This window comes from Nibribacter ruber (assembly GCF_009913235.1).
Classification (GTDB): domain Bacteria; phylum Bacteroidota; class Bacteroidia; order Cytophagales; family Hymenobacteraceae; genus Nibribacter; species Nibribacter ruber.
Window position 1 is genome coordinate 2,355,001 of the sequence record NZ_CP047897.1, and the last position, 57,671, is coordinate 2,412,671.

A 57,671-nucleotide genomic window follows, 5' to 3' on the forward strand; every position below is an offset into this window, starting at 1 on the left:
AGATTTTTTTCCTCTCTTTTTCTCCGCCCTTTCGGTTGAGAACCCCTCGCTGGAAGGGAGTGCAAAGATAGGGAAAGCTGCCTGCTTTCCAAGCGGCCCGTGCGAAGAATACGGCGAAAAGCCGCCCCTTCCCGTCTAAGGACCTGGCACGCAGGCGGATTCCTTTCCGGGAACTCTAAACCTGAGCTCTTTCCTTTGGCTTCTTATATATTGGAACCGTTGAGCAAGGCTCGCCATACATGATACTACTTGCCACAGGCAGCAGCTTCTGCATGATTTCTACATAGGCATAGGTTGGCACTGGTATCTGGCCGCAGCCTTTAATCACCAGTTTAGCTTCTTTGTATTGCTCTATATCTATAGAGGCAATAGCATCCTGAAGCAAAGCCTGCTCTAATGCGTCTAAATCTCCGAAGACAAATCTGTTCACAAAGGGCTGAAGTTTACTTGCCAGCAGCATATAGGCCCAAGTGGGCACAATGGCATCTGTAGAACAAATGATGGCTACATTCTTTCCGGCGTACTGAGACCAGTCATGCTCCTTCACAAAAGCCCTGAAATCCTTTTCGCGCAGCATTAAGCCATGGAACAGGTTTTCCTTGATATCATATACTACTCTTTCCCCTGGATGTAAAAGCTCTTCCAGATTGATCGTAATCAACCCGCTGTTAGCTACTCTGTTTACAAACTCTTCCATGTTCTTATTTTCCTGATGGCTTTGTAATGTATACTTCCTTTAAATAGAAGGGCTCATAATAGGCCACATCTTCAAACTGCTGGGCTTGCCATTTATCAAAGGCGAGTTTGCCTATGGCTTGCGCTGAAGGTTTAACACTTTCCAGGAAGAATGCGTTCTCATGCGGCGCCAACAATTCCTTGGCCTTTGAAGCCCCGCTCCCTAAAAAGATAACAGCCTGCTTGTCTAAATACTGTTGCAAACTGGTAGATTCTATAATAAGAGGCTTCACTGGCAAAACAACTTCCAATTCATGCGTAACTATGCAGGTATAGACTTCAGATCTACGGGCATCTACCATGGGGCAGTATAGATACTTTCCGTTATTCGGTGTGTTTTCTATTACCTGCTGCGCCATAGCCATAAGAGTGTCTACCGCTATCAATGGAATGTCAAGAGAATAGCAAAGGCCTTTCGCGGTTCCAGATCCAATGCGCAGCCCGGTATAGGAGCCCGGTCCGCCAGAAACAGCCACCGCACTTAGCTCTTTTAAAGACACCCCTGCATACTCCAGCACTTGGTTGACCATGATTGTGATGTGAGAGGAGTGAGATTTCTCCAATCTAAGTTCTGCATAGGTTAACAGCTGCTGGTCCTGGTGGAGTGCCACTGAGCAGACAATTGAGGAAGTTTCCAGGGAAAGGAGATAGGCCATTCTTTAGTATAAGCAGTGCGTCACTTTAATAGTGCAAAGCTACAGGTTTTGAAACTAAGAAGGGCGATGCATGCATCGCCCTTCTTAGTTTCCTTTGGTACACTATATATAATAGAGTGTTGTTTACTTTTTAGCCGAAGCCATTAGCAGGCTTTGGTACTTGGTGGTATTGTTTAAAATATCCAGCGCCGCCAGAATATCCTGATCGTCGTCAAAGGTAGATTCCACTAAGCCTTTCTGCAGATAATACCTGGACACTATCTCCTGCTCCAGCATCTCCATGATCTCCGGCTTAAACCGATTCAGGTCATTGCTCTTGTTGGTGGCCACTTTCTTTCTTATCTGTTCAATGTCTGTGCGCACCTCTTCATAATGCTTGTCTTCCTTAGACTTCTTAATCATATTGTCTAAGGCTTTCTCCACGTCTGTAGAATAAGAAATGTCCTTGCCACTTAAATAAGAAACAAACTTCTGGTACTCGGCGTCAGAGAGTCTAAAGTCCTTGGCTGCCGCAATGGTGGGGTTGGCCGCTCTAAACCTGGACGCGTAATCAAACAGGTAGTTTTTGGTAATGAGCACCCGTATAATGTCTGGCAGCGGTCTGTCCTTTACTTCAATGTCTGGGCTAATGCCCCCGCCATCATACACCACCCTTCCGTTGGCAGTTTTAAACGCCACGCGCAATGAGTCTGGCACCTTGTTCAGAGAACCGTCACTGTTGCGGTGTGCATAATCAATGGCCTGAATGCAGCGTCCGCTAGGAATGTAGTATTTGGCCGTGGTTACTTTTAATTGTGAGTTATAAGACAAAGGACGAGTCATCTGGACCAGGCCTTTGCCGTAGGTACGCTCCCCTACCAGCACGGCACGGTCATAGTCCTGCAAAGCACCGGCCACAATCTCTGCCGCCGAGGCACTGTTTGAACTGGCCAGCACTACCAAGGGCATCTGCACATCTAAAGGCTCATCCAAGGCCTTGTACATTTTATTATACTCCGTCACCTTGCCTTTGGTACTTACAATGTCCTTGCCGCGGGGTAAGAAAAGGTTGGAGATGTTCACCGCCTCATTCAGTAAACCACCCGGATTGTCTCGCAAATCCAAGATGATCTTCTTGGCGCCTTGCTCCTTGAGTTTGGTAACCGCCCGGCGCACTTCAAGCCCGGCGTCTACGGTAAAGCCAGAAAGTTGCAGATACCCTACCTCTGGGTTCACCATGCCATAATATGGCACATTGCTGATTTGAATGTTGGCACGGGTCACGTCTACCAGCATGGGCTTGTCCTGCCCAAAACGCTTGATTTCCAATTTCACCAAGGTACCAGCCTGACCTTTGAGCAGCTTGCTTACCTCACTGTCATTCTTCTTGGCCAGGTCAACCCCGTCAATTTTTAAAATCTCATCGCCAATGATCAGACCAGCTTTCTGGGCCGGGGAGCCCTCATGCGGAAGCGAGATGATGGTACGGCCGTCCCGTTTGCCCACCAAGGCACCAATGCCGCCATACTGACCGGTAGTCATGGTCCTGAAATCTTCTATATCATCTTCGGGAATGTAGTTGGTATAGGGGTCTAAGGATTTGAGCATGGCATCAATGCCGGTTCTCACCAGTTTGGTGGGAGCCACGTCATCTACATAATACGTGTTCACCTCTTTGAAGAGCGTCACGAAGATGTCCAGGTTCTTAGCTATGTCAAAATACCGCTCAGAGGTATCTGAGTTGGTAAAAGAGAAAAGGCCCCATGCCGCACCGGCCACCAGAAGGCCCGCGAAAGATTTCTTCAGCATACTACACAATTGGAATAGGGAAAAATGAGAAGCTATTCTAAAATCAAACGCTCCAGCCCTGAATTTAGTTTTTTACTGATAGTATTGAAAGAAGATTTTTCCTTACCGGTATATAGAAAGGCAATAAGCAGCGTGGTATCTGGGGAAAGGGATGCCGCGAGGGCGTGTTTTTGGAGACGATAGGCTTCTCGAATCTGGCGCTTGAGCCGGTTGCGGTCTACCGCTTTCTTGAAATGGCGCTTGGACACAGAGACCAAAACCTGTACCGGCGCGCCCGGGCTAGGCTGCGGCAAACGGAGCACCACAAACCGGATGGGATATGAATTGAAAGAAGAACCTTCACGGAAAAGCTGGTCAATCAGCTTTTTGCTCCGTAAACGTTCTTCTCTCTGAAATCTATAAGAAATCGGTTGCTCTTCTGCAGAATGTTCAGTGAAGGTACCCATTCGCAAGGTGCCTTGCAGCGAGCTACTCAGAAAAATTAGGCTTTGTGTCTTCTTTCGTCAGAAACGGTCAGTTTGTGACGGCCTTTAGCTCTTCTGCTAGCTAATACTCTTCTACCATTGGCAGTTTCCATTCTTGAGCGGAAACCATGCTTATTTCTTCTTTTGCGTTGCGAAGGTTGGAATGTTCTTTTCATCTTACACTAAACATTATATTAAGGGTTGCAAAATTAGGAAATCAATTCTGATAAATCAACCCTGTTTCCATATTTTAATTTGATTATTTGCACGTTACCTGTCTCGGCTAAAAGCTGCACTCTATATCAGGCTGTTCCTCAAAGCGTTTTTAGGCTATTTTCTGGAAAACAGACCAAAAACGCCACCATCTCTGCAAAGTAACAGGACTCACCTGGCAATACCAACTTTGTTTTTAGCTTAACTCCCAGAAAACTGCCCAAAAACGGTGTCTCTGGCTCAATGCCCGAAAGCAAAAGCTTAAAATTGAACGCAGATGGGAGATGTGCCTTAATAGTCTGGAGACCTCTGCCAGGGGCTACCTGGTCCAGAAAACAACTATGAAAAACGCCAGCACGGTTAACACAAAGCCCACCATTAACACATTGTAGCTCAGCCGAAGGTAATGGTACTTGCGCGCCACCGCCAATCCCAGCCCGTGCAGATCCCGCATGAGGGCGTGCCGCGAGCGGACTCCATTCTCTAGCAATTTGTCCATAGCCAGCTCATACTCCTGGATGGACATCTTGTGGAAGTTCTCAAAATGCAGCAGGTTTACTTCTTTGCTAGCCACCTCGTCCAGGGTGTAGTAGCCTCTGGTATGCTCTGGGCGGGTAGAGATGATAGCCAGCACCATGGTAAAGGTACAGGTCACAATCAAGATGAGGGCGGGAATCAGGTAACTGGTGATGTCTTCAAACTTGCGCAGGAAGACCGTGAACATGACAGAGATGGCCAGCGTGCAGATACCAATCAAGATGTTGGCCCGGCGGTCTCCAATGGCAATATACGAGACGTGGTTTCTGGCGGCGGTCCGGTACATGTTGGTAAGGCCGCTGGTGCGCTCCTTGGCCATGAGCGCCTCGCGCTTCTCTTGCTGCTTTTTCTGTTCCTTCAGCTCCTTCTCTTTTTCTTTGGCCAGCTTTTTCAGCCGCTTGCGCGAAACATCCTGCTCTTCTGCTGCTCCCATACCCACTGCTGCACATCAGGCAAGCCTGGCTTGGCCCCCTGTTCCTATCATATTAACGACGCTGGAACCTCTAAGTTTAGCCAGGCAAACCAGCCTCCCCCTCTTGCACGAGGCTCAAAAGTTGGCAGAGCGCCCAAATTCTTGCAACTTCAAGCTACCATTGCCTTTCTGGCGACACCTACGTTTACTTTGTTATGCTACAGTACCACATATCCACACAGAACCCGCTTTCTTCTTACCTGCAGGTGACCACCTACATCACTGACCTTACCCAGGAAACCACCTATCTACAGCTGCCCGCCTGGCGGCCGGGCCGCTACGAGCTTCAGAACTTTGCGCAGAAACTGCAGGCCCTGGAGGTTTTGGATGAAAAAGGGCAGGCGATGCCGTTTAAAAAAGTAAGCAAGGACCGCTGGCAGGTAGAAACCAAGGGAGGCAGCACCCTGCAGGTGAAGTATAATTTCTACGCCCGCCAGATGGACGCCGGCGGCTCTTGGGTAGAGGAGCAGATGCTGTATGTGAACCCCGTCAACTGCCTGCTCACCGCCCAGGGCCAGGAGCACCTCCCCTGTTCCTTGGTCCTGGATGTACCCGCACACTGGCAGATTGCCTGCGGCTTGCCAATCTCAGAACCCCAAACCTTGCAGGCCCGCGACTTTGACCATCTGGTAGACTCACCGTTTATTGCCAGCCCACACCTGCAGCGCCAGACGTATCAAGAGCAGGGCATTCCGTTCCACGTCTGGTTCTATGGAGACTGCCAACCCGACTGGGAGCAGATACTACCGCAGTTCCAGGCGTTCACAAAGGAGCAGTTGGCGCTGTTTGAGACCTTCCCCGTGCCGGATTACCATTTCATCAACATCATTCTGCCGTACCAGCACTACCATGGCGTAGAGCACTTGAACTCCACAGTCATTACGCTAGGCCCTTCTGAAGCCTTAATGAGCCCTGCCCTCTACAAAGAACTCTTGGGAGTGAGCTGCCATGAACTCTTCCACACGTGGAACATCAAGCAGATCCGGCCCAAAGAAATGCTGCCCTATGATTTCACCAAGGAGAATTACTTTAGAACCGGCTACGTAGCCGAAGGCGTCACCACCTATTACGGTGATTATCTACTGGCCAGAAGCGGCGTCTTTGCCGCAGACCAGTATTTTGAGGAGCTGAACACCGTCATAAAGCGCCACACCTTAGACCAAGGCGAAAAGAACCTGTCCGTGGCAGATTCTTCTTTTGACACCTGGCTGGACGGCTACAAACCAGGTGCCCCAGACCGGAAGGTGAGCATTTACCACAAAGGCTGTATTTCGGCACTGGTCTTGGACATAGAAATCAGGAAAGCGACCAATAACGCCCAGTCCTTAGACGATGTCATGCGCCGAATGTGGCAGGACTTTGGGCAGACCGGCATTGGCTACACCGAAGAAGATTATCAGAAGTTGGCTGAGCAAGTGGCCGGCGCCTCTCTACAAACCTACTTCCAGGAAATGGTGTTTGGAACCGTGCCTTTTGAGAAATGGCTGGCGCCGTTGCTGGCATACGTGGGCTGCCAATTGCAGGTCCTGCCCTCGCTCCTGGCACATGAAAGCCGATTTGGGTTTAGAATTGTTCCGGGTAGTCAAGGCGTGGTGAGCTACGTGGCCCCGTCTTCGCCGGCCGCGGGTGTATTGTCTGTAGAAGATGAGCTCATTGCCCTGAACGGTAGAAAATTAGAGAACCAGAACCTGCAGTCATTGCTAACCCTCCAGGACAAGACCGCAGAGTTCACGCTGTTTCGGCAGAGAAGATTGATGACTGTGACTCTACAGCCAGACGGCCGGGTGTATCTTCCGCAGTACAAAGTCACCAAAGATCCGGCCGCTACGCCAGAGCAAAAAGAAAACTTTACCGCCTGGCTCAGGCAAGAGTTTTAAATATATCTCTGAGCCGGTTAGCCTCATTTCTCCGTTTTTGGGCTATTTTCCAAGAAATAGCCCAAAAACGGAGACAATACTTCCTTCAATTCCAAGCAAGCCATGCGCCTTCTCTCCTTCCTTGTTTTTCTTACCATCACATTTTCTGGTTGCACTTTGAGTAAACCCCAACCAACCATGAGTTCCCTGAAAGATCGTATCTCAGCAGAGTTAAGCCAACAGAAAGGCACCTTTGCCGTGGCGTTCAAAGATGTGCAGACTGGTGAAGAAGTGCTGTTGCAGGAACACGAGAATTTTCATGCGGCCAGTACCATGAAAACGCCCGTGCTGGTGGAGGCTTACAAGCAGATAGAGGCCGGAAAGTTTACCATTGACTCTCCTATTGAGGTAAAGAACAACTTTAAAAGCATAGCAGACAGCAGTACGTTCAGCATTACGCCCACAGACGACGGCGACACAGAACTGTACCAGCATTTGGGCAAAACACTCCCCATGTCAGACTTGCTGTACCGCATGATAATCAAAAGCAGCAATCTGGCCACCAACATTATCATAGAACTGGTGGGCGCAGAGAACGTGACGGCCACCATGCGGAACCTGGGCGCCCAGGAAATACAGGTGCGCAGAGGCGTGGAGGACGGCAAAGCCTACGCGCTGGGCCTCAACAATACCACTACGGCTTATGACCTTATGTTATTGTACACTCATCTGGTCCAAGGAAAGGCCGTGAGTCCGGCGGCCTCCCAGGCCATGATCAAGATTTTACTGGACCAGCAATACAAAGACATCATTCCGGCCAAGCTGCCCAAAGACGTACAAGTGGCTCACAAAACCGGCTGGATCACCGGGGTGCGCCATGATTCTGGGATTGTATTTCTGCCCGATGGTCGCAAATATGTACTGGTGCTGCTGTCCAAGCAACTGGAAGACGAGCCCGCCGCCATCTCTGCCATGGCCCAGGTCTCTTTGCTCGTTTACCAACACATGCTGGCCAACCACTAATCTAAGTAATAGTCCAAAAGCAAAAAGGCCACCCATCTGGGTGGCCTTTTATATATAATGCAAACCGAAGGCTTATTTGCCTCTGTCTTGCTGGTTGTCGCTTGGGTTGCTTCTTGGGCGGTTCCCATTGTTGCCGTAGCCGGCCGGAATATCCTCACGACTTGGGTTGCCCCCTTTGGCCAGGTTTCGGTTAGGGTTCTGCACCTTGGTGTCATCTTCCTGCAAACCTTTGTCTACCGGATCATTCTGCGTTTTGCCGGTGGGATCAAACTTTTTGCTGTCATGCTGGTTCGTTTGATCTGGCTTACCCTTGGCAATGGCGTCATGTTCGCCGTGCATATTGCTATTGTTTTTTTTATCGCTGCTCATATAATCCTCCTTTTTTTGAGTGTCTCTTCCTATACGCAAGCGCTCAGGAAAAGTATGCACCTTTAGTTGAAGGCCACAAACAGCAACACAATCATAGTGGGTAAAGAAAGATAGAACCAGAAGAGCACGTGCCGTCTAAACTGGCGCGGCACCATGGAACTGGCCACTAGTAGAGAAGCAACCAGGATGGTCATGTACGCCAGAATAAAATACATCACCTTGTTCCAGTTGCGCACCACGGCCCCACCGGCTGCCTCCACCTCAGGGTCAGTGGGAATAAGCCAGGTCACCAGCCCGTAATACACCATCACCTCAAGCGCCAGAAACGCCATAGCGCCCATGACAATGGCAAACGCCTCATCATTCTTCTTTCCCATGATTCAATATGCCTCTAATAGTTAAAGAGCTGCCCACCGGCCAACCCGTACAAACAAAGATGGAGTTTTATCTTCAATCTTCGTCTACCTAGAGCCTGCGCTTTTCACATAAAAAAAGACCCCAGATTTCTCAGGGGCCTCTTTTTATACTTCCATCGCTTTTAGACTATTTCTCAGAAAACAGGCCAAAAACGACACTTACTCTTCTTAGAAGTTCACCAACTTGGCGAATTGGGCAACACGCTCTTCTAATTCATTAGCCTTCAAATCTACCAGACGCTCTGTGCCAAACTGCTCTACGCAGAAAGACGCCATAGCCGAACCATGAATGACCGCCCGCTTCATGTTGTCAAAGCTGATGTCATCTGTGCTGGCCAAGTAACCAATGAAACCACCGGCAAACGTGTCACCGGCGCCGGTTGGGTCAAACACTTCCTCCAACGGCAAAGCCGGCGCGTAGAAAATCTCATCCTGGTGGAACAGCAATGCGCCGTGCTCACCTTTCTTGATGATCAGATACTTTGGTCCCATGGCCATGATCTTCTTGGCCGCTTTTACCAGAGAATATTCTTTGCTCAGCTGGCGGGCTTCCTCATCGTTGATGCTTAGCACGTCTACCATGCCAATGGTCTGGATTAAGTCATCATAGGCAATGTCCATCCAAAAGTTCATGGTGTCCATTACCACCAACTTAGGACGGTTGGTCAGGCGCTCAATCACCTGGCGCTGTACCTGCGGGGCCAGATTGCCCAGCATCAAATATTTGCAGTCTTGGTAGCTCTCCGGGATAATCGGGTCGAAGTCGCCTAACACGTTCAACTCCGTGGCCAGCGTCTCACGGCTGTTCATGTCATTGAAGTAACGGCCAGACCAGAAGAACGATTTCTCATTCTCTTTGATCTGCAGACCGTCTGTGTTGATGCCTTTGCCTTTCATCATTTCAATGTCTGACTTTAAAAAGTCGCCACCCACCACAGACACCAGGTTTACTGGCTTCACGAAGTTGGCCGCCGATAGAGAAATGAACGTTCCGGCACCGCCAATGATCTTGTCACGCTTTCCGAAGGGGGTTTCCAGGGCATCAAACGCCACGGATCCAATCACCAATAGACTCATATTTTTCTTTAGTATATATGCGATGCGCTCCTCAAACAGCAACCACCGCGTAGCTTAATTATAACTCTTCTCTACTTTAAGGCATTGGCGGCAAGCGCTTTCGCCTGTCCTCTCTTTCGTTTTTAGGCTAATTTCCAGGAAACAGGCCAAAAACAAAAAAAGCCCCTGATCTCTCAGGAGCTTTTTGGGTGATCGATGGGGTTCGAACCCACGACTTCCAGAATCACAATCTGGTGCTCTAACCAGCTGAACTACGACCACCGTGTAATTGGAGAGCAAAAGTAGCGCCTTTGGCTATTCAACGCAAGTATTTTACTTAAATTTTTCTGTAAAGTTATGTTAAGCATTTAGGCATACTACCTGAATCACTGATAACCAACACCTTTATTTAGGCAGTTAGCAAAGCCTTTTATCTTTTTATTTAGCAGATAAATCCTTCGCTTTTATAATAACTACTTCCCCGTTAAGAGAGAAAACGAGCTCACCATCTTCCTTCTGCTTTTTGCGTATCAATCTCTCTACAGCCAAGTCAAGGCCTTTTAAAATCTTGCTTCGCAGATCAGTTGCATTTACTTTATCGTTATTCATTAGTCAGCTTCTTTAAAGTGTTCCAAATCTGTTCATCCAGAAGATTTAACTTCTTGTCTTCTCGCCCTTCAGCAACTACTATATATGGCTTCTGTGAATTATCTATAAGTAGCCAATAGTCGCAAATGGGGATAAACAGATCAAAAAGGTTTTGAATTCCTTTCTTATATCTTCTACGGATAACATCCTCAGGAATGTTATGACCTCCTTCTGTTACTCTTGTTCTAACTCTGGCAATTGCTAATTCTGGAGAATTCAACCAAAAATAAACTAACGTCACATTATATCCAGCTTGCTTGGCTTTCTTTATTGTTTGCACATAGCTTCTGGTAGAAAGCGTTGTCTCAATGGCAAAATCCTCTGGCCTTATAAGAAGCTCTTCAATACGGGACAACATAATTCTGCCTGCTTCAATGGCAACTTTTTCTGGCTGGAAGGGAGAAAGCCCACGAGCTATCTCATCTGCATTCACAAACTCTTGGCAATCCAACATTTCGGGCAGAACAGTAAAGGATGCAGTTGTCTTACCTGCTCCATTACAGCCAGCTATGATATATAAATTTGGCACCCTATTGTTATAAATCTTCTATTGAACAACCAACGCCTTTAAATTACCCAAAGGATATTTTTCACCTACCTACTAAACAACACCCGCTCCCCTCTCTTACTCTCATCAAAAGCCCCGTGCTTGTAAGCCAAATGCCCAGAGACAATGGTATGCGTCACCACGCCCGGCAGGGTCTGGCCTTCTAGCGGAGACCAACCGCATTTGTACAGGACGTTGTCTTTGGCCACCGTTAAGTTCTGCTCTAAGTCTACCAAGACCAAGTCGGCCCAGTAGCCTTCGCGCACGAAACCGCGTTTCTCTACTTGGAAGCAGATGGCGGGCGCATGGCACATTTTCTCCACTATGCGCTCCAAAGAAATCTTGCCCTGTTGGTAAAAAGCCAGCATCACTTGCAAAGAATGCTGTACCAACGGCAATCCCGAAGGCGCTCCTTTATAAGTACCGGCCTGCTTCTCTTCCCAGGTATGCGGGGCATGGTCGGTGGCGATGATGTCAAGTCTGTTGTCTAGCAAGCCTTGGAACAGCGCCTGTTTGTGACGGGCCTCCTTAATGGCGGGATTGCATTTAATCTGCGAACCCAGCGTGTCATACTGTGAAGCGTCAAACCAGAGATGGTGCACGCAGACCTCGGCGGTGATGCGCTTCTGCTCCAAAGGCACGTCATTGGCAAACAGGGCCAACTCTTCTTCTGTACTGATGTGCAGGATGTGCAGACGCGTATTGTGCTTTTTAGCCAGTTCCACCGCCATGCTAGAAGACTTGTAGCAAGCCTCCACGCTTCTAATCAAAGGATGCGCGCTCATGGGAATGTTTTCTTCGCCGTATTGCTCTACGTAGTGCTGGGTGTTGGCCCTGATGGTGGCCTCGTCTTCGCAGTGCGTGGCAATGAGCATGGGGCTTTGCTTGAAAATCTCCTCCAGTGTGTGCACGTTGTCTACCAGCATATTGCCCGTGCTGGAACCCATAAATAGCTTAATTCCGCAGACAGAACGCGTATCGGTTTTCAGAATCTCCTCCAGGTTGTCATTGGTACCGCCCATAAAGAAGGAGTAGTTGGCCAAGGACTTCTGCGCTGCGGTGTCATACTTGTCCTGCAAGAGCTGTTGCGTGGTGGCGTTGGGTACCGTATTGGGCATCTCCATGAACGTGGTCACCCCGCCCGCCACCGCGGCTCTGGGCTCTGAGTACAAATCACCCTTGTGCGTAAGGCCCGGGTCTCTAAAGTGCACTTGGTCATCAATCACGCCTGGCATAAGGTACTGGCCTCTGGCGTCAATGACCGTGTCTGCCACTTCGTTCAGGTTCTGGCCAATGCGCGAGATAAGGCCGTTTTTGACGAAGACATCTGTTTCCTGGATTTGGCCTTCATTGACCAGGCGGGCGTTTTTGATGAGGATGCTGTTCATGTTGCTAAGATAACCGCCCTTCTTAAAACAAAATCGTTTTTGGCCTATTTTCTGGAAATCAGGCCAAAAACGGTTTTTGATGAGACACTGGTAGGACCTCCGTACACTACGAGGTCTTTCTAGTTCTGCATTTTTCATTCTCTCAATCAATCCATCACTCCATCATTCACTAAGTCAGAGACATCAAAATTCAAATCCGTACCTTTGCATTGATGATAGAAGAAGAGAACAAGAATTCTGCCCCTGAGCAGGACGAGAATATAGACGCCCAGCAGGAGAATGCGCCGTCAGAAGGACTTTCCCTGGAGGGAGAAGAAACAGAGGAAACCTTAGGGCAAGAGGAAGAGGAGGAAGTGCCTAGCTTCGAGGATTTCAAGCTGAACAAACAGTTACTGAACGCCGTGGCCGAACAGGGTTTTAGCAAGCCTACGCCAGTGCAGGTACAGACCATTCCCTTGGCCTTGGCGGGTCATGACGTGATGGGCATTGCGCAGACGGGTACCGGTAAAACCGCCGCCTATACCCTGCCTTTGCTTATGAAAGTGAAATACGCGCAGGGCAAACACCCGCGTGCGTTGATTCTAGCGCCTACCCGCGAGCTGGTTATCCAGATAGAGGAGCACATCAAAAACCTGAGCGTGTACACGGACATCAGGACAGTGGGCATTTACGGTGGCGTGGGTCCTAAGCAACAGATAGAGCGCATTCAGGCGGGTGTAGATTTGCTGGTCGCCACCCCTGGCCGACTCATGGACATTTACCACAAAGGCGAATTGGTGCTCAAAGAACTGAAGACGCTGGTGCTGGATGAGGCCGACAAGATGATGGACATGGGCTTTATGCCACAGATACGTCAGATTCTGGAGATTATTCCGCGCAAACGCCAGAACCTGCTGTTTTCTGCCACCATGCATGAGCGCGTGCACATTCTGTCTGAGGAGTTCCTGGAGTTCCCGATGGTGGTAGCCGTAACCCCGCAGGCCACGCCGGTAGAAACCGTGACGCAGGTTCTGTACCAAGTGCCCAACCTCCGGACCAAGATTGCCTTACTGGAGCATCTGTTCCAGGACCGCGACACGTTTAACCGCGTCATGATTTTCACACGCAGTAAAGCCAACGCCGATAATATCACCTCATTCCTGGACCGTAAAGGCGATGGCGGGGTACGCGTAGTGCACGGCAACAAAGGCCAGAACACCCGCATTAACGCCGTAGAAACGTTCAGAGCCGGTGAAGTTCGTTACCTGGTCGCCACGGACGTAGCCGCTCGCGGCATTGACATCAATGACGTTAGCCACGTGATTAATTTTGACGTGCCTATCATCTACGAGGACTACGTGCACCGCATTGGCCGCACCGGTAGAGCAGAGCAGAAGGGCGCGTCTATTACCTTCGCCAATGAGGCCGAGATGCACCACATCCAGCGCATTGAGAAGCTCATCAAGATGCAGATTCCTATGGAGCCTATGCCCGAGGAAGTGCATGTGTATGAGACGCCGTTTGAGGAGAAGCAGGAAATTGACCGCGAGCTAGACCATCACAAACGCCAAGCCGACCCAGACTTTAAAGGCGCCTTCCACGAAAAGAAAGCCCACTCCCACGGCGAGAACATTGGCAAAGGGGCCAAAGTGAGAGACCAAAAGAAAGCCGGCTGGAAGAAAACCAAGTCAGGCGGCGCCAGCAAGCGCAAAAGCAGTAAGAGACGGTAGCGGATTGTTATTGGTTGCTCGTTATTCGAATTCAGAAAAACTGGTAATTCTCTCGCTCGCCTCTGGCGAGTGTGAGTGACCTACGGCCTCTGGCCGCTACAGTATATGCATTAAAAGCGGCGGGACGCCGCCCGGGCCTCACACTATCCAGAGGCGAGCGAGAGGATTGGCTCTGATTACGGGCTTTTTCTTCATTGTTTAAATTCCTATCAGACTCCTAATCATTTTTGGCCTCTTTTGGTCAAAACAGCCTAAAAACGAAAAAGCCGCTTAGAGAAATCTAGGCGGCTTTTTCGTTTCTATAAAGAGATTCTTTTACCCAACCTCCAAAACACCAGGTTAGACTTTGATTCTATCGCAGATTGACTTGCTACTCACTTATTAAATCATCAGAACCAATCTTGACTCTGCTTATCCCATTTTCTTCCAAAGAATCGATTAATTCAATAAAACAATCAACAGGTGCTGTTCCAAAATCAACTGTAAACTTGAGGCAATCCGTTTCTTGTTCTGGAACTGTTACACTATGTATAGCCCCTGAAATGTCTTCACTGCTTGACGCAAAGCTATCATCTTCATCAATCCATTTTGTTGCCCAGTCCACTAACCAACTATACCCAGCCTCCTTTTGCGCAACTGTGAATTGCACACCATGCCAAAACAGCGGATTCAGTTCCACAATTAAATCACCATACTCAAACTCAAGAAGGGAATGGTTATTATATGAATCTGGAGATAGCTCTTCTATTTTCCATTCATCATCTACCTTAACTAAGTAATCCATCCTAGATAAATTGAAAAGAAGTCCACTTTCCTCATTATCTAATTTTAGGAGCGCTTCTTTTATCCCTTCACTGCGGTCTGAATAAAACTCTGCAAGCTGTCTAACATAGCTATTCCTATGGCTTTCAATAATCTCATTCAAATACATTAGACAGCATTGTAAAAGGGTCAAATTGGTTTTCCAGTTTACTTTTAATATTAGTAAGCCTTATAAACTACTTATGCAGAAACTGAAGGAACGGCAGGTGACTCAGCTCAAACATGGTGAGGGTAATGGCCGTGCCCCAGAAAACGGCGCTCCAGAGCATATGCAATAAAATACGGCCTTGCGAGACACCAAGAACAGTGGCTAAGACGGTGCCTACTATAGGACTGAGTAAGATAGGGGTTAAGAAGGCGATGCCCCACATGCCGGTGCGCTTCCAGACGGTGACAATGCGGCGGTTCTTTTTGCTGAACATGGGTTTGTTCTTGAGGCGCTGGCGGGCCACGTATCGGTTATGCACGGCGTTGCCAATCACAGAAAACAAGAAGACGCTGGTCATCATACCGGCCACGGTCAGGGCTAAAGTGGCCCCAAAAGAAAGGCCCATGGTGACCCCGGCCACTGGTCCGCCCAAGAATTTGACGGAGCTCAACAAGAAGACAGAGATATATTTTACAAATGCCGCAATCATAAACAACTACCCCCCAGTAGTACTAAAGAAACAACTCATTCAGGTATACGAACACCAGACGAGAAGATTAAGTGCATTACTTATTCAAAGCGGTCAAATATAAATTAAACCTCTCTAAACTAGCAAATTACCCACTAAAATATTTTTGTATTGTATTATTCTACTTTTTAGCGCCAAAAGCCAAATCTCCGGCATCGCCTAGGCCCGGCACTATGTAAGAGTGCTCATTCAGCTTTTCGTCTAACGCGCCTACCCAGATTTCTACATTGGGAAGCTCTTGGTGCAGGAATTCTACACCTGCTGGGCTGGCAATAGCGGCGGCAATGATAAAGCGCTTAGGCGTTCCGAAGCGGAGTAAAGCATTGTAAGTCTGCACCAATGATTTGCCGGTAGCTAGCATCGGGTCTACTAATACCAAGACTTGGTCCTGCAGATGCGGCGAAGCCAGGTAGTCCACGTGCACCGTCAACTCTCTACCCCCTTCCACTCGGTACGCGGCTACAAAGGCACAGTTAGAGCGATCAAAGTAATTTAAGAAGCCCTGATGGAACGGCAAGCCAGCGCGCAAAACCGTGGCCAGCACCGGAAACTCCTGCAACAAGGTCTGTTGAGTTTGAGCCAAGGGCGTCTGAATGGTCTGTGACGCAAATTCCAAGGTCTCAGAAATGCGGTAGGCCATCACCTCGGCTAGACGCTCCAAGTTCTTTCTAAACCGCATGGTGTCCGTTTGGATGGTCACATCGCGCAACTCAGAAATGAAATGGTTGGCTATGGAAGGCGTTTGGCTAAGGATGCGAAGACGGTTCTGGTCCATGACGGGCTTGTGTTTGAACGTTGGAAGCTTAAAGATAGGTAAGAGACCGGCTCTGCACCAAAACCCGCGTAGAAATTAGCAACGCCCGGCACTTCGCTACCCTCAAAATCAAATACAATGTCTTGATTGGATACCTGCTCAATTAAGTGGTTTAGTAAAAAGCCCATGGCGCCTAGCTTTCTTCCCTGCGCAGAACTAGCCCCAAATAAAAACGTGATTCTGTGAGCGTCTCTTAAGATAATGGCACCGATTAACAACTCGCCGGCCTGTCGTATTTCCCAGACTTCGCCCGCGCTGTGTTTTTGAGCTTGTGCGACAAGTTTCTTTAAGATGGCATAGTGACGAGCTTGCAGATTAGGCAGTTCTTTGCCCTTGGTTTGGCTGAATAAGTGGATGACTGCGTCCGGCGAGGAAACGAGTGTAGAATGCAGACTCGCTTGCGCCCCCTTCTTCAGGCTTCTTTTTAGGTTTTGGGAATAGTCTTTGTAGATAGACTCATACGAAGCAGCCAGAGACAATTCATAGTTAGGCCGAAGCCGCATTTGCCAACCTTTCTGAGTTGGCAGTGAAAAGCTTGCTGTTGAAGGCAATTGGTACTGCACTTGTTGGAAGTGTTGCGCCAGCACCTCAAGATATTCTTCTACTGCCGTGTGGGTACTATCTGATGTGGTAAACAAGCCGAGCTGTTGCGTGAACAGTGGCTGGTACACCTGCTTGTGCCCTATCCATTTCTTCAGGGGTAAAGGAAACACAGACACGTACTTGCCATCTTTCATTTCTACCAAGGCCTGCCAAGAGTTTTTGGTCACCACGTTCAGGTACCAGGCATGGGCGTACACTAAAGAATGGCTGCAAGAAGCCAGACAGGCCTCCCATTGGGCAAGGTCAATTTCTTGGTGTGACAGCAGTTGAATCATGCACCGGCAAGATACGGTTTTTGGCCTGTTTTCCGGAAAAGAGGCCAAAAACGAGGGCTCGCCAAGAAGTCCGTACAAACCACACAACCTCTTGGGCGGTTTAAGAGTACACGCACAAAATTTAGTACCTTCGCCTGTCTATCTATTCAATAAATGAGATATTTATACTTCCTCCTACTTTTCGCGGTAACAGCTACAGTGTCCAGTCCCGCCCAGGCGCAGGACGCCGAGGTGCCTTTGAACGCTGACGTCTACCGCCTCATTGACCGCTACCACATCAAGTACAACACCGAAGGCCTGCACACCTCCTTCAAGCCCTACGGCCGCCTGCGCGTGGCAGACCTAGCCGAGAAAGCCGACCAGGACATGAGCCAGCAGTCGGCGGCAGACGAGTACAACGTCAACTACCTGCTCAACGACAACTGGAACTACACGCGCTATGACCGCGACAACGCCAACAGCAGGAGCATTCTCAACCACTTCTTCGAGAACAAAACCGACTTCTACCACTATGAGAGCCCTGAGTTCACGCTCAGAGTAAACCCCGTGATTGGCTTACAGGCCGGCACGGACAGTGAAACCGATGGCCTGCGCTACGTGAACACCCGCGGTATTCAGGTGGAAGGCTCTCTGGACGAGAAGCTGGGCTTTTACACCTTCCTGACGGATAACCAGGTCAAGTTTCCGGGGTACGTGAACAACCGCATTGTGCGCGACACCATTGTGCCGCATGAAGGCTACTGGAAGGATTTTAAAGGCGACGGCTATGACTTCTTCACCGCCCGTGGCTACATCCGGTATGCCGCCACCAAGCACATCAGCGTGATGCTGGGCCACGACAGAAACTTCATCGGGAACGGGCACCGTTCCTTGATTCTGTCTGATTACTCGGCGCCGTACTTCTTCCTGAAATTGCAGACCCAGGTCTGGAAACTGCAGTACACCAACCTCTACGCAGAACTCACCGCAGATCATGAGCGCAGTGACCAACTGTACCCTAAAAAGTACATGACCCTGCACCATTTGAGCCTCAACCTGTTACCCAACCTGAACATTGGCGTGTTTGAATCTACCATTTTTGGAAGGGACAAAGGCCGGTTTGAACTGCAGTACCTGAACCCGCTTATCTTCTACCGCGCCGTGGAGCAGGGTCTGGGTTCTTCTGACAATGCCTTGCTGGGGATGGACGCCAAATGGAACATCTTCAATCGTGTGCAACTGTACGGCCAATTGGTACTGGATGAGTTCCTGCTAAGCGAAATCAAAGCAGGCAACGGCTGGTGGGCGAACAAGTACGCCTTGCAAGGCGGCGCGAAGTATATTGACGCCTTCGGGATTTCTAACTTGGATCTGCAGGGCGAGTTAAACTACGTGCGTCCGTTCACCTACCAGCACGAGGCGGCCTACACCAACTACCAGCATTACCAACAGCCATTGGCCCACCCCATGGGCGCCAACCTGGCAGAGGCTATTGGCATCATCCGGTACCAGCCCATTCCTAGACTAACCATGGTGGCCAAAGCCATTGCCACTCAATATGGTCAAGACCCGCCCAACACCACCGATGAATTTGGCAACAGAGTAGAGCCCAACTACGGCGGCAACGTGTTAAAACCCTACAACACACGTCCTGGCAACTACGGCTTTGAGGTAGGAAGCGGCATAAAAACCAACCAGTTTTACGGCGAATTCAACCTATCCTACCAGATTCTTTACAACATGTTTGTGGACGTGACGCAGGTAGTGAGACGCGCCAATGCAGAAGATTCTGCCTATGATCAGAAAACTTCTTTCTCCTCAATATCGTTTAGATGGAATATTCCACAACGCACACATGAGTTTTAAATAATTAGCTTTCAATTTTCACGCCGAGGCCTTCTGTACCTAGTATGGAAGGCCTTTTCGTTTTTAGTCTGTTTTGGTGAAAAGAAGTTAAAAACGAAAAATCATTTACAATATTCACGCGTTTCGTCCCCCTTTGAAGGGGGTAGGGGGATGACTTTCGAGTCCTGAGTTGTGAACCTTGAGTTGTGCGCCTAATTTCCTGTTGTCATCCTGAAAGGATCTTGGTTGCAAACTAGACAGGCATTAGCAATGAAACGGGGCACTTCTTTTTATAGCTTAGCTCACGTAATCCCTTTTAGTAAACGCTACTACAGCTTGCCCACAAGATCCTTTCAGGATGACAAAGAGGAGAAGAGAAGTAGATAGGAGACAATAGAGAAGGGAATATCATCAGCCTGAGTAAATCATCCCTACCCCCTTCAAAGGGGGACGAAACGCGTGTTCTAATAAGAATAACTTCAAGAAAGTACCTCAATCGTTTTCAGCCTGTTTTGGTCAAAATACACCAAAAACGGCAGGTCTGGGGTATGCGCTATCTTTCAAGGCTATAGCGTACCTTTGCGGCAATGAAAACGTATTTCCGTATCCTCAATTTCGCGCGGCCCTTTAATCAATATGTTCCTGCATATGCGTTCGCCACCTTGCTGGCAACGGTGTTCGGGATTATGAACTTCAGCTTGTTGATGCCGCTTTTGTCGGTGCTGTTTGACCAGGTGACGCCCGCTGAGGCTGCTCAGATGACCCGCAAGCCGGAGTTCTCCTTCACGTTGGGGTTCATCAAGCAATTCTTCTACTATAACTTCGGGAGCATGATTCAGGAGCAGGGCAAGTTGGGAGCCTTGAAGTTTATCTGCCTTATCTTGATATCTTCTGTGTTTCTGGCCAACGTGTTCAGGTATCTGGGACTTAGGATTGAAGGCGTGGTGCGGGCGAAGGTCATCAAGCGTCTGCGCATGGCGGTGTATGAGCGCTTGACGCAGTTGCAACTAGGTTTCTTCTCTAACCAGCGCAAAGGCCACGTCATGTCCATCCTTACCAATGACGTGCAGGAAGTAGAGAACTCGGTGGTGAGCACTTTGAATGTGTTGTTCAGAGAGCCGTTCCTGCTGATTGGGTACTTTGTAGTGCTGTTCTACCTGTCGCCTAGCATGACCTTTTTCAGCTTGCTGGTATTGCCCATCTCTGGGGGCATCATTGCCTTGATTTCTAAGAAACTACGCAAGCAGTCTAGCAGCGGCCAAGACGCCTTGGGCTCCATTTTGAGCATTATTGACGAGACCTTGGGCGGCATGCGGGTCATCAAAGGCTTCAATGCGCAGCCCTACGTGATTCATAAATTTGAGCAAAGTAATAACTGGTACGCCCGCGTAGCCACGGCCATCTTTAACCGCCGCGGACTAGCCTCGCCGGTGTCAGAGTTCTTGGGCGTGACGGTGGTGGCCTGTATTCTCTATTATGGCGGTTCTTTGGTGTTAGGCGGCACGTCTGACCTGGAGGCCTCTGAACTGATTGGCTACCTTATCATCTTTTCCCAGGTTCTATCGCCGGTGAAGGCCATGTCCAATGCATTCAGCAACATTCAGCGTGGTTTGGTGGCCGGGGAACGCGTCTTGGAACTCATTGACACGCAGCCCCAGATCAGAGACAAACCCGATGCCCGTCAACTACCCGCCTTCACGCAGTCCATTCAATTCAAGAACGTAGGCTTCAAATACGGCGCCGAACCCATCCTACAAGACATCAACCTGACCATTGAGAAAGGGAAGACCATCGCTTTGGTGGGCCCATCGGGTGGCGGAAAATCTACGTTAGCCGACTTGCTACCGCGCTTTTATGACCCCACCGAAGGCACCATTTCCATTGACGGCGTAGACCTGCGCGACTGTAGCCTCTTTTCTATCAGAGAGCAGATGGGCATTGTGACGCAAGAGTCTATTCTATTCAATGATACCATCTTCAACAACATCGCCTTTAACAAAACAGATGCTACTGAGGAAGAGGTGATGGCCGCTGCCAAAATCGCCAACGCCCATGAGTTCATCATGCAGAGCCCGGACGGTTACCAAACCGTGATTGGCGACCGTGGCGGAAAACTATCTGGTGGTCAGCGCCAGCGCTTGAGCATTGCCCGCGCCATCTTAAAAAACCCGCCCATCTTGATCATGGATGAGGCCACCTCGGCGCTGGACACCGAGTCTGAGAAGCTGGTGCAGGAAGCCTTGACCAACCTCATGAAAAACCGGACTTCCCTGGTCATTGCCCACCGCCTAAGCACCATTCAGCACGCAGACGAGATCATTGTCTTACAGGCCGGCCGGATTGTAGAGCGCGGCAACCATGCCGCTCTGGTACAACAAGGCGGTCTCTACTTCAAACTCACCCAGATGCAGCATACCTAAATTGGTTGGATATTGTTGATTGCTAGTTGTTGGACAACAATGGACAATCAGCAACCAACAATTAAAACAAAGAACCGTTTTTAGCCTACTTTCCAGAAAAGAGGTCAAAAACGGTTCTTTGTTTTTGCAGGATTTGCGTACAGGAGAATATTCAATGAATCTAATCTTTGTAAAGACTATATAGTATGGAACCTGTAAAGAAATTTCTCAATGTGTTGGTGATGGTGTACCTGGTCATCACCTTCTTATTTTTGCTGCACATCTTAAGCGTGTCTAAGTTTGTGATGCTGTTTGACATGGCAGACAACGCCTCTTTCTATTACAGCCTGCTGTGGGCGGGCGCCCTCCTGCTCTTCACCTTGCTCTTGGTAGAAAACGCGTATATTGCCACCTTAAAGCGAGGCCTGGAACGGGAGCGCCGCCAATTGACCGAGGCCAAGGCCCAGCTGTTTGACCAACGGTTGAAAGCCGCCTCTGAGGCGCCCCTTGTGCCCAGAGCCCCTAAAACCGACACCGGCACTACCACCGCCTCTGGCAGAGAAATAGAGATAGAACAGAATCAGCGTCACGGCAACAGCCCAACAGACTCGCCTACCACTCACCCCAATGATGCGGCAGATGACACCTGGCGGCCGTTGCCAGACCATGAGAGACCTTTACCTTAAATGAGCGCACACAGCCAAACCATCATCACCGAACTGCTAGAGGCCCAACAGGTCCTCACCAACTTTCTGGCCCAGCCAGAAACCATCACGTCTATTGAGGCAGCAGCGCAAGTAATGGCCCAGAGCCTGAAGAGCGGCGGCAAGATCCTGTCCTGCGGCAACGGTGGCTCCATGTGTGATGCCATGCACTTCGCCGAGGAGCTGACCGGCCGCTACCGCGAGAACCGCCCGCCCATGGCCGCTATCTCCATCTCTGACCCAAGTCACCTGAGTTGCGTGTCCAATGACTACGGCTATGAGCACGTCTTCTCCCGCTACGTAGAGGCGCTGGCCAATTCCAATGACGTGGTGTTGGCCATTAGCACCAGCGGCAACTCGGGCAATGCCCTCAAAGCCGCCCAGGCCGCCAAGCAAAAAGGCGCCAAAGTGGTGAGCCTCACCGGCAAAGACGGAGGTCAGTTGGCGGCAGTGAGTGATGTAGAAATCAGAGTGCCGCACTTCGGCTACGCCGATAGAATCCAGGAAATCCATATCAAGGTCATTCATATTCTGATCTTACTGCTGGAGAAAGAGATGGCGTAGAGTCGTTTTTGGCTTGTTTTGACGAAAACAAGCCAAAAACGAGATGCTGCCTGCACCCAGCATACAACATAAGCGCCTGTAGATAGTAAAAGGAGACCATGAAAACACATGGTCTCCTTTTTTGCTTCCTGCTGTTGGCGGGTCTCTCGGCTTGCAACACATCTACGCAAGACACAACCGTTGGTGCTTCAGTACCCGTTGCTACCAATGACGCAGAAACCGTAACCAAACCGGAAGAGCCCAAAAGCCCAGACACGGCCTTTCAAATCATTCCGGGGCACCGCGCGGGACAGATTTATTTAGGTCAGAATCCGGATGAAGTGGTGAAAGCCTTGGGCAAACCTGATGCCTCCAACGCTGCCATGGGCAAAGCCTTGCTCACCTGGGTTAGCGCTGCAGATAAACCCGAAAAGCAATCAGTGACGGTGTACACGGTGAGGAAAAACACCGGCATGCCTGATGAAAAAGTAGAAGTACGGCAGGTGCGGGTTACGTCTCCTACGTTTTCTATTGTAGCCAACAACCTGCATGCGGGCAGCGCGCTCTCTCAAATAAAACAAGCCTACCCTTCTATTCAAGCCATGGCCTATTATCTAGCCGAAGACAAAAGCCGGGTATATGTCTATGACGTACCGCCGCAAGGAATAGCCTTTGAAGTGACCGGACCCGACAGCGTGTGCATAGCCATGACCATCCACCCGAAAAACAAAGGCGTGCAGGAAGAATATTTACCGCTTCACCCAGACATGAAACCGCTTCATTAATAGAGTGATAGCGTCGTTTTTGGCCTGTTTCTCAGAAAATAAGCCAAAAACGGATTTGCTAAGGTGGCTTCGGAATTTATTGGCCTTTGCGTATGTTGGCCCTCACAATATAAAATCAGTGAAAAACCATCTGTTGCTCCTATGCTAGTTAAAACCTTCGGCAGTGCGGTGCAGGGCGTGCATGCCTACACCATTACCATTGAAGTAAACGTCACACCCGGTACCAAGTACTTTTTAGTAGGCCTACCAGACAATGCTATCAAGGAAAGCGAGCAACGCATAGAATCTGCTCTCAAGCACCACGGCTACCGCATGCCGCGCCAAAAAGTGGTCATCAACATGGCCCCCGCCGACGTGCGCAAAGAAGGCTCGGCGTATGATTTGCCCATTGCCCTGGGCATCTTGGCTGCCTCAGACCAGTTGGTCGCAGAGCGTTTGAGTGAGTATGTGATCATGGGCGAGTTGGCTTTGGGCGGCGAATTGCGACCTATCAAAGGTGTGTTGCCCATTGCCATTCAGGCCAGAAAAGAAGGCTTTAAAGGCATCATCCTCCCCATCCAAAACGCGCAAGAAGCGGCCATTGTCAATAACCTGGACGTGATTGGCGTCTCTACGCTAAAAGAAGCCATTGATTTCTTGAACGATGAGGTAGAGATAAAGCCCATCACCATTGACACCAGAGACATCTTCCAGGCCACCGTGCACCAATACACCGCCGACTTTGCCGATGTGCAGGGTCAGGAAAACATTAAGCGGGCCTTGGAGATTGCCGCCGCCGGTGGCCATAATGTGATCATGATAGGTCCGCCGGGTGCCGGCAAGACCATGCTGGCCAAGCGCCTGCCTTCTATTCTGCCTCCGCTTACCTTGCATGAGGCGCTGGAGACCACCAAGATTCATTCGGTAGTTGGCAAGCTGGGCAAACAGGCTTCGCTCTTGGCGCAACGTCCTTTCAGGGCGCCGCATCATACCATTTCAGATGTTGCTTTGGTAGGCGGTGGAGGCAATCCCCAGCCCGGCGAAATCTCCCTCGCCCACAACGGTGTCCTCTTCCTAGATGAGTTGCCTGAGTTTAAACGCACGGTGCTGGAAGTAATGCGCCAACCCCTGGAGGAACGCAGAGTGACCATCTCCCGCGCCAAAGTGAGCATAGATTTCCCAGCGAATTTTATGTTGGTGGCCAGCATGAACCCCTGCCCCTGCGGTTACTACAACCATCCCGAGAAAGAATGTGTCTGCGGCCCGGGCGTGGTACAGCGGTATTTGAACAAGGTGAGCGGTCCATTATTAGACCGCATAGACCTGCACGTAGAGGTCACGCCTGTCTCTTTTGACCAGATGACCGAGGTACGCCGTACCGAAAGCAGCGGCGACATTCGCGAGCGCGTGGAGAGAGCCAGAAAATGGCAGGCCGTGCGCTTCGCGGATTTCCCCGAGATTCATTCCAACTCCATGATGCCGCCCCAGATGGTGAAAGACCTCTGCCCTATTAATGAGGCTGGCCGTCTGTTATTGAAGGCCGCCATGGAAAAGCTGGGCCTTTCTGCCCGCGCCTATGACCGCATCTTAAAAGTAAGCCGCACTATTGCTGACCTGTCTGGTTCAGAAAACATTAAGATTGAGCACTTGGCAGAAGCCATCCAATACCGCAGCCTGGACCGCGAAGGCTGGGCAGGCTAACCTTCTGTTTTTTAGCTAATTCCAGCAAAACAAGCCAAAACGGCTGGTCTCTTCTTTACTGGAATAGGCCAGCCGTTTTTTTTATTAAAAATATATGGTTTGTATATAGGGGTAAACATATGTTTCTTTGTCTTTTAGAAGGTAGCCGCTAGCGCAAGAATACTTCTGCCTTAGTTTTTACCTTTTTATTATTGCTTTAAAAAGCACTACAAAAACCATCTTAAACCCTTATAACAATTAAGCTTACCCAATTATTATGAAAAAATTAATCCTTTTAGTTGCTGCAGTATTCACAGTTTCTTTTGCCCAAGCCCAGGGCGGTATCAAATTAGGTTTGAAAGCCGGTGCTAACTTGGCTTCGTTCTCTGGTGAAGATGCCGATGACGCTAAAAACAAGTTCGGTTTCCATGTTGGTGGTTTTCTGGACTATGGCATCTCAGAGATGGTTTCTATCCGTCCAGAGGTGTTGTACTCTATGAAAGGTGCTAAATACAAAGAGGATGGCGATGAAGGTAGCTTTAATCTGAATTATATTGATGTGCCAGTACTTGTTAGAATTAATGCTGACCAACTGTTCTTCGAGTTTGGTCCTACTCTGTCATTCTTAGTTAAGTCTGAAGCAGAAATGGGTGATTTCAAGGTTGACATGGGTGATGCAATGAAAAAAACTGACTTCGGGTATGCTGCTGGCTTAGGCTACAACTTCACTGAGAAAGTTGGTCTTGGTCTTCGTTACAACGGTGGTTTGTCCAACATCTTTGAAGATGAAGACAACGGCAAGCTTCGCAACTCAGTTTTCATGTTGTCTTTGGCTTATACTATTAAATAGTCTTAACTCACATTTCTATAAAAAAAGAGGCCTGTCTTAGACAGGCCTCTTTTTTGTGCCCACTAATAACACAAGTCAGTGTTTAACTTACTATATCTCAGTTTTTTACACCACAAAACAAGGCTAAGTATGTATTTTTTGTATATTTACTAAAGTCAAATAAATCTTGCCATTTAACCATTTAAGCTATGAAAAAATTAGTATTCGTTTTTGCAGTGCTTTTAAGCTTCTCTTTTGCGGCTCAAGCCCAGGAAGGCATTAAACTAGGCTTGAAAGCCGGTGTGAACTACAGCTCCCTCAGCGGAGATGGCACAGATGAACTAGACTCTCAGTTTGGTTTCCATGTGGGTGGTTTCCTGGACTATGGCATTTCAGAGATGGTGTCTATTCGTCCAGAGTTGTTGTTCTCTACCAAAGGCTTTGCCGTAAGCGGAGACGGTGATAATGACTTCAACCAAACCTTAAGCTACATTGACTTGCCAATCATGGTAAGAGTAAACGCTGGTGGCTTGTATTTTGAAGGTGGTCCTACGTTGGGTTACCTGGTGTCTGTAAAAGAAGGCGAAACCGACGATTACAAGAAATTTGAGTTTGGTTACGCAGCTGGCCTGGGTTACCAAATGCCAAGCGGCTTAGGCATTGGCCTACGCTACCAAGGTGGTTTGACCAGCATCATTGACAATGATGACGCTGATAAAATCACTAACTCTGTATTCCAGTTAGGCTTAAGCTATACCTTGGGCACTAAATAATATTTACTGCTATTAATACTAGAGAGGCCTGTCTTAGACGGGCCTCTTTTTTTGTGCCCTCTCCTAAGGTCTCACTTGAAAAAACTGAGTCCCAAACCTTTAACGGCTGGTGGTTTTGACAAGACATACACGCCCGGCGAATTATGTTAAGTATTAGATTTTTTATAGGAGTCCTTCCTTTCCGTTTTCCCTGCTGCTCCAGACAATTTTCACAACCTTTTACGTTATAGCCGTATAACACCCACAATTAAGGCAGGCAGAAGTGCCTTCCTACTTTTTACAAACCAAACAAGATTATGAAAAAGATTGTATTATTTGTAGCTGCCGCACTTTCCTTCTCTTTCGCGAACGCTCAATCTGGACCACGTATTGGCTTAAAGGCTGGGGTTACTTATTCTAACCTGTCCGGCGACTTAGAAAACGAAGACCTCTATAAAAACAAGTTTGGATTCACGGGTGGTTTAACTGCCAACTTTGACTTGTCTGGAGATGGTTTCCTTTCCTTGCAGCCAGAATTGCTCTACTCGCAGAAAGGATATCAGTACAGTGATGAGAAGTTCACCGTGACCACGCCACAAGGCACCTATGACTACAAACTGAAAGGCGACATGAACTTCAATTACCTGGAGTTGCCAGTGATGTTGCGCGTGAATGCCGGTGGCCTGTTCTTTGAAGCTGGTCCGCAGGTGGCTTACTTGCTTTCTGTCAAAGACAACAGTGAGCTAAAGATCAATGACCAAAGCTATGAAGACATTGAGAAAAGAGACAAGGACCAGTTCTCTGAGATTGAGATTGGTTACGCCGCCGGTGTTGGGTACCAATTGAACAACGGTCTTAGCCTTGGCGTAAGGTACAACGGTGGTATCAACAGCCTGGCCAAAGAAGACAATGATGAACTGACCAACGCGCGTCATTCTGCCGTAGTGGCCACCATTGGGTTCACGCTTCCACGTAAATAAGGAACGGGACAGACTTTAATTTTCACACAGAATGCCTTGTTATGCAAGGCATTCTGTGTGTTATACCCTGGCAAGGATCAGTCTTTCCTGAATTTGGCACAGAACTTGAAAAGGAAAGTTCTACACAACGGAACCATTCTCCCAAAAACTGAAACCCATGAAAAAAGCATTCATTCTTTTAGCTGCAGTAGTAGGATCTTTTGCAGCTCAAGCCCAGACAATTGGTATCAAAGCGGGGGCCAACTACTCCAACCTTTCCGGCGATCTGAAAGACGAGGAGCGCTTCAATAACAAAGTAGGCTTTCACGGCGGCTTGTACGCCAACATACCCGTCATCAGTGAATTGTTGTCTATTCAGCCAGAATTCCTGTATTCTAACAAAGGCTACAAGTATGATGACAAAGTGGAGACCACCCTGTTAGGCAAAGAATACCGCTATGAGGGCAGTGCCAACTTCAACTACATTGACGTACCGGTTTTGGCTAGAGTAAAAGCCGGCGGATTCTTCTTTGAGGCTGGCCCGCAAGTCTCTTACCTGCTTAACGTGAATGACAAGACCAAAACCTATGTAGACGGCCAGTTACAGGACAGATCTACCAGTGAGAAAAGCAAAGAAGGCTATTCAGACTTTGAGGTAGGCTACGCCGCTGGTTTAGGTTTTGCTACCTCGGGTGGTGTGAGCTTGGGCTTGCGTTACAACGGCGCCTTCACAGACCTGTCTGATGACTCTCCGGCCCGCGGCGACTTTAAAGATGCCCGTCACTCTGTCTTCCAGTTGTCCCTTGGCTTCCCGCTGAGCAAGTAATTTTGAGACACAGGACATGTGCACGCATAAAAAATCCCGCCTTCTTTAAAGAAGGCGGGATTTTTCGTTTTTGGCCTGTTTTCCAGAAAATAGCCCAAAAACGCTTTCGTTCTATCAAAACAATTCCCCACAAAGATTCTAACCAGATACTAGGTCTTAAATCTTATGTCCTATGACTTGCGTCTTGTGTCTCAAATCTACTTTTGCAGCTCCGCGAAGTGCTTGTAGAACAACGGAATGGTCTCAATGCCCTTCATAAAGTTGAAGATGCCAAAATGCTCGTTGGGTGAGTGGATGGCATCTGAGTCCAGCCCGAAGCCCATCAACACCGTGTCTACGCCCAGCACAGACTTGAACATGGCCACAATCGGAATGCTTCCGCCGCTGCGTACCGGCACAGGCTTCTTCCCGAAGGTGTCTTCCATGGCCTTAGCCGCCGCCTGGTAACCCGCCGAATTGGTAGGCGTTACCACCGGCTCTCCGCCGTGGTGCGGTTTTACTACCACTTTCACGCTAGGCGGAGCGATTGATTCAAAGTGCTTCTGGAACAGTTCTGTGATTTCTTCTGAGGTTTGGTGCGGCACCAGGCGCATGGATATCTTAGCGAACGCCTTGGAAGGAATCACCGTTTTGGCGCCTTCGCCGGTGTAGCCGCCCCAGATGCCGTTCACGTCTAGCGTGGGCCTGATGGAATTGCGCTCCATGGTGCTGTACCCCGCCTCGCCGTGAATGTCTGACAAGTCCAGTGCTTTTTTATAATCGTCTAAGCTGAAAGGGGCACGGGCCATCTCGGCGCGCTCTTCTTTGCTCAACTCGTCTACGTTGTCATAGAAACCCGGAATGGTGATGTGGTTGTTCTCATCATGCAGAGAGGCAATCATCTTGCAGAGTACGTTGATGGGATTAGCCACGGCGCCGCCGTATAAGCCAGAGTGCAGGTCGCGGTTAGGGCCGGTCACTTCCACTTCATGGTAGCTGAGACCGCGCAGACCCGTGGTCACAGACGGTACGTCATTGGCCAGCATGCCCGTGTCTGAAATCACAATCACATCTGACTGGAGAAGTTCTGTGTTGGCTTTCACAAAGGTGGCCAGGTTCACAGAGCCTACTTCTTCTTCGCCCTCAATCATGAACTTGACGTTGCAGGGCATCTGGTTTTGCTGCATCATGGTCTCAAAGGCCTTCACGTGCATGTAGGTCTGGCCTTTGTCATCACAAGCGCCGCGCGCGTAAATCTTTTCATCCTTAATGACCGGCTCAAACGGTGGCGAATCCCAGAGTTCATACGGGTCTGCCGGTTGCACGTCATAGTGGCCGTACACCAGCACGGTGGGCAGGCTAGGATCGATGATTTTTTCGGCGTACACAATGGGATTACCGGCGGTTTCAAACAGCTGGGCCTTGTCTGCGCCGGCCTCTTGTAGCTTCTGCTTCAGGAACTCGGCGGCCTTGAGCACATCGCCTTTAAAGGCCGGGTCTGCACTCACAGACGGAATACGCAAAAGGTCCAGGAGCTCATTGATGAAACGGTCTTTATTCTGGTTGATATAGTCTTTCATAGAAGATGGATTACGAAGGTTTAAATTAAAAAGAAAAGCCACTCTCTCCTAAAGAATGGCTTTCTGGCTTGTGAGTAGTTTCAAATACTTAATGCAAAAAATGTTGTCATTGGTGTGTATGTTATATGCCGAAAGCCATGACTCTCCAAGCAGGGACAAATTCTAATTCATCGACAGCAATAGAGTTGTTATCAATCTCTATAATTTCTTTAGAATTAATATCATAGACATCATTTTTAAACAATGGGATTTTCTTATATAGATAAATCCCAGTATTAGCCGCTTCACTCCTTGTATAAAGGCATTTCCTTTTTTTGTCAAAAAATAAATCTTCTACCACTATATAGTCGGGTTCTTCTGGTGAATCTTTCATACCCTCCCTGTAAATAACATACCCTGCCTCTGAATGTGTAGCCAAGTACCAGAAGCTTGATAATTGCCTCGCTTGGGAACTATCTAGTTTAAAAAATAAATAGCTTAGAAAGCTGACACCTATTAATAGAGCAACAAAAAGAAGCTTTTTAGCATAATTCCACATAGATATAAAAGATAGAATTATGTCTGGCTCAGGACTTCCTCCCGCTAAAGCTGATTTTGCTTTCCACGCCATGCATCAGGCGCCCAATGTTCTTGCGGTGCGTAAAAATGACCAGCAGGGCAATCAAGACGCCAAAGACCATGAGCAAGGGTTCTTCTGGATGAAACTGCGGCAATAACAACAGCAGTGGGAACGCAACGGCCGCTAGCATGGAGCCCAGAGACACGTACTTAAAGGCAATGAGCACCACAATGAAAATGGCCAGACAGATAAGCGCCACCTCGGTTTGCACGGCCAGCACCATACCCATGAGCGTGGCCACGCCTTTGCCGCCCTTAAAGCCCACGTACACCGGAAACACGTGCCCAATCACGGCCAGCGTGCCCAGAATGATTTTATAGATGACTACCTGGTCTGCCGGTATGGCCTCAAAAATAAGCAGGAACCCCGCCAGCGAAGTAGCCGTCCAGCCTTTGAAAATATCTACCAGCATCACCACCGCGCCCGGCTTTTTACCCAGCACCCTAAAGGTGTTGGTAGCGCCCGCGTTGCCGCTGCCATGTTCGCGCACGTCTATGCCATAATAGGCCTGGCCCACCCAAACCGCGGTAGGCAGTGCACCAATCAGGTAAGCGGCCAAAAACATCCCTCCAATGATAATTCCTTCCATGCTTCTTCTTGTCAATACAGACGTTGTCTCTGTACCTTCTACGTTGTTGTTATTTAATTCTCCAAATATAGAGAAAGCCTATTGCATTGCCCAAGCGCCAAGCTCAAGGCGGCAAAATGCAGCATCCCGTTTTTGGCCTGTTTCCTGGGAATCTGGCCAAAAACGGGATGCTATAAAATACTGTCTCTAAGACAGAAAGTTGTGAATAGTAGAAGTTGCCTTCTTAGTTGCCCACCGGGTCAATGTCTGGCGGCGGCGTGCCTTCTTCTTTTTTCTTCTTCTTTTTGTCTTTTTTAGAGTCCTCTTTCACGGGGTCAGCCACCGGAATGTCTGGTGCTGGTTCTACCTCTGCGTCCTTCTTCTTTTTCTCTTTCTTAGACTTGGCCGGGGCCTCTTCCTGCGTTTTGGCCGGAGGAGTTTCAAAGCCCGGAGGCGCGGCATCAGTTACCTCTTCGGTCTTTTCTTTCTTCTTTTTCTTAGACTTCTTGCCGCTTTCTTCTTCTGGGGCGGTATCAAAGGTGTTATAGACTGGTTGGGCCGGAGCAGCTTTCAATGGTTCTTTGCCCAGGTAGTTCTTCCTGAAGTAATTCACGAACTCCATCTTCTCAATCTGCTCTACCGGGTAGAAGTTGTAAGAACCAGCACCTGGCCCGCCCCCCTTGGCCTTGTCTGAGATGATGCCATTGAAGCCTTCATCAGAAGAGGCCAAGCCTAAGGCGCCTTCATAGAAATTCAGGAAGTACCAGGCATACGGCGTAGGCTCCAGGAAAATGGCCACCGCGTCACCAGAGGCACCGCGCTTGATCTCTATGTACCCGTTAATCTTGGCGTTGATGTCTTTCTTGTCCACGCCAGCCAGGCTGATGGGTCCTACGCTGTACCAGGCATTGGTTTTAGGAGACCATTTCAACTGCACTTGGTTCAATACCAGACTATGCAGCAGCTTAGACGAAATCTTGGAGAAAGGAACATAGCCAGCGGCCGTCTGCTTCTTGAACTCTTCTACGCCCTTGTCTCCCAGGAACGCTGCCAGTTTATATGGCAGCGTCTCATCATTGAGGTCAACGGCCTCTGGCGCACCCTCCACGTTTTTAGCCAAGGTATTGCCCATGCTTTCAATGGCCTGTGAAGGAATGTCAAAGTCAAACGCCATGAAGGTGTTCAGGTTATAGGAGCTGCTGTCCGTGCGGCCGCTGCCCGTACCCACTGCCTGAAGCTCAAATCCTTTCACGGGCTCTATCAGTTTGAACTTACCGTCATAAAACACTTGCTTGGTAGCGTCATTGTACTGCAGCATGTTTCCCGTGTAGGATTTGCCATACGCTCTTCCTTCATCGCCTAGCTTAAAGCTCTTGGTGGCTTTGTCAAAAGACAGGAAACCTTCCACTTCAAACACGTCCAGATCAGTGAGGTCTTGTTTTTGAGACACGAAGGTGTTGTAAATCTTGCCCGTGCCGTTGTTGATGTGGATACCGGTTTTCAGGGGCGTTCCGTCTGCCAGGGCCGGCTTCTTGATCTCCAGGCGCACGTCTTCTGGGTTGAGGCCTTCGCGCTTGTACGGGAACCAGTCAGACTTCTCCATGCCGCTGAAGTTCAGTTTGGCGTAGCCGTCAAAGTTCATGAATTTCTTATTGGACTGGAGTTTCACGTCTCCGTAGTACCGCACCTTAGGCAGGATGAAGAGCGTATCTTTCTCATTCACGGTAGCGGAGGCCAGAAAGAACTGCGACCCGGCTTTGTCATCTTTCTTACGCTCCTTCTTCTCCCCAGCATCACTGTTCCACTCAAACTTGTTGAACTTGATGTTATAGGTATCTGTGGCGGCATTGGCGAATTGGTAGATGGCGTTTCCGGTTATACCAGCGTTGTTGTCTATGTGAATCTCGCCTCGTACCAACTGATGGTGTTTGGCCAGGGAGTCCATGGACAGACCGGCGTTCTTAAAGGTCTTGAGTTTGGCGTTCTCCAGGATATTCACCCGGTTGCTGTCTGGAATCACGTAGCTGTCGCCTACCGGAATGTATGGCACGCCCGTAGCAATCAAGTTAGATTTGCTGAGGTCATACACAGCCCCGGTGGCTTTGAACTGCAGAGAGTCTGCGCCGGGTTTCATGGAGTAGAAGTAAGAACTGTTCTTTTCTGTCTCGCCGGTGGTAAGGGTTAGTTTCTTGTCTTTAAAGTCCCAGCGGCCCGCGCCCAGTGAAGATTTATATTGTGCAAACGGGAACACGGTACTGGCAAAGCCTCTGCGTTCTGGCGCGTATTGGGCGTAGCCTTCGTCCAGGTAGAAATCCAGGAAGATGTCATAGGTAGAAAGTGCGGGGCGTTTGGCATCTGTAGAAGCTATCTCCATAGAAGCCTTGTTGCCGTGTATAAGGCCTTTCTTGAACACAAACAGCGGTGATTTGATGGCGACGTCCTTGCTCTCCGCCACTCCGTCTCCAAACAGGGCCGCCGGCGTAAAGCCCAGCATGCCTTTGTAGGTAAAGCGGTCATTGAACATGCTCATCACTTCCTTGCCTTTGGTTTGAACCTCTAAGGTGTCTTTGTACGGCCACCACTGCATGGTAAAGCCCTTAAAGCTACCCGCCGGATAAGAGCCCTGGGCTACAGAACCGGCTACAAAGCTGCCTTTCACCCCTTTGTCTGTATGCGCAGAATCTACGAAGAAGGTAAAGTTAGGCGAGTACATGCTGGCCGTCTGGTAAGAAAGCGTGCCCCTTCCTCTCAGGCCCTTGCCGTCCATGGTGAGCGTGTCTGTGAATCTGCCTTTGCCCCCATAGGCATTGAATCCTGCCTTGGGAATGATGTACCTGAAACCCAGCGTACCGTCTGGCTGCACGCTCAACTTGGTAGGAAAATCAGGAAAAATGCCCCCCGAGGTGAAGGTACCGTTAAAGCTGATGGCACTGGCCTTGTTACTGGTCATGCTGTCAATCTTAAACGGTGGCACCGTAAAGTATACCGTAGTATCATACACCCCGCCCAGAATTTCAGGCTTGTTGAAATAGACTGTAGCTCCAGAAACGGCATCCAGTGACGGATAACCAGGCACTTTCTTCCGGCCAGATTTATTGTCTGGTCTATTGAGGTAGAGCTTAGCCGCCCCTTTGTCCCCGCGGCTTACCATGGCGAAGTTAGACTGCTTGGGCTTCCCGTCTTTGTCGGTGGCTTTGGTGGTGACAATGGTAGAGTCAATCTTGGCCATGTCAATAAAGAACCCGTCATAGTCAAAGAAGAACTCCTTGCCCTTAAAGCTGAAGTTAGGCGATACCACCTTGCCGTTGAAGGATATGTTGCGGTTCTTCTGGATGCGTACTATCTGGCTGTCTGGCAGTGCGTACACGGTGGAGTCTGCATTGAACGGAAACTTCTTCACGCCGCGCAGAATCAAGTCACCGGTGGTTAGATCCAATGTGGCATTCTTGCCCGCCGGCGACAAGGCGTTGAGTTGAATGTAGTCAAAGTCCTTCTTGTTGCGGGAGGCTTCTACGTAATGAAAAGCTTTATCCAGCACCTGTACGTTGCCAGAGGCCACGTCATAGTCCACAAAGTTTCCCTGCATCAAGGTATTTAGCGTACCGTGGGCCGTCTCTGGCTTCATCTTAAACTCCTCAATCATCTCTGAGATATGGAAACCCTTGGCTCCTTGCTTCTGCGCAAATCCCACCACTAAATACAGCGGATGAAAATTAGAAATGTTCTGAATCTGCTGAAAGACGGTTTCTGTGAAGTACTCTTTAGAGGCCACCTGCGCCGGCACCTGATTTTTGGCCGTCACAATACCAAAGTCAATCTGCGGCTTCTGCAGATCCCAGACCGACATCTCAGAAGTGAGTTCTATCTTATGGTAGGAGTTGGAATACGGCGTGTTTTTGTACAGACCATCTGGGTTCATGAGCAACAGGCGCTTGGAGTTCTTGTTGTATTTGAACTGCACGCCTGGGTGCGTGATGGAGTCCTTGCCCTGGTACATGGCTATCCCCGACTCAGGCGCCGAGATCAAGCTGTCTGTAATGGTGTAGTTGCGGGCCCAGGACCTGAATTTCTTCTCGCCGTTGTGGCTTACCCAGATGGTAGAAGGGCTTTGGTCCAAAGAGGCACTCATGAGCTTGTTGCCCATCAAGGACATACCTCCCACGTACTGCACATCAGCTCCAAAGCGCTTGATCTTGGCATCATTGGTATGCGAGATAAAGCGTGGGTAGGCTTTCTGGCCGTTGGCCGGCGTGCGCACTAGTCTATATTCTAGGTTCCCTTGGATGTCATTCTCCAGCACCGCCGGAAATTTAAGGGTCACGTCTTCGGCTTTGAAGGCGGCTTTGTTCACCTCAATGGCCAATCCTTTGAAGGTAGCCGTAGCATCACCGCCCATGCTGTTCCACGTGAACGTACCGCCCTGACCCACAAACATACCGCCGCCCATAGACACCGCCCCCGAGGTTTTTTTGATGGTAACCGAGTCAAACGGAGCCGTCAACAACAAGTCAACGTCTTTCAAAACTACCACCGGACCTTTGATTTCTGGCAAGGGCGCAGCCACATAGGCAAAACGCATGGGCTCTGGCTGCGCCACTTCTTTTAGCGGGGCAGGCTCTTCCTTCTTAGGCGCGGCTGCGGTAGACTTAGCTTTGCTGGCCGTTGATTTCTTAGCCGGAGACTTCTTTTTGGGAGCGTCCCAACTGGCCCAGGGGTCATCTTCAGCGGGCTTAGCGGCTTTAGGCGGATCCCAGCTTGCCCATGGGTCATCTTCTACTTTCTTAACCGGTTTCTTGGCTGGAGCCGGCGTTTTTGGTTTGGCAGCAGCGGGTTTGGCCGCCGCCACAGGTGCTGGCTTGGCGGCCGGCTTTTCTACAACTGGCTCTTCTCCCCAACCGCCGTCTGGCCCGGCCGGTGCTGCTCCGTCTCTATACTCAAAGGCGAACGTTCCGCCCAAGACTCTCAACCCGTTGGTAGGGCCTTTGTAAAGGGTTTTGGTACCCAAAAACGCGTAAGAATTGTTCAGGAACTTCTCATACGTCTTAAAGTCCTGCTTCTGAAGGGTCTGCTCAATCACGTTTAAGAACTGGTCCAGGTTGGCGCCGGTGTACTGGTGCACGTTCACGGCGCTGCTCACCGCTCCCCAGAAACTCTCAAAGTGCGGCCGGGACTTCATTTTCTTTTTGAGCATCTGCTGAGACAGCTCCATGACCTTGGTTTTCTGGCCGGCGCTCAGTTTGCCGCTGTTCCAAGCGGTCTCCAGCGCGGTGGCCACCTCCAGGGCGGCGGCGTTCTTGGTACCGGCCATGATGGCGCGGGCGTCTATCAGAAACTTCTGCGGGTCTTCTCCTGACAGCGTATAGCTCTGCCCATATCCAACTACGCTACCCAAAAACAGAAAGAGAAAGAGAGTAAAATGCTTCATAAGAAGAAGGGAATTGCTGATTATTGATTCTTCCGGAAAATGGCCGAAACCCAGTTGTTCTTGCTGCGCGAAGTCTCAAACGTAAGGCCGCAGGCAGCAGCCTTTTCCTGCAACAGAGGCAGGTCTTCGGTGTAAAAACCGCTGAGTACCAGCGGTCCTTGCGGTTGGAGCAAGTTGCTGTAACCGGGCATGTCTTCCAGCAGAACGTTTCTATTGATGTTGGCCAAGATCATGTCAAAAGGGGCTTCGCCGGCCAGCACAGAGGCATCACCCAGGCGTACCTCCAGCGTTTGGCAGTGGTTGCGCTCGGCGTTCTCTTGGGCGTTCTCCACGGTCCAGTCTTCTATGTCCACGCCCAGTACCTGGCGGGCGCCCAGCTGTTCTGCCATGATGGCCAGAATGCCGGTGCCGCAGCCCATGTCTAATACGCGCTTGCCTACGTGACTGAGGGTCAATTGGTTCTCAATCATGAGGGTGGTGGTTTCATGGTGACCCGTCCCGAACGACATTTTAGGCGTGATCACCACATCATACTGCACGCCTTCTGGCTTAGGGTGGAAATCTGCGCGCACTGACACTTGGTTGGCGATGAAGAGCGGCTCAAAGTTCTTTTCCCACTCTTCGTTCCAGTTCTGCTTGGCAATGCGCTTGACCTCATACGGAAAGCTGCCCGCAAAACTGTACCGCTCCACTACCTCCTGCAAGGCCTCTTCAGAAAACTGATCCTCGGGCGCATAGGCCTGAAAACCGTTCTCGGTTTCCTGAAACGTGTCATAGCCCAATTCGCCCAATTCCGCGATGAGGATGTCTGTATAGTCTGGAGAGCTGGTAAACGTTACTTCAATATAATCCATTGGAAAGCGTGTAAAAGATAGACCGATCCCGGTCTGGTTATGATAATTAACGAAGATACAGCTTCTTCCCGTCTGTTTTTGTCTTATTTTCTGGAAAACAGTCCAAAAACGAAGCGCCCATGAGCATTTTAGTCTTCTTAAAATATCCTTATTCTAATATATTCCTCTGATGACAAAGACCGTTTTTGGCCAGTTTCCACTAAAACAGGCCAAAAACGAAACAGCCGCGCCCTACAAGAGGGAACGGCTGTTTCGTTTATTGCTTGATTCGCGACTCAAGACTCAGAACTCGCGACTCCTTTAGAAGGACTTGATGATGTCTGTGAAGTCTCTTGATTTCAAAGAAGCACCACCAATTAGACCGCCGTCCACGTCTGGCTGCGCGAACAGTTCTTTGGCGTTTCCTGGGTTGGCGCTACCGCCGTACAAGATGGTTTTGTTGAAGGCAGCTTCAGCATCAAACAGTCTAGACAGTTCTTCTCTGATGTACGCGTGCATATCCTGCGCCTGCTGGCTGCTGGCCGTGCGTCCGGTGCCAATCGCCCAGATAGGTTCATAGGCGACTACAATCTGATCGAACTCTTCGTTGCTCAAGTGCGCTACGGTGTCTCTCAATTGCTGGCCCACGTACTCAAAGTGCTTCTCAGACTCACGTACTTCCAAAGGCTCACCGCAACAGAAAATTGGCTTGATGCCTTGGCCTAAAGCGGCTTTCATTTTCTTCAACAGTAAATCGGCGTCTTCATTGTGGTACTGACGACGCTCAGAGTGGCCTACCAACACGTACTCCACACCCACCGACTGCAGCATAGAAGCAGAGACCTCGCCGGTATAGGCACCGCTCTCATGGGCGCTCACATCTTGCGCGGCCAAATGAATGCGGTCGTTGCCTTGGATCAACTTACCAATGGACTGAAGGAACGGGAACGGAGGAGTGATAATCACTTCCACATTGTCTGTGGTGACTTCATCGCGTACCATGTTCTCAATCTCGCTTACCAGCGCCAACGCGTCTTGGTAGGTCTTGTTCATTTTCCAGTTGCCGGCAACAATGTTCTTTCTCATAGTTTCTTATGTGTAAATGGAAACGCCTCATTTGACCAAAGGCGTTTTTAGGTTCTTTTCTGGAAAACAGGCCAAAAACGGCTTGCTCTCTTCAAGTGCTAAGTTAGTGATTTGGCAGGAAGTAGGATTAGTTAGCAGGCAGGATTCTTACTTAGGGATTGCCCCTACCCGCAAACAAAAAAGACCTGTTAGGTTTCAAAAACCTCACAGGTCTGAAATATTTCATTTTCGGGCTGTTTTTCAGAAAACAGCCCGACAACGGTTTAGGATAGCAACTTCGCCTTTAGGTACTTGGCAGTGTGGTTGTCTTCTAGCTTAATCATGTCTTCTGGTGTGCCCTCAAACAGCAGGTGACCACCGTTGGTACCGCCTTCGGGACCGAGGTCAATAATCCAGTCCGCGCATTTAATGATGTCCATGTTGTGCTCAATGATGAGGACGGTGTTGCCATTTTCTACCAGGGCGTTCAGGGCGGTTAAGAGCTTGCTGATGTCATGGAAGTGCAGACCCGTGCTGGGCTCATCAAAAATGAACAGGATGTTGCCGTTATGTGGGGTGGCGCCTTTGGTTAAGAAGGATGCCAGTTTCACGCGCTGAGCCTCGCCACCCGACAAGGTATTGCTGGACTGGCCCAAGCGGATATAACCCAAGCCCACGTCTTGCAAAGGCTTCAGTTTCTCCAGAATCTTAGGCTGGTCTTCAAAGAAAATCAAGCTGTCGTCAATGGTCATGTCCAGCACCTGCGAGATGTTACGCTCACGGTAGGTGATGTCCAGAATGTCTTGCTTGAACTTCTGTCCTTCGCAGGCCTCACAGGTTAGGTAGATATCAGCCATGAACTGCATCTCAATCTTCACCTGGCCTTCGCCCTGGCAGACTTCGCAACGACCGCCTTCAATGTTGAAGGAGAAATGCGATGGTTTGAATCCGCGCGCTTTGGCCAATGGCTGGTCAGCGTACATGGTCCTGATGGCATCGTAGGCTTTCACGTAAGTTACCGGGTTAGAGCGCGACGACTTTCCAATCGGGTTCTGGTCCACAAACTCCACGTGGGCCACGCGGTTCATATCTCCGGCCAGCTTGTCAAATTTACCGGTGGCATCTGCGTGCCCGCCCAAAGACTTGATAAGCGCAGGCGCCAGAATCTTTTTAATCAAAGTAGACTTACCCGAGCCACTCACACCCGTCACCACCGTCATCACATTCAGCGGAAACTTCGCGCTCACGTTTTTGAGGTTGTTTTCGCGGGCACCGTGTACTTCAATGCTGTTACGCCAAGGACGGCGTTGCGCCGGAACCGGAACCTCCATACGTCCGCTCAGGTAACGACCCGTGTAGGTATCACTCTTCAGCAAGTCCTGAAACGTGCCTTGGAACATGAGATTACCTCCGCCCGAGCCTGCCTCGGGGCCTATGTCTAGAACCTGGTCTGCTACTTCCATCATGCCTTCTTCGTGCTCCACCACAATCACGGTATTGCCCATTTCCTGCAGAGAACGCAACACGCCAATCAATTGGTCGGCATCTTTGGGGTGCAAGCCAATGCTAGGCTCATCCAAAATATACATAGAACCCACCAAGGCACTACCCAAAGAAGTGGCCAGGTTGATGCGCTGGCTCTCGCCACCAGATAAGGTGTTGGAAAGTCTATTCAAGGTAAGGTAGCCCAAGCCTACGCGCGTTAAGTAGCTCAAGCGGTTGGTCACTTCGGTGACTAGTCTATCTGCTATGGCTTGGTCATGTTCGCTTAGTTGTAAGCCTTCAAAAAACTCCAGCGTTTTGGTCACCGGCATCAAGACCAAGTCTGTAATGCTTTTGCCGTCTACCTTCACGTAGCCGGCATCTTTGCGCAGGCGTGAGCCTTTGCAGTCTGGACAAACCGTGCGACCGCGGTAACGGGACAACAACACGCGGTACTGAATCTTATGCGTCTGCCCTGAGATGTGCTTGAAGAAATCTGTCAGACCTCCGAAGTACTTATTACCTTTCCAGAGCAGTTCCTGCTGTTCCTCAGTAAGCTCATTGTAAGGTCTATGAATAGGGAAATCAAACCGAATGCCGTTTTTGACCAAAGGCTGTAGCCACTCGTTCTGCTTTTCGGTGCGCCAAGGTGCGATGGCTCCTTCAAAAACCGTGAGGCTTTTATCTGGGATGACCAGGTCTGGGTCAATGCCGAGGACGCTTCCCCAGCCTTCGCAGGTTTGGCAGGCGCCGTACGGGTTGTTGAAGGAGAAGAAATTGACGTTAGGCTCTTCAAACACCATTCCGTCCAACTCAAAACGGTTGGAGAAAACGCGCGTCTCGTCACCTATGCGTACGTGGCATTCGTCATGGCCTTCATAGAACGCCGTCTGCACCGAGTCCGCCAAGCGCATCTGCAGGCTTTCGTCTTCCTCGTCCTGTTTGATGACGGTACGGTCAATGAGTACAAAGACATCGCCCTTCGGTTCTGGTTTGTCATCGCCAATGAGTTCCTCAATAAAGAAGGCCTCTCCGTTCAGCAATACCCTGGAATAGCCTTTCTGCAAGAGCAGGTCCAGTTCTTTGCTGAGTTTGCGGTCTTTGTTCTGCTGGAGCGGGGCCAGAATCATGATGCGCGTGTCGTTGGGCAGGGTCATCAGATTGTCCACCACGCTAGACACGGTATCTTTCTTCACCTCATTGCCAGACACCGGCGAAATGGTCTTGCCAATGCGGGCGTACAACAGCTTGAGGTAATCGTAAATCTCGGTGCTTGTGCCCACGGTGGAGCGGTTGTTGCGGATGCTCACCTTCTGCTCAATGGCAATGGCTGGACTGATGCCCCTAATGTAATCCACATCGGGCTTGTCCATGCGGCCCAGGAACTGGCGGGCGTAGGAGCTCAAGCTCTCCACGTACATGCGCTGGCCTTCGGCGTAGAGGGTGTCAAACGCGAGGGAGGATTTGCCCGAGCCAGAAAGGCCCGTTACCACGATGAACTGGTTGCGCGGCAGGGCCACGCTCAGGTTCTTTAAATTATGAACGCGGGCCCGCTTGATGATGATGTTCTCACGGGCGTCTAATGCGTCTATTTCTGAGTCTTGGATGAGATCTTCTGTCATAAGAATTTATAGCCTCTCTAGAACATTAACCGCGGCAGAATAATTCTGTTTACCGGAATTTAAACAGCCTGAGACTAAACCGCAAAGGTAGACATACGCATTGGTATTTAGAAGTGATGAGCTTGGATGCGTTTTTAGCTTGTTTCAACCAAAACAGCCCAAAAACGAAAACAGAAACTTGCGCTTATTTCACAGACTTTGTAACTTTCTTACTTCCGCTCTCGGATGAGAGAACCTGTCACGTCATGTTTCACTTATAAATAAACACTACCATTATGGGAAGAGGAGATCTTAAAAGCAAAAAAGGAAAGATTAGCAAAGGATCATTTGGCAACAGCCGCCCTAAAAAAGCCAAGAACGAACTGACCAAAGCCGAAAAACTAGGCGGCAAGAAAGAAACCAAAGCTCCCGCTGCCACCGCTGAATAAGCGGCAATTTGATTTAACAAGAAAGAGCCCGATCCTTCCAAGATCGGGCTCTTCTGTTTTTGGCCTTTTTTCCAGAAAATACGCTAAAAACGGCATGGCCTTTTTTCCTAAAAACTCAATTTCCGCAATTGATCTGCCTTCCAGGCGGTGAAGCTCACAATGAGAATGGTCATGGTGCCACCAAACACCACAGACGGTACCACGCCCATCAGTTTTGCCGCCAGACCACTTTCAAAAGAGCCAATCTCATTGCTGGAGCCTACAAAAATATTGTTTACAGAAGAGACGCGGCCTTTCATGTACTCGGGCGTGAAGGTGTGAATGAGCGTGGACCGGATGATCATGGAAACGCTGTCCAGCAAACCGCTCATCATCAACAGAAAGAACGACAGCCAGAACAGGTTAGACAAGCCAAACCCAATAATGCACGCCCCAAAACCAGCCACGCACCAAAGCATTTTCTTGCCCGCGTCTTTGGTAATGGGATGGTAGGCCAAATACAGCGCCATGCCCACAGAACCAATAGCCGGCGCCGACCGCAAGGCACCCAAACCCTGCGGCCCAATCTGGAGAATATCTGAGGCGAAGACCGGCAGCAGAATCACGGCTCCACCAAACAGCACGGCAAACATGTCTAAAGCCAGGGCGCTCAAGATGATCTGGTTGCCAAACACAAACTTGAGGCCCGTCTGCAGGCTTTCCTTGATGTTGAGTTTGGGCCCCTGGCTTTCGGGGAGAGGACGGCCGGCAATGAACCCGTAAAACAGCAGAGACAACAGCACCAGCGCGGCATCTACGGAGAAGGCCATGGTCACACCGCCAAAGGCGTACAGCAACCCGCCAATGGCCGGCCCAGCCACTGAGGCCGCCTGCCAGGTAGTACTGCTCCAGGTAATGGCGTTGGCGTACAGGCGCTTGTCTTTCACCAGTTGAGGCATGAACGAGAACACCGCCGGCCCCATAAAGCCCCGGGCTATGCCGCTCAAGAAGATGATTCCGTAAATAGGCACCGTTCCCCATGTCCGCAGGAATTCGCCCACGCCCATGGTGTAGACCAGCAAGGCCAGTGAACAGAAAAGCAGCACGCTCAGCACGGTAATGATGATGCGCTTGCGCGGCACAATGTCGGCCACGTGCCCGGCGTACAAGGCCACCGTGATGGAGGGAATGGCCTCGGCTAAGCCTATCAGGCCCAGGGAGAAAGGGTCTTTGGTGATGTCATAGATCTGCCAGCCCACCACCACCGCCTGTATCTGCATGGCCAGCGTAATGCAGAAACGCGCAGAGACAAACAACCTGAATTCGGGGAGCCGCAGCACCGCGTACGGGTCATGGCGCTCAGCATTGGGCAAGGGAGAAGAAGTAGACACAGGCAAATAGGTTAGAGTGCAAAGCTACTGGTTTTTGAGGCGACTGGTTTTAATTTACCGCCCAAGGAACCAATAAATAATATAGGTGTTTGCTATATACCGCTTGCTAATATTTTTTGAGCCGAAGCAAGAGATTGCCTGTTTTGTTAGTAAGTTTACCCCCTATTCCTTTCGCCTATGTCTCCAACGTTTTTAGATGCCATTGCCTTGACGCACCGCCCAGACATGGACGTGTTGTTTTTGCGTTGGCCCCAGCCGGTCTATGCTTTCACTCCGCGGGAAGTCTACACGCAGGTATTGGAGCTTGCCCAGGAGACCAAGGTCCGCTACTGGCTTTTTGACATCAGAAGCCGGGGCCCGCTTTCTCTGGAAGACGCCCAATGGGTGAAAGAGGTCTTCTACCCTACTTTGCACGAGCAGATAAACCGGCACATTTACGTGGCCTACCTGCTTACCCCGGGCCACGCCGAAGACCCGACCACCGTAGCCCACGCCGAAGAACTTAGACAGCAGGAATGGTTTGGCCAGACGGCCTCCTTTGAAGGATTCACCTCAGAGACAGACGCCATGCTCTGGTTGAAGAAATGCCAGCTGCAAGAAGTACTAACTTAAGCCTTTCCCACGCATCATAAAAAGAAGAGGCCCTCTGGTTGCAGAGGGCCTCTTCTTTTTATGATGCGTTTTGCCTCTCCGTTTTTGGCCTGTTTTCACCAAAACAAGCCAAAAACGGAGAGGCTGGATTTATGCCTCGTCCCCGGTGGGGTTTTCCATGATCTGACGCAGCCATTTGAGCATGAACAACAGCACGGCGGCGGCGGTCACCGTCACGGCAAAGTTCACCCAGAAGAAATACTGCTTGTCATCATACGTATCCCAGAGGCTGGCCAAAATACCAGAGAGCTTGTTGCCAATAGACGTGGCCATAAACCAACCGCCCATCAACAAGGCCGTCAGGCGCGGCGGGCTCACCTTTGACACCAAAGACAAGCCCATGGGACTGAGACAGAGTTCACCAATGGTCACCACAAAATAGGTACCCACCAGCCACATGCTGCTCACCTTGTCCTGGCCGTTATCTCCGGCCCAGACGGCGCCTACCATCACCAGCGTAGACAAACCGGTAATGAACAAGCCCCAGGCCATCTTGGCCGGCGTGCTGGGCTCTTTGCCCCTTCGGCGCATGAAGCCCCAGAAAGACACTACCAGCGGCGTTAAGATGATCACGAAGAACGGGTTGATGGACTGGAAGAGCTCCGTGGATATCAAGGATAGCGGTTTGCCCTCAGAGGGCCATTCTTCCCTGGCCAGGTTGTTCACATAGGGCTCCATGCCTTCCTTGGTCACCACCTTGCCCGCAGCGTCTGTGCGGGTTCTAAAGGCGTTGTCAAAGTCTGGCACCGTTTTAATGGAGGCGTCAATGCTCTGCACCATGCCCAGGTTGGCCGCCGGTTTCTCTAAAGGCGCCGGCATGCTTCTATCCGTGTAATACTCGGCCCAGATGGTGAGCGCGGTTCCGTTTTGCTTGAACACGGCCCAGAACACAATCACCACCGCAAAGATGGAAAGCAAGGCAGCAATAGGACGCTTGTCTTCCTTAGAGGCGCGGGCCCACAAGCTCACGTAAAACAAGATGATAGGAATGGACCCGAAGATGAACGCATCTGTAGAGTCTGACCCAAACACGCTCCCCGGTATCAAAACCCAGCTCAAGATACCCACAATGGCCGCCGGAAAAATAACCGTGCCCACAATCTTAAGCAGGGACATGTCATGCGGCTGCGCCGGCTTTCTAATGTCTGCGTGCTGGTGCGTACTGTTGCCCACCCAGAAGATGATCAGGCCAATGAACATACCAATACCGGCCGCCACAAACGCGAAGCTCCAGCCATAGGTATTGCGCAGGTAGGCCGCCACAAAGTTGCAGATGAACGCGCCCACGTTAATGCCCATGTAGAAGATGTTGTAGCCGGCGTCTTTCTGCGGCAGGTACTGCTTCTCTGAGTATAAATTGCCCAACAAAGTGGAAATGTTCGCTTTAAAGAACCCGTTGCCAATGACAATGAGTGCCAGCGACAGGTAGAAGAAAGAATCGCCGGGAAGGCCCAGGCCGCAGTAACCCAAGCCCATGAGCAAGCCGCCCAGCGTAATGGAAAGGCGGTAGCCCAGCAATCTGTCTGCCAGCAAGCCCCCAATGAACGGCGTTAGGAACACCAGCGCAATGAAGGTGCCGTAAATGTCTGAGGCCTGGTCTTTGGGCATTCCCATACCGCCGCTCTGGGCGTCTGTCATGTACAGGAAGAAGATACCAATCATGAGGTAATAGCCGAAGCGTTCCCACATTTCTGCCAGGAAAAGGAAGTACAGCCCCTTGGGGTGTTTAGCCGTGGATTGAGACATGCTGTGTTGTTTGCTGTGGAATAAGCTTTGAAAATAGGTATTTCTACGCACCTAGCCAACTACCCCAATGCCCAAGCCGCCGTTTTTGACCTGATTTCCAGAAAACAAGCAAAAAACGAGGCAAGGTGATGAAAGTCATTTCAGGGACGGGCACGTTTCAGTAACCTTGCATTGTTGTAGAGGCAGAGAAGATTTTCAGAAGACAATGACCGCGTTCCCCAAACCAGACATCACCACAGAAGAAGACATCAAACACCTGGTGGATACTTTCTATGACCACGTTAACCTGGACGAGTTGCTGGGACCCGTCTTCAATGACTTCGCCCAGGTAGACTGGGACCATCACCTGCCCACCATGTACAAATTCTGGAGCACCGTCTTGTTCGGGTCCATGGCGTACAAGGGGCAGCCGTTTCCCAAGCACCTGGCCATGCCCATTGAACGCCCCCATTTCACCCGCTGGATTCATTTGTTTACCCAGACCGTAGATGAACTCTTCTCAGGCGAGATGGCAGACCAGGCCAAACAAAAGGCAGCCAGCATTGCTAACATCTTTCAGATGAAGATGGGGCTTTTTTCATCGCCGCTGGTAAAACCGTAAGGGTTCGTTGGTCGTTATTCGAGATTGTTGATTGTCAATTGTTGATTGTTAGGAAAGTGAGTGATTCAGGTTTGCTGCTGCCTAAACTAATAAAGTAGATCACAGCCAAAGCTTTTGTTTACTGTTGGCTGTTCACTTTTTACTGCTTCCTGATTACTGTTTGTTGTATTTGCTTAATTTTCATAGAGACGCCTGACGGAGATTTTTTTTCTGTCAGGCGTTTCAATTTCTAAAACCAATCGTATATTTACGATATAAAATAAGCAGACCCATGGCCTATCACAAAAAAGAAGCCTTTGACCAGGAGAGCGTAGAGCTGGCCAACATTGCCAAGGCGCTCAGCCATCCGGCCCGCATTGCCATCCTTCGGCTGCTGGCCCAGCGCAAAAGCTGCATCTGCGGTGATCTGGTCGTTGAACTACCCTTAAGCCAGAGCACCGTCTCGCAGCACTTGAAAGAGTTGAAACAGGCCGGCTTGATTAAGGGAGACATTGACGGCCCTAGGGTCTGCTACTGCCTCAACGGCCCCCAATGGCAAGTGGCCCGCGCGTTTTTTGAGAAGTTCTTTACTGATGTAGATGCTTGTACCCCAAACTGTTGCTAACATGAACACTACCGCCGTTTTCCCCAGAATGCACGTGAGCTATTACGTGTCTGATATCACAAAAACCGTGGCCTTTTATAATGCCTTCTTCGGGCAGGAGCCGGCCAAACAAAAGCCCGACTACGCCAAGTATGTGCTAGATTCTCCAAGCCTGATCATCTCCTTCGTGCAGAACCCAGAGCGCGTGCAGGCAAACTTCGGGCATCTGGGCTTTCAGGTGGAGACCGTAGACCAACTGCACCAGCGCCTGGAGGCTATTAAGGCCAACGGCTTGCCCATCCTGGAAGAAATTGGCACCAACTGCTGCTATGCCATGCAAGACAAATTCTGGGTAACAGACCCAGACGGCGTACAGTGGGAGGTCTACTACTTTCACGCAGACGCCGAGTTCAACGACCCGCATTACCAAACCCAGGAGGCCAGCGCCTGCTGCATGCCGCCGGCCCAGGCAGACATTTCCTTCGCGGCAGAAGAGCCCGCCAAGCCGTTTGTCTCCCTTTCCTCCCTAGGCATTAGCGCCCAGGAAGGCGAAACCTGCACGCCCGGCAGTGGCTGCTGCTAGGTTTAATGAGTGATTGAATGAATGGGAGATGCGGTGTTTACGCGTACTTGTGCTCCATGCAGACGTGGTTCCTTCTTATCCCAGATTCCTCAATTACCGTTTTGGGCTGTTTTCTGGAAAACAGCCCAAAACGGTTAATTCGCTTCCTATTTGCATTGCTTTATCGGCTTTGCTCCTGAAAAAATAAGATATGAAAATAGCTTTCTTCTCAGACGTACACGCAAATTTACCGGCCCTGCAAGCCGTCCTAGCTGACATTGACGCCCAGAACCCAGACGTCATTTATTGCCTAGGTGATTTGGTGGGCTACGCTACCCAGCCCAATGAAGTAGTGGACCTCATCAAAGCCCGCAAGATTCCTACCATTGCCGGAAACTATGACGAAGGCATTGGCCTGGCCAACGGCGACTGTGGCTGTGCCTACAAAACAGACGGAGACAAAGACCTGGGCGCCCAGTCCATTGCCTACACAGATGCGGCCATCAGCCCAGAGAACCGCTCCTTTTTGCGCATGCTGCCCCGCCACATCAGGCTGGAGTTTCAGAATCCGGCGCTGAACCTGATGTTGGTGCACGGTAGTCCGCGCAAGATTAATGAGTACCTGTTTGAAGACCGGCCAGAAGAAAGTCTGCTGAGAATTCTGAGGGACGCCCAAACAGACGTGCTGCTCTTCGGGCACACGCACCAGCCCTACCACCGCGCATTGGCTTATGCCCACAATGGCCAGACGCGCTATGGCCATGCCATTAATATTGGATCGGTGGGCAAGCCCAAAGACGGAAACCCGAAGGCCGGCTACATGCTCCTGCACCTACACGAGCACACCAGTCTTAGCCAGCCAGACAGCTTACAGGTAGAATTCCGCCGCGCGGCCTATGACGTAGAACGTGCCGCTCAAGCCATTGAAGCCAGCCCCCTCCCCAATGAATTCGCGCAAATGCTCAGAACCGGAGGCAAGTAAATTTGGAGATGTGAAGATTTGGGAGATGTGAAAATTTGGAAATGAGCGGATGATCTATATTGGTACTTCCTACTTTCTTGCGCTATAGCTTTCCACCTTCATATTCCTAATCCCTGATTCTGATTATTTCCTAATCTTCTACTCCCAAAACCACCCCCATTTTCACATCTTCAAATCTGCACATCTCCAAATTTTCACATCTTCACATTCAAAAACCATGTCTCCTCGTCTTTCCTTTTTAGACCGCCATCTTACCCTTTGGATTTTTCTGGCCATGGCCGTGGGGGTGGGAATTGGATATTTCTTTCCTTCGGCACCGGGCTTGTTGAACCACTTCCAGAGCGGAAGCACCAATTGGCTCATTGCAGCAGGGCTTATTTTAATGATGTATCCGCCGCTGGCCAAGGTGCGGTATGAGCAGTTGGGACGGGTGTTCAGAGACGTGAAGATTTTACTGCTGTCTTTGGTGCAGAACTGGCTCTTGGGGCCTTTGCTCATGTTCTTGCTGGCCATTGCGCTGCTACCAGACAAGCCCGAGTTCATGGTAGGTTTGATTCTGATTGGCCTGGCCCGCTGCATTGCCATGGTGCTGGTCTGGAATGACCTGGCCAAAGGCGATCCAGATTACGTGGCCGGGCTGGTGGCGTTCAACAGCATTTTCCAGATCCTGTTTTACAGTGCCTACGCTTACTTGTTTATCACGGTGCTGCCGCCGCTTTTCGGGTTGGAGGGAAGTCTGGTGAACATTAGCATAGGTGAGGTGGCGCAGAGCGTCTTAGTGTACCTGGGCATACCCTTTGCCGCCGGCGCTTTGACCCGGTTCATTCTATTGCCACTCAAAGGCAAAGAATGGTATGAGCAGAAGTTCATTCCGGCCATAAGTCCCCTTACGCTGGTTTCATTGCTGTTTACCATTGTGGTCATGTTCAGCCTGAAGGGCGATTTGATGGTGCACCTTCCTCTGGATGTGCTGCGGGTGGCCATTCCTTTGTTCATCTACTTTATTATCATGTTTTTTCTGGCCTTCTGGATGGGTCGCAAGGCCGGTGCCAACTATGAGAAGACCGTGTCTCTGGCTTTTACGGCTGCCAGCAACAACTTTGAGCTGGGCATTGCCGTGGCCATTGCCGTTTTTGGCATTGAGTCTGGCGTGGCCTTCGCTACGGTCATTGGCCCGCTGGTAGAGGTGCCTGTACTCATAAGCCTGGTCAACGTAGCACTGCGCCGGAAAAACGAATTCGCGCCGCAAGCCCAGGAAACTTCTGACCCGGTTTAATAAGCCCTGCCCTTGTTTTTAGGCTGTTTTCTGGAAAACAGGCCAAAAACGGTTGGCAACAGACGTGGTATTCAAGCAAAGAGCGGGCACCTTTTCAGGCGTCCGCTCTTTGTAATACAATTTGGTTGTCATGGGGGAAGAAAGCGGCTAGGCTGCTTTTCACTGGTCCGTCAATATGTACACGAGTTACTTAAAAAAAAGGGAAATGGGCGGCTTGTCCTTTCAACATCACAATCTCCACAACACCGCGCCATTTCCTACTGTCTGGGCAAGTGAACAGGCCAGCGCCTATTCCTTACGCCTTATGTTTCTTTTCCTGCGCTTTTTCAGCTTTTAAGAGGGCCAGCATCTGTTTGGCCGGCACATAAGCCTCGCGCTTGCGCTTGATGAACGCGCGCTTTTTCACAAACTTCAGGTAGCCTTTGTACCCAATGTACAGGCCCGTTGGAATAAGAATGCACGCCAGCCACACAGAAATCTCAGACTTGAAGAACTGGTGCAGCGAGAACCCGGCAATGATCAGGGACAGGGCCGTGCGCAGGTACGCCAGGAAGGTGCGCTCGTTGGCGAAGGAAGTCCGCTCAATGGCTAGAGCATCTTTGATCTCTCCATTTGCCTTCTCCTTTATCTTGAGGTCCCTTCTTACCTCATCCATCATCTCTGGGCTCATGTAAGCGTCATATTCCATAATACCTTTGTATACGCTTGATTTTTTGCTTAGATACAGATACTCATGGAATTACATGGTATTTTTAATATACTTTTGCTATTATTTTTCTGACCCCGTAGTAATATTGTAATTTGGGCCGTATGGCAAAGAAAATACGGTAGCAGAAAGTACGTAAACCACTCACTATGAAAGCTGTTTTTTACCTGTTGGCGCTGCTTTTGGCCGCTGTCTCCTTAAGCCCGGCCACGGCGCTGGCGCAGGATTCCTCCACGCCGCAAGACACGGTGCTCACCCGCCAGAACATCAAAGACAACACCATCTTCTGGAACCAGAACCGCCTGGTGCGCCACAATAAAGGGGAACTGGAGCCTTTAGATACCCCAGCCAAGTACCCCAACGGCACCACCGTCTCGCCAGAAGGAAAGGTACGCCTGCCCAACGGCAGAACCATCACCTTGCAGCTTAAGCAGGCTGTGAACCCGCAGGGCAAGATTGTGCTGGCCGCAGATGACCTGTTCACCTACACGGCCATACAGGAGCAGGAACGCCAGGTGGCCGGCGACACCGAAACCAGGATTGTGGTCATCAACGGCCAAATCTCGTCCATCAAACAATCTGGCAAAGTCACAGCGTCTAATATTGGTTTGCAAAAGCAGGTAGAGCTCACCCAGCAGCTGGTGTCTTTGCTGGAGCAGCGCTCCCAACTACTGGAGGCCGCCATGGCTCCCGCAGACAAGGAGAAGGCCGCCAGCCAGACCAGATACTTAACCAATCGCATTGCCGCCGTAGAGAGGGACCTCAAGCAAAACGCCGGTAATCAATAATTTCAAGGCTGCTTTCTCTCAGGGAGTTGCCGCAACGGCCGGTTTGTTTTTAGGGCGTGCGGTTTAAACCTTTTGCATGAATTTCCATCTTACTTCTGTTTTTCGGCTATTTTTGAGGAATTAGCCGAAAAACAGATTTTTTTTTGAATAAAAGAAAAGCACCCGTTGCATAATCATAGGAGACTGTTTATATTTGATATATAAGTTATTCCTTTCAATTCACGCTAACCTCACAATATGGCCTAGACCTCTACGTTACCTTACATGTAGATTTAGATGAATACAGTACAGCTCAACGATTCGGCGCTAGTAACGTCGTATATCGGTGGTAACGAGAGTGCGTTCGAGGAATTGGTGAACCGTCATAAAAGCAAGGTGTTCACCACCATTCTGCTTATTGTAAAAGATACCTATACAGCCGAAGACCTTTTGCAGGAAACGTTTGTAAAGGCCATTCACACCATGAAGAGTGGTCGTTACAATGAGGAAGGCAAATTTTCATCCTGGATCTGCCGTATCGCCCATAACATGGCCATTGACTATTTCCGGAAGGAGAAGCGGAGCCCTATGATCACCCTGGAAGACGGCAGCAACGTGTTTAACACATTGAGCTTCTCTGAGGAGTCTGTGGAGACGGTCCGCATCAAAGAGGAAACCCATGCCCGGTTAAGAGAGCTGATTCAGCTGTTGCCGCCGGCCCAGAAAGAGGTGCTCATCATGCGCCACTACGCTGACATGAGTTTTCAGGAGATTGCAGAGGCTACCGGGGTTAGCATTAACACGGCTTTGGGCAGAATGAGATACGCATTAATCAATTTGCGGAAAAAAATGTCCCTTGATAAAACAGCCTATGATCAAAACCTTTACTCAAAATGATCTAGTACAGTATCTTTATAACGAGTTGCCCACGCGGCAGCGCCTTTTGCTGGAAGACGCCATGATGGCCGACCAGGACCTGGCCGAAGACTGTGCAGATTTGCTTCTGGCCCACGCACGCCTACAAGAAGCCTACGCCCAGCCGAGTGACCGGGTCACCAACGCCATCATGCAGTACTCCAAAAGCCTGAGTTTGCATCCTTAACTGAAAAGCATTTTTACCAGACAGGCCCCGTCTATGAAAGTAGACGGGGCCTGTCTGTTTTTAGTCTGTTCTGGTGATGGATTTGCCGTTGGAATATAACAATTGAATAAGCCCGTACTCGCGGTTCCAAAACACGGTGGCAGAATCCTTTTTGTACCCACCACTTGTAGGATAAGCCGTGAAAGTATAGACGTTCTGGTAGGTCTGCCCATTGATGACCGTTGGAACAGGAGAGGCCACTTCTTCTTCAGGCGTTAAGTCCCTCCAGAAATTATTTACCATTAGTGAAAAGCCATAGCCGCTTGTTAGGCTACCGGCCTCCAGGCTCACATCTAGAGAAATACCTTGTCCTGAAGAATACCTTACCTCATATTGTTCCAAAAACTCTCGTCCACCCCAAAGACTCCAGTAGGTCACATCTACCATCTCTCTTCTATACACAAGCTGGGGCACAGTCTGTACCTGACCTAGCGTGTCTAAGAATTTTAAGGTTTGGCCCTGACTGTAGCTCACAAAGTCCAGTTCTTTCTCTGAGAAACGGTAGTATTTGTCTTTCTTGGTGCAGCCCGCCACACTTCCCAAGAATAGCATAGTCCCTAATAGCCTAGTAAAAATCTTCCTCATTATATATGCCTGCTATGTTCACCTTTCCCCAAGGTAGTTATTCTTGACGCCAGCCCGTAAAAAAAATGTAAAAAGCAGGCTGGGATTGCGTTCTACTCTAAGTGGCAACAGAGCTTCTTTTTTTATAATTTGCAGGATTAGAACCTCTTTCACCTATGCGCAAGCCAGAACGGTACCGTCACCTTATCTCTTATTTTACAGAGCACTTTCCAGAGCCTGAGACCGAGTTGGACTACCGCACGCCCTATGAGCTGCTCATTGCCGTGGTCTTGAGCGCCCAGTGCACAGACAAGCGCGTGAACCTGGTGACGCCTGCCCTATTTGAGGCCTACCCTACCGCAGAGGTGTTGGCAACTGCCAGTTCTGAGGATATTTTCCCCTATATCAAGAGCATCTCCTACCCTAACAACAAGGCCAAGCATCTGGCGGGGCTGGGCAAGATGCTGGTAGAGCGTTTTGGCGGCGAGGTGCCCAGTACCATAGAAGAACTGCAGCAACTGCCCGGCGTAGGCCGCAAAACCGCCAATGTGATTTCATCGGTTATTTTCAACATGCCGGCCATGGCCGTAGACACGCACGTGTTCAGGGTCTCCAAGCGTCTGGGCTTGGTCAGTGCCACGGCTAAAACCCCGCTGGAGGTAGAAAAGGAGCTCTTACAATACATCCCGCTGGACCTGGTGCCCAAGGCCCACCACTGGCTCATTTTGCACGGCCGCTACATCTGCCTGGCCCGTACTCCCCAGTGCGAGCGGTGCCCCCTCACCCACTTCTGTGCCTACTTCCAGAAAAACTGGCCCAACAAGCCAGACGATCCCCAGAACAAGCTCGGTTAACCGCCGCGTTTTTGGCCTGTTTTCTGGAAAACTGCCCAAAAACGACACTTTCATGAAAAAGGTTATCCACTATAACCAGTCTCCAAGGCAGCCAAACACCTTAAGTCCTTCAGCACTACGTACTAAGAAGTTAAACACACAAGAGTAGAATTACAGAAAATAAGTATTTATTACCAGTAAATCGAGTTTAATACGTAGTGGCGCTACTTTAATATTTCGTAAACTAGCAGTTGGAAACTCTGTCTCTTTTTCTTCTCCTCTAACTGCCTGCCTTGTCCTGTGCAAAGCCTGAGTAGACGCTAGAAACACAGGCACCGCATATATATACCATATTTAATACAATAGGCTTTGATACGAGGGGAAGATAAAGTTCTGAGCAGGCTGAGGGCCGGCGATGAGACTTGTTTACGGGAGCTGTACCAGCAACACCGAGATGATTTTGTGCACTGGGCCTGCCGGCAGTACCAGTTGGAGCAAGAAGAGGCCAAGGATATCTTTCAGGTGACCATGGTGGCCTTCTATGAAAACGCCGCCTCTGGCAAATTAACCCATCTTTCCTGTGAGTTGAAGACCTACCTTTTTGCGGTAGCCAAAAACCACATCCATAATTTTTTAAGAAATAAGGCGTCTGCCACTAACTTTGTTGATGTTTCTGACATTAAGATAGAAGACAACACGCTAGAAGAAGAAGAGGCACAGGCTCACCAGAAGACACTGGTACACCAAGCCATTGCCCAATTACCGCCAGACAACAGGCGGGTGCTGGAACTCTACTACTTCCATGACTATGACATGGCGTCTATTGCCCGCGAGATGGGGTACAAGAACGAGAATGTGGCCAAGGTAAAGAAATTGCAATGCCTGCGTAAGTTGTCCGTTATCTTAAGAGAAAAAGTTGAACAGTTAAACATTTAGGCGCTGTGTTAGGCGTCTGCTCAGGCATTGTTAGAAGAAGAAGCAACCCAACAGGCTTTTGAAGCATACCGCAGACAAGAAATGTCTGCCCCAGAGAGACAGGCGTTTGAAACAGCCCTGACCCGCGACCCTGCCTTGCGCCTGCTGTATGAGCAGTACTTGACTTTGGTAGAGGGCATAAAGGAAAGCAAGCGCCAGGAGCTTAACTACAAGCTGGAGGCCTGGGATGCCCAGATGCCCCCAGTGGCACAGAGAAAGATGCCCCTCTGGAAGATTGCTGCCAGCATTGTGCTGCTAATCACACTGTCTGTCACGCTCTTCCTGTACAAGACAGCCCACACGCAAGAACTCACCGCCCACACGTATGTTGAAGAACCGGGCCTGCCCGTATTAATGGGCGCTTCACAGGCTTGGGCACCGGCTATGAACGCCTACAGGTCCAACCAGTTTGAGAAGGCTTTGCATGAGATTCCCGCGCAAGCCGGCGAAGACACCACCGCGTTCTTCAAGGGTATTCTCTACCTAAAACTCCAACAACCCGCCGCTGCGTTAGCCAAGTTCACTGACATGGCCCTTACTACTTCTGCCTATTCAGAAAAAGCGGCCTATTACCGTGCCTACGCGCTTTGGCAGTCAGACCAAAAGAAGGAGGCTAAAGCGGTATTCCAGGAGATTGCTCAGCAGCCAGGGCACGTGTTCCAGAAAGAGGCAAGGCAGGTGTTAGCGTCTGGTTCTCTGTAGAAAGACCTGGCGTGCCCCAAACAAGAGCAACAACAGCAGATAAGCCGCCAGCGCGAGTTTCAGCCATTTACCTAGCTCAAAAGAAGTTTCAAATGCTTGTTCCTGCCCATTGAGTACCAGCCCTGCCCAGTAGAATGGGTGGGCCTCTTCTGCGGTGCGCACTTGGGTGATATATCTGCGCTTGGCGTCTGACAGCGCAATGGACTTGTCTTCGCCGGATAAAATACCTTCATAGAATCCTTTCAAGAGTGCTGCGGTGCTGCGGTCATCTACCTTCCAGAGAGTGGCTACGGTGCTTTGGGCACCAATGAACTTAAAACTCCAGCTCAGGCTGTGCACCTTGGCCCGGTTCCTATGCGCAGACACGCCCAGTTCGGTCTCGCAGGCGCTTAGAATTGCCAAAGCCGGACGCAGGTTCAATTGCAGCAACTCCTCCAAATACAAAGCCCCGTCTTCCCCGCCGCCTTTGGCCAACTGAAACTTTGACAATGCCGGATCTTCTGCGTTTGCCTCTGCGTGCGTGGCCAGGTGTAAAATAGAATATTTATGGGCGTGTTGCTTAAAAAAGGCCTCGGTGGCTCTGCTGTCTACCAAATAAGTGCCGGGGGTACGTTGTTGCAGAAAATCTAGCAAAGAAGCCGTGAACGGCAGCTGCAAGAAAGAAGCACCCTTACCTGACAGGGCATAGGGCGCCAGGGCGAGGATGGAAGGCCGTTGCGGCAGTTTGCTGAAGGCCCGTCCCTTCCGGAGCACGTACCAATATGCCGAAGAATGCCCGTAACTGATATCATATTGCTGCAACAGATACGGATACTCCCTGAAATTGAAATGGCCCACGGGCTTGGTGAGCAAAGCGCCAAACGGAATCCGCCAGTACTCGCTGTCTGGCAGCACAATCAGCTTTTTGATTTGCCCAGGCAGGTGACGTAGTATTGGGGCCGCTACTTTTGCATACACCTGGTAGGCAGATTGACGGTAAGGCTCATTCTGCCGCAGCGCCAACGCTTGGTGCAACGCCGGAATGGTCGTCAACAAAGTGCTATCCATGTCTGCCAACTTCAGGAAAGTCACCTTCTCTTTGGTAATGACAAAGGCGAAGAGCTTGTTCCTCTGCGGAGTGATTCCCCGGTCAAAATGTACCAGTTCCAGCAAAGCTTCTTCGCCTGAAAGCTCTTTTTGCAGTTGTTGCAGCGTGGGGATGTTTTGTCCTTTGGGTATGGTTAACATTGATGGCCCTTTGCCGCGTTGGACCTCTAACTGAGCCTTGGTATTCTGCCATTGGACTTCCACTCCTTTAAAAGTGGAGGCCTGCCCCAGCTCGGGGTACAGATCCAGCAGGGCTTTCTTCTCTTCCAGTTCTTTCCAGCGCTCCTCTAACTGCTGTGACGCAATTTCAGAAGCTGACTTTCCTCCCTCCACCGGGCCATTCTGGTACTTTACTTCATTGTGGAGCAGGCTGTAGCTTTTAAACCGGTTGGTAATGTCCAGGGCTTGCTGCAGATAGCGCTCCTGGCCGGTAGTCTCATAAAGCAAATAACTGGAATTGATGCCCCAGCCATACCCTTCAGACGCTCCTTCATAGTCAATGTTGGCGGTGCTGCCGGCTAATGAGGTGGCCTCGCGCTTCGCTTCTTCCAGAAAGGAAATGTACTGCACCACGTGCTGATGGTAGGAGTTTAGATAGGCCGGGTTCTTATTCGCCTCATAGAGTTTAAGGAGAGACTTGATTTTCCCGGTCAGTAGCAAAAGGTATTCTCGTTGTGGAATGCCTCTGGGCACGATTGGTACCTGCAGCGCGTCTTTGATGTGCTCACGGGGCATAAGCCGGCGCATACCCTGCGTGTACAACTCTAGGCTGTTGTGCCAATCGTCTTTTAATTGCAACAGAATAGCCTTTGTCACCAGCGTAAGCGTAGCGCTGCCCGGGTGCACCTTGTTCTTCTCAAACAGAGCAATGGCCTTGTCATAGTTGGCATTTGCCGAGGCAAAATAGCTATCTGCTCCCTTCTGAAGCGCCGGTGCCAAATCATTCCGGAAGCCATACAGGTTGTTATACGAGTTGCCTATGTTGTGGTAGACCATGGCTGTGGAGGCCTTCTGGTTGCCCCTTCTGCTTTTCTCGGCTAAGAGGGCGCTGTCATAATAAGCCAGGGCGGCGTGCAGGTTGCTGGCATGGTGCTTTCCTTCTAACGTATAGCCCGCTTTCTGGTAAGCTTCCTCATGAATGGCATAGCCCAGAATATTATAATACACCAAGGCTTCT

The 57,671-nt window shown here is 50.0% G+C and carries 54 protein-coding genes and 1 tRNA gene (1 of these 55 running past the window's edge); 26 read left to right on the forward strand and 29 right to left on the reverse strand.

From position 1 onward, the window contains the following. Positions 1–175: 175 nt before the first annotated feature. From GU926_RS09845 to GU926_RS09870, 6 genes are all read right to left on the reverse strand, one after another. Positions 176–697 (reverse strand): DUF2480 family protein, encoded by a 522-nt coding sequence (locus GU926_RS09845; protein ID WP_160691382.1) that lies wholly within the window; start codon positions 695–697, stop codon positions 176–178. Positions 698–701: 4 nt separating this feature from the next. Next, complete coding sequence (tsaB, locus tag GU926_RS09850; protein ID WP_160691384.1) at positions 702–1,391, reverse strand: tRNA (adenosine(37)-N6)-threonylcarbamoyltransferase complex dimerization subunit type 1 TsaB; 690 nt, start codon at positions 1,389–1,391, stop codon at positions 702–704. Positions 1,392–1,514: 123 nt separating this feature from the next. Further along, positions 1,515–3,179 carry a S41 family peptidase gene (locus GU926_RS09855; RefSeq protein WP_160691386.1) on the reverse strand — a complete coding sequence of 555 codons (1,665 nt, stop codon included), beginning with the start codon at positions 3,177–3,179 and terminating at the stop codon, positions 1,515–1,517. 32 nt (positions 3,180–3,211) lie between these two features. Then, complete coding sequence (gene rnpA, locus GU926_RS09860) at positions 3,212–3,625, reverse strand: ribonuclease P protein component (RefSeq protein ID WP_160691388.1); 414 nt, start codon at positions 3,623–3,625, stop codon at positions 3,212–3,214. A 35-nt stretch (positions 3,626–3,660) separates the two neighbouring features. Next, positions 3,661–3,819 (reverse strand): 50S ribosomal protein L34, encoded by a 159-nt coding sequence (rpmH, locus tag GU926_RS09865; RefSeq protein ID WP_071885432.1) that lies wholly within the window; start codon positions 3,817–3,819, stop codon positions 3,661–3,663. Between the two features lie 356 nt (positions 3,820–4,175). After that, positions 4,176–4,826, reverse strand: a complete 651-nt coding sequence (locus GU926_RS09870; protein WP_160691390.1) for a Pycsar system effector family protein — start codon at positions 4,824–4,826, stop codon at positions 4,176–4,178. Between the two features lie 194 nt (positions 4,827–5,020). On the opposite strand from GU926_RS09870, the gene GU926_RS09875 reads away from it, so the two are divergent. Both GU926_RS09875 and GU926_RS09880 read left to right on the forward strand, forming a co-directional pair. Next, complete coding sequence (locus GU926_RS09875; RefSeq protein WP_160691392.1) at positions 5,021–6,742, forward strand: M61 family metallopeptidase; 1,722 nt, start codon at positions 5,021–5,023, stop codon at positions 6,740–6,742. A gap of 177 nt (positions 6,743–6,919) precedes the next feature. Beyond that, complete coding sequence (locus GU926_RS09880) at positions 6,920–7,744, forward strand: serine hydrolase (RefSeq protein ID WP_232058286.1); 825 nt, start codon at positions 6,920–6,922, stop codon at positions 7,742–7,744. Between the two features lie 72 nt (positions 7,745–7,816). Here the strand turns inward: GU926_RS09880 and GU926_RS09885 are convergent, their stop codons facing one another. The 7 genes from GU926_RS09885 to GU926_RS09910 all read right to left on the reverse strand — a co-directional run bounded on the left by GU926_RS09885 (position 7,817) and on the right by GU926_RS09910 (position 12,168). Then, positions 7,817–8,113 (reverse strand): hypothetical protein, encoded by a 297-nt coding sequence (locus tag GU926_RS09885; protein ID WP_160691396.1) that lies wholly within the window; start codon positions 8,111–8,113, stop codon positions 7,817–7,819. Positions 8,114–8,175: 62 nt separating this feature from the next. Beyond that, positions 8,176–8,490 (reverse strand): hypothetical protein, encoded by a 315-nt coding sequence (locus GU926_RS09890; RefSeq protein WP_160691398.1) that lies wholly within the window; start codon positions 8,488–8,490, stop codon positions 8,176–8,178. A gap of 207 nt (positions 8,491–8,697) precedes the next feature. Next, positions 8,698–9,606, reverse strand: coding sequence for a PfkB family carbohydrate kinase (locus tag GU926_RS09895; RefSeq protein ID WP_160691400.1), 909 nt, complete (start codon positions 9,604–9,606; stop codon positions 8,698–8,700). A gap of 187 nt (positions 9,607–9,793) precedes the next feature. Beyond that, positions 9,794–9,867: transfer RNA gene (locus GU926_RS09900), tRNA-His, on the reverse strand. Positions 9,868–10,023: 156 nt separating this feature from the next. Next, complete coding sequence (locus GU926_RS18380) at positions 10,024–10,194, reverse strand: hypothetical protein (protein ID WP_198001399.1); 171 nt, start codon at positions 10,192–10,194, stop codon at positions 10,024–10,026. Then, positions 10,187–10,762 (reverse strand): zeta toxin family protein, encoded by a 576-nt coding sequence (locus GU926_RS09905; protein WP_160691402.1) that lies wholly within the window; start codon positions 10,760–10,762, stop codon positions 10,187–10,189. Before GU926_RS09905 ends, GU926_RS18380 begins: the two co-directional genes overlap by 8 nt. 65 nt (positions 10,763–10,827) lie before the next feature. Further along, the gene (locus GU926_RS09910) at positions 10,828–12,168 is read right to left on the reverse strand and encodes a dihydroorotase (RefSeq protein WP_160691404.1); all 1,341 of its coding nucleotides are present in this window, start codon (positions 12,166–12,168) and stop codon (positions 10,828–10,830) included. Between the two features lie 212 nt (positions 12,169–12,380). Between GU926_RS09910 and GU926_RS09915 the strand changes: the two genes are divergently transcribed. Further along, positions 12,381–13,877, forward strand: a complete 1,497-nt coding sequence (locus tag GU926_RS09915; RefSeq protein ID WP_160691406.1) for a DEAD/DEAH box helicase — start codon at positions 12,381–12,383, stop codon at positions 13,875–13,877. 370 nt (positions 13,878–14,247) lie between these two features. On the opposite strand, the gene GU926_RS09920 is transcribed toward GU926_RS09915, so the two are convergent. From GU926_RS09920 to GU926_RS09935, 4 genes are all read right to left on the reverse strand, one after another. Then, positions 14,248–14,802, reverse strand: coding sequence for a hypothetical protein (locus GU926_RS09920; RefSeq protein ID WP_160691408.1), 555 nt, complete (start codon positions 14,800–14,802; stop codon positions 14,248–14,250). A gap of 73 nt (positions 14,803–14,875) precedes the next feature. Continuing rightward, a complete protein-coding gene (locus GU926_RS09925) occupies positions 14,876–15,337 on the reverse strand; it encodes a hypothetical protein (RefSeq protein WP_232058287.1) in 462 nt (153 codons plus the stop codon). A gap of 160 nt (positions 15,338–15,497) precedes the next feature. After that, on the reverse strand, positions 15,498–16,151 hold the full coding sequence (gene upp / locus GU926_RS09930; RefSeq protein WP_160691410.1) for a uracil phosphoribosyltransferase: 654 nt from the start codon (positions 16,149–16,151) through the stop codon (positions 15,498–15,500). Further along, positions 16,106–17,068 (reverse strand): GNAT family N-acetyltransferase, encoded by a 963-nt coding sequence (locus GU926_RS09935; protein WP_160691412.1) that lies wholly within the window; start codon positions 17,066–17,068, stop codon positions 16,106–16,108. Before GU926_RS09935 ends, upp begins: the two co-directional genes overlap by 46 nt. A 153-nt stretch (positions 17,069–17,221) precedes the next feature. On the opposite strand from GU926_RS09935, the gene GU926_RS09940 reads away from it, so the two are divergent. The 10 genes from GU926_RS09940 (at position 17,222) to GU926_RS09985 (ending at position 28,348) form a co-directional block, all read left to right on the forward strand. Beyond that, a complete protein-coding gene (locus tag GU926_RS09940) occupies positions 17,222–18,913 on the forward strand; it encodes a hypothetical protein (protein ID WP_160691414.1) in 1,692 nt (563 codons plus the stop codon). Between the two features lie 566 nt (positions 18,914–19,479). After that, entirely contained in the window at positions 19,480–21,312 is a 1,833-nt protein-coding gene (locus tag GU926_RS09945) for an ABC transporter ATP-binding protein (RefSeq protein WP_160691416.1), read from the forward strand. 185 nt (positions 21,313–21,497) lie between these two features. Beyond that, positions 21,498–21,977 (forward strand): hypothetical protein, encoded by a 480-nt coding sequence (locus GU926_RS09950; RefSeq protein ID WP_160691418.1) that lies wholly within the window; start codon positions 21,498–21,500, stop codon positions 21,975–21,977. Next, positions 21,978–22,559, forward strand: a complete 582-nt coding sequence (gene lpcA, locus GU926_RS09955; protein ID WP_160691420.1) for a D-sedoheptulose 7-phosphate isomerase — start codon at positions 21,978–21,980, stop codon at positions 22,557–22,559. 98 nt (positions 22,560–22,657) lie between these two features. Continuing rightward, the gene (locus tag GU926_RS09960) at positions 22,658–23,323 is read left to right on the forward strand and encodes a hypothetical protein (RefSeq protein WP_160691422.1); all 666 of its coding nucleotides are present in this window, start codon (positions 22,658–22,660) and stop codon (positions 23,321–23,323) included. Positions 23,324–23,464: 141 nt separating this feature from the next. Continuing rightward, positions 23,465–25,003, forward strand: a complete 1,539-nt coding sequence (locus GU926_RS09965) for a YifB family Mg chelatase-like AAA ATPase (protein WP_160691424.1) — start codon at positions 23,465–23,467, stop codon at positions 25,001–25,003. Positions 25,004–25,259: 256 nt separating this feature from the next. Beyond that, positions 25,260–25,832, forward strand: a complete 573-nt coding sequence (locus GU926_RS09970; protein WP_160691426.1) for a porin family protein — start codon at positions 25,260–25,262, stop codon at positions 25,830–25,832. A gap of 188 nt (positions 25,833–26,020) precedes the next feature. Further along, on the forward strand, positions 26,021–26,584 hold the full coding sequence (locus tag GU926_RS09975) for a porin family protein (protein WP_160691428.1): 564 nt from the start codon (positions 26,021–26,023) through the stop codon (positions 26,582–26,584). A gap of 296 nt (positions 26,585–26,880) precedes the next feature. Further along, positions 26,881–27,543 (forward strand): porin family protein, encoded by a 663-nt coding sequence (locus GU926_RS09980; RefSeq protein WP_160691430.1) that lies wholly within the window; start codon positions 26,881–26,883, stop codon positions 27,541–27,543. A gap of 157 nt (positions 27,544–27,700) precedes the next feature. Further along, positions 27,701–28,348: a porin family protein gene (locus GU926_RS09985; protein ID WP_232058288.1), complete on the forward strand. Its 648-nt coding sequence runs from the start codon at positions 27,701–27,703 to the stop codon at positions 28,346–28,348. A gap of 197 nt (positions 28,349–28,545) precedes the next feature. Here the strand turns inward: GU926_RS09985 and GU926_RS09990 are convergent, their stop codons facing one another. From GU926_RS09990 to uvrA, 7 genes are all read right to left on the reverse strand, one after another. After that, entirely contained in the window at positions 28,546–29,907 is a 1,362-nt protein-coding gene (locus tag GU926_RS09990; RefSeq protein ID WP_160691432.1) for a dipeptidase, read from the reverse strand. Between the two features lie 121 nt (positions 29,908–30,028). Next, positions 30,029–30,517 carry a hypothetical protein gene (locus GU926_RS09995; RefSeq protein ID WP_160691434.1) on the reverse strand — a complete coding sequence of 163 codons (489 nt, stop codon included), beginning with the start codon at positions 30,515–30,517 and terminating at the stop codon, positions 30,029–30,031. Further along, positions 30,474–31,115, reverse strand: coding sequence for a glycerol-3-phosphate 1-O-acyltransferase PlsY (plsY, locus tag GU926_RS10000; protein ID WP_160691436.1), 642 nt, complete (start codon positions 31,113–31,115; stop codon positions 30,474–30,476). Before plsY ends, GU926_RS09995 begins: the two co-directional genes overlap by 44 nt. 223 nt (positions 31,116–31,338) lie before the next feature. Next, on the reverse strand, positions 31,339–36,519 hold the full coding sequence (locus GU926_RS10005; RefSeq protein WP_160691438.1) for a hypothetical protein: 5,181 nt from the start codon (positions 36,517–36,519) through the stop codon (positions 31,339–31,341). 20 nt (positions 36,520–36,539) lie between these two features. Continuing rightward, on the reverse strand, positions 36,540–37,373 hold the full coding sequence (gene prmA, locus GU926_RS10010) for a 50S ribosomal protein L11 methyltransferase (RefSeq protein ID WP_160691440.1): 834 nt from the start codon (positions 37,371–37,373) through the stop codon (positions 36,540–36,542). A gap of 300 nt (positions 37,374–37,673) precedes the next feature. Beyond that, complete coding sequence (gene tpiA / locus GU926_RS10015; RefSeq protein ID WP_160691442.1) at positions 37,674–38,438, reverse strand: triose-phosphate isomerase; 765 nt, start codon at positions 38,436–38,438, stop codon at positions 37,674–37,676. A 263-nt stretch (positions 38,439–38,701) separates the two neighbouring features. Further along, complete coding sequence (uvrA, locus tag GU926_RS10020) at positions 38,702–41,521, reverse strand: excinuclease ABC subunit UvrA (protein ID WP_198001400.1); 2,820 nt, start codon at positions 41,519–41,521, stop codon at positions 38,702–38,704. A gap of 275 nt (positions 41,522–41,796) precedes the next feature. On the opposite strand from uvrA, the gene GU926_RS10025 reads away from it, so the two are divergent. Beyond that, positions 41,797–41,949: a 30S ribosomal protein THX gene (locus GU926_RS10025; RefSeq protein WP_160691444.1), complete on the forward strand. Its 153-nt coding sequence runs from the start codon at positions 41,797–41,799 to the stop codon at positions 41,947–41,949. A gap of 107 nt (positions 41,950–42,056) precedes the next feature. Here GU926_RS10025 and GU926_RS10030 read toward each other — a convergent pair whose 3' ends face one another. Beyond that, entirely contained in the window at positions 42,057–43,319 is a 1,263-nt protein-coding gene (locus GU926_RS10030) for an MFS transporter (protein WP_232058289.1), read from the reverse strand. A 177-nt stretch (positions 43,320–43,496) separates the two neighbouring features. On the opposite strand from GU926_RS10030, the gene GU926_RS10035 reads away from it, so the two are divergent. Further along, entirely contained in the window at positions 43,497–43,931 is a 435-nt protein-coding gene (locus tag GU926_RS10035) for a hypothetical protein (protein WP_160691446.1), read from the forward strand. A 129-nt stretch (positions 43,932–44,060) separates the two neighbouring features. Here GU926_RS10035 and GU926_RS10040 read toward each other — a convergent pair whose 3' ends face one another. Next, positions 44,061–45,716 (reverse strand): peptide MFS transporter, encoded by a 1,656-nt coding sequence (locus GU926_RS10040; RefSeq protein WP_160691448.1) that lies wholly within the window; start codon positions 45,714–45,716, stop codon positions 44,061–44,063. 205 nt (positions 45,717–45,921) lie between these two features. Here GU926_RS10040 and GU926_RS10045 point away from each other — a divergent pair, with 205 nt between their 5' ends. The 5 genes from GU926_RS10045 to arsB all read left to right on the forward strand — a co-directional run bounded on the left by GU926_RS10045 (position 45,922) and on the right by arsB (position 49,720). Then, on the forward strand, positions 45,922–46,317 hold the full coding sequence (locus GU926_RS10045) for a group III truncated hemoglobin (protein WP_160691450.1): 396 nt from the start codon (positions 45,922–45,924) through the stop codon (positions 46,315–46,317). Positions 46,318–46,588: 271 nt separating this feature from the next. Next, the gene (locus tag GU926_RS10050) at positions 46,589–46,921 is read left to right on the forward strand and encodes an ArsR/SmtB family transcription factor (RefSeq protein ID WP_160691452.1); all 333 of its coding nucleotides are present in this window, start codon (positions 46,589–46,591) and stop codon (positions 46,919–46,921) included. A 1-nt stretch (position 46,922) separates the two neighbouring features. Next, a complete protein-coding gene (locus tag GU926_RS10055; protein WP_160691454.1) occupies positions 46,923–47,483 on the forward strand; it encodes an ArsI/CadI family heavy metal resistance metalloenzyme in 561 nt (186 codons plus the stop codon). Between the two features lie 190 nt (positions 47,484–47,673). Continuing rightward, positions 47,674–48,444, forward strand: a complete 771-nt coding sequence (locus tag GU926_RS10060; protein ID WP_160691456.1) for a metallophosphoesterase family protein — start codon at positions 47,674–47,676, stop codon at positions 48,442–48,444. Between the two features lie 217 nt (positions 48,445–48,661). After that, a complete protein-coding gene (arsB, locus tag GU926_RS10065) occupies positions 48,662–49,720 on the forward strand; it encodes an ACR3 family arsenite efflux transporter (RefSeq protein ID WP_160691458.1) in 1,059 nt (352 codons plus the stop codon). Between the two features lie 295 nt (positions 49,721–50,015). Here arsB and GU926_RS10070 read toward each other — a convergent pair whose 3' ends face one another. Then, on the reverse strand, positions 50,016–50,408 hold the full coding sequence (locus GU926_RS10070) for a DUF202 domain-containing protein (RefSeq protein ID WP_198001401.1): 393 nt from the start codon (positions 50,406–50,408) through the stop codon (positions 50,016–50,018). Positions 50,409–50,575: 167 nt separating this feature from the next. Between GU926_RS10070 and GU926_RS10075 the strand changes: the two genes are divergently transcribed. The 3 genes from GU926_RS10075 to GU926_RS10085 all read left to right on the forward strand — a co-directional run bounded on the left by GU926_RS10075 (position 50,576) and on the right by GU926_RS10085 (position 52,295). Next, complete coding sequence (locus GU926_RS10075) at positions 50,576–51,214, forward strand: DUF6799 domain-containing protein (RefSeq protein ID WP_160691460.1); 639 nt, start codon at positions 50,576–50,578, stop codon at positions 51,212–51,214. 276 nt (positions 51,215–51,490) lie between these two features. Further along, the gene (locus tag GU926_RS10080) at positions 51,491–52,090 is read left to right on the forward strand and encodes an RNA polymerase sigma factor (protein ID WP_160691462.1); all 600 of its coding nucleotides are present in this window, start codon (positions 51,491–51,493) and stop codon (positions 52,088–52,090) included. Further along, positions 52,065–52,295, forward strand: a complete 231-nt coding sequence (locus GU926_RS10085) for a hypothetical protein (protein ID WP_160691464.1) — start codon at positions 52,065–52,067, stop codon at positions 52,293–52,295. Before GU926_RS10080 ends, GU926_RS10085 begins: the two co-directional genes overlap by 26 nt. A gap of 60 nt (positions 52,296–52,355) precedes the next feature. Here the strand turns inward: GU926_RS10085 and GU926_RS10090 are convergent, their stop codons facing one another. Further along, positions 52,356–52,886, reverse strand: a complete 531-nt coding sequence (locus GU926_RS10090; protein WP_160691466.1) for a hypothetical protein — start codon at positions 52,884–52,886, stop codon at positions 52,356–52,358. 188 nt (positions 52,887–53,074) lie between these two features. On the opposite strand from GU926_RS10090, the gene nth reads away from it, so the two are divergent. From nth to GU926_RS10105, 3 genes are all read left to right on the forward strand, one after another. Continuing rightward, positions 53,075–53,752, forward strand: a complete 678-nt coding sequence (gene nth / locus GU926_RS10095; RefSeq protein WP_160691468.1) for an endonuclease III — start codon at positions 53,075–53,077, stop codon at positions 53,750–53,752. Positions 53,753–54,100: 348 nt separating this feature from the next. Beyond that, positions 54,101–54,667, forward strand: coding sequence for an RNA polymerase sigma factor (locus GU926_RS10100; protein WP_160691470.1), 567 nt, complete (start codon positions 54,101–54,103; stop codon positions 54,665–54,667). Between the two features lie 81 nt (positions 54,668–54,748). Then, complete coding sequence (locus GU926_RS10105) at positions 54,749–55,408, forward strand: tetratricopeptide repeat protein (RefSeq protein WP_160691472.1); 660 nt, start codon at positions 54,749–54,751, stop codon at positions 55,406–55,408. Here the strand turns inward: GU926_RS10105 and GU926_RS10110 are convergent. Continuing rightward, positions 55,388–57,671: the 3' portion of a CHAT domain-containing protein gene (locus GU926_RS10110; protein ID WP_160691474.1), read on the reverse strand. It continues 563 nt past the right edge of the window; the window shows 2,284 of its 2,847 coding nt (coding positions 564–2,847); its start codon lies off the right edge, out of view; it ends in the stop codon at positions 55,388–55,390. The genes GU926_RS10105 and GU926_RS10110 overlap by 21 nt on opposite strands.

Coding starts and splice junctions, on each gene's coding strand:
- GU926_RS09845 (WP_160691382.1), bottom strand. CDS start 697: ATGGAAGAGTTTGTAAACAGAGTAGCTAACAGCGGGTTGATTACGATC.
- tsaB (WP_160691384.1), bottom strand. CDS start 1,391: ATGGCCTATCTCCTTTCCCTGGAAACTTCCTCAATTGTCTGCTCAGTG.
- GU926_RS09855 (WP_160691386.1), bottom strand. CDS start 3,179: ATGCTGAAGAAATCTTTCGCGGGCCTTCTGGTGGCCGGTGCGGCATGG.
- rnpA (WP_160691388.1), bottom strand. CDS start 3,625: ATGGGTACCTTCACTGAACATTCTGCAGAAGAGCAACCGATTTCTTAT.
- rpmH (WP_071885432.1), bottom strand. CDS start 3,819: ATGAAAAGAACATTCCAACCTTCGCAACGCAAAAGAAGAAATAAGCAT.
- GU926_RS09870 (WP_160691390.1), bottom strand. CDS start 4,826: ATGGGAGCAGCAGAAGAGCAGGATGTTTCGCGCAAGCGGCTGAAAAAG.
- GU926_RS09875 (WP_160691392.1), top strand. CDS start 5,021: ATGCTACAGTACCACATATCCACACAGAACCCGCTTTCTTCTTACCTG.
- GU926_RS09880 (WP_232058286.1), top strand. CDS start 6,920: ATGAGTTCCCTGAAAGATCGTATCTCAGCAGAGTTAAGCCAACAGAAA.
- GU926_RS09885 (WP_160691396.1), bottom strand. CDS start 8,113: ATGAGCAGCGATAAAAAAAACAATAGCAATATGCACGGCGAACATGAC.
- GU926_RS09890 (WP_160691398.1), bottom strand. CDS start 8,490: ATGGGAAAGAAGAATGATGAGGCGTTTGCCATTGTCATGGGCGCTATG.
- GU926_RS09895 (WP_160691400.1), bottom strand. CDS start 9,606: ATGAGTCTATTGGTGATTGGATCCGTGGCGTTTGATGCCCTGGAAACC.
- GU926_RS18380 (WP_198001399.1), bottom strand. CDS start 10,194: ATGAATAACGATAAAGTAAATGCAACTGATCTGCGAAGCAAGATTTTA.
- GU926_RS09910 (WP_160691404.1), bottom strand. CDS start 12,168: ATGAACAGCATCCTCATCAAAAACGCCCGCCTGGTCAATGAAGGCCAA.
- GU926_RS09915 (WP_160691406.1), top strand. CDS start 12,381: ATGATAGAAGAAGAGAACAAGAATTCTGCCCCTGAGCAGGACGAGAAT.
- GU926_RS09925 (WP_232058287.1), bottom strand. CDS start 15,337: ATGATTGCGGCATTTGTAAAATATATCTCTGTCTTCTTGTTGAGCTCC.
- upp (WP_160691410.1), bottom strand. CDS start 16,151: ATGGACCAGAACCGTCTTCGCATCCTTAGCCAAACGCCTTCCATAGCC.
- GU926_RS09935 (WP_160691412.1), bottom strand. CDS start 17,068: ATGATTCAACTGCTGTCACACCAAGAAATTGACCTTGCCCAATGGGAG.
- GU926_RS09940 (WP_160691414.1), top strand. CDS start 17,222: ATGAGATATTTATACTTCCTCCTACTTTTCGCGGTAACAGCTACAGTG.
- GU926_RS09945 (WP_160691416.1), top strand. CDS start 19,480: ATGAAAACGTATTTCCGTATCCTCAATTTCGCGCGGCCCTTTAATCAA.
- GU926_RS09950 (WP_160691418.1), top strand. CDS start 21,498: ATGGAACCTGTAAAGAAATTTCTCAATGTGTTGGTGATGGTGTACCTG.
- lpcA (WP_160691420.1), top strand. CDS start 21,978: ATGAGCGCACACAGCCAAACCATCATCACCGAACTGCTAGAGGCCCAA.
- GU926_RS09960 (WP_160691422.1), top strand. CDS start 22,658: ATGAAAACACATGGTCTCCTTTTTTGCTTCCTGCTGTTGGCGGGTCTC.
- GU926_RS09965 (WP_160691424.1), top strand. CDS start 23,465: ATGCTAGTTAAAACCTTCGGCAGTGCGGTGCAGGGCGTGCATGCCTAC.
- GU926_RS09970 (WP_160691426.1), top strand. CDS start 25,260: ATGAAAAAATTAATCCTTTTAGTTGCTGCAGTATTCACAGTTTCTTTT.
- GU926_RS09975 (WP_160691428.1), top strand. CDS start 26,021: ATGAAAAAATTAGTATTCGTTTTTGCAGTGCTTTTAAGCTTCTCTTTT.
- GU926_RS09980 (WP_160691430.1), top strand. CDS start 26,881: ATGAAAAAGATTGTATTATTTGTAGCTGCCGCACTTTCCTTCTCTTTC.
- GU926_RS09985 (WP_232058288.1), top strand. CDS start 27,701: ATGAAAAAAGCATTCATTCTTTTAGCTGCAGTAGTAGGATCTTTTGCA.
- GU926_RS09990 (WP_160691432.1), bottom strand. CDS start 29,907: ATGAAAGACTATATCAACCAGAATAAAGACCGTTTCATCAATGAGCTC.
- GU926_RS09995 (WP_160691434.1), bottom strand. CDS start 30,517: ATGGCGTGGAAAGCAAAATCAGCTTTAGCGGGAGGAAGTCCTGAGCCA.
- plsY (WP_160691436.1), bottom strand. CDS start 31,115: ATGGAAGGAATTATCATTGGAGGGATGTTTTTGGCCGCTTACCTGATT.
- GU926_RS10005 (WP_160691438.1), bottom strand. CDS start 36,519: ATGAAGCATTTTACTCTCTTTCTCTTTCTGTTTTTGGGTAGCGTAGTT.
- prmA (WP_160691440.1), bottom strand. CDS start 37,373: ATGGATTATATTGAAGTAACGTTTACCAGCTCTCCAGACTATACAGAC.
- tpiA (WP_160691442.1), bottom strand. CDS start 38,438: ATGAGAAAGAACATTGTTGCCGGCAACTGGAAAATGAACAAGACCTAC.
- uvrA (WP_198001400.1), bottom strand. CDS start 41,521: ATGACAGAAGATCTCATCCAAGACTCAGAAATAGACGCATTAGACGCC.
- GU926_RS10025 (WP_160691444.1), top strand. CDS start 41,797: ATGGGAAGAGGAGATCTTAAAAGCAAAAAAGGAAAGATTAGCAAAGGA.
- GU926_RS10035 (WP_160691446.1), top strand. CDS start 43,497: ATGTCTCCAACGTTTTTAGATGCCATTGCCTTGACGCACCGCCCAGAC.
- GU926_RS10040 (WP_160691448.1), bottom strand. CDS start 45,716: ATGTCTCAATCCACGGCTAAACACCCCAAGGGGCTGTACTTCCTTTTC.
- GU926_RS10045 (WP_160691450.1), top strand. CDS start 45,922: ATGACCGCGTTCCCCAAACCAGACATCACCACAGAAGAAGACATCAAA.
- GU926_RS10050 (WP_160691452.1), top strand. CDS start 46,589: ATGGCCTATCACAAAAAAGAAGCCTTTGACCAGGAGAGCGTAGAGCTG.
- GU926_RS10055 (WP_160691454.1), top strand. CDS start 46,923: ATGAACACTACCGCCGTTTTCCCCAGAATGCACGTGAGCTATTACGTG.
- GU926_RS10060 (WP_160691456.1), top strand. CDS start 47,674: ATGAAAATAGCTTTCTTCTCAGACGTACACGCAAATTTACCGGCCCTG.
- arsB (WP_160691458.1), top strand. CDS start 48,662: ATGTCTCCTCGTCTTTCCTTTTTAGACCGCCATCTTACCCTTTGGATT.
- GU926_RS10070 (WP_198001401.1), bottom strand. CDS start 50,408: ATGGAATATGACGCTTACATGAGCCCAGAGATGATGGATGAGGTAAGA.
- GU926_RS10075 (WP_160691460.1), top strand. CDS start 50,576: ATGAAAGCTGTTTTTTACCTGTTGGCGCTGCTTTTGGCCGCTGTCTCC.
- GU926_RS10080 (WP_160691462.1), top strand. CDS start 51,491: ATGAATACAGTACAGCTCAACGATTCGGCGCTAGTAACGTCGTATATC.
- GU926_RS10085 (WP_160691464.1), top strand. CDS start 52,065: ATGATCAAAACCTTTACTCAAAATGATCTAGTACAGTATCTTTATAAC.
- GU926_RS10090 (WP_160691466.1), bottom strand. CDS start 52,886: ATGCTATTCTTGGGAAGTGTGGCGGGCTGCACCAAGAAAGACAAATAC.
- nth (WP_160691468.1), top strand. CDS start 53,075: ATGCGCAAGCCAGAACGGTACCGTCACCTTATCTCTTATTTTACAGAG.
- GU926_RS10105 (WP_160691472.1), top strand. CDS start 54,749: ATGTCTGCCCCAGAGAGACAGGCGTTTGAAACAGCCCTGACCCGCGAC.